Origin of the sequence: Croceicoccus esteveae (assembly GCF_031846435.1) — a bacterium.
GTDB lineage: Bacteria > Pseudomonadota > Alphaproteobacteria > Sphingomonadales > Sphingomonadaceae > Croceicoccus > Croceicoccus esteveae.
Genome location: NZ_JAVRHS010000002.1, coordinates 57,672 through 115,342 on the forward strand (window position 1 = coordinate 57,672; position 57,671 = coordinate 115,342).

Consider the following 57,671-nt stretch of genomic DNA (forward strand, 5'->3'; position numbering starts at 1 on the left):
TTTTTAAAGAGTGCCTGGCTCACCTGAATCGGCACGATCTCGTCATCGAACCGGCCAGCTTCCTGTGCTGCGGCAGCACGTTGCTGGCTTTGCGCGGCAAAAGCATCCTGGTCTTCACGCGAAACATCATAGCGGTCCGCCACGATTTCGGCCGTTTCAATCATGGCCATATAGGCATACGGATCACGCTCAATCACCAGTTCGGAGCGATTGCGATGGGTCATGGTATGCTTGTTGAGCGAAAGCGATATGGTTTCAGCCCCGCCTGCCACCGCGCAGTCAAGCTCATCCACCATGATGCCTCGAGCAGCCAGCGCAATGGCGTTAAGCCCGGATGAGCATTTGCGATCAAGCGTGAAGCCTGCGGTCTTGTTCGTGAGGTGACGCGATGCGTGCACCGTCAACCGCCCAAGATTGTAACTTTGCGTTCCATAATGGTTGCCAACGCCCAGATATACATCGTTGATAAGCGCCGGATCAACTCCGGCCCGTTCGATCGCCGCGTCGACGACGTGAGAAGTCAGTCGCGGGGCCTCTGTATCGTTTAGCGCACCGCGATAGGCTTTGCCGATGCCAGTACGGGCAGTAGAAAGAATAGCGGCTTCACGCATGATGATGCACCTTTGACGAGACGAAACACAGGCAGGTTGGTGAATACAAGCTCAACCGAGGCGTCAACCCGCGCCACGAGGCTCGCGCGGCAAGCCCAAAGCGCGTTCGGAAATGATGTTGCGCTGCACTTGGTTGGTTCCACCATAGATGGTGTCGGCACGCGAAAACAAGAACAGGTTGGGCAGCGGGTCGAATGAATAATCATCCTCGCTGGTGGTCAGTCCATCCAATCCGGCGACATCCATGGCCAGCTCGCCCAGATTACGGCGCCAACTTGCCCATTGCATCTTGTATGTGAGCGCCGCACCATCGGGTCGACTGTGGTCTGTGTTGCTCAGCATCCGCAACGCGCCGTACCGCATGAGATAAAGACCTATTTCCGCGTCGGCAATCCGCTGCCGGATCAACGGGTCCTTGGCCGCGCCATTTTCGCGTGCAGCAGCAATCACTTCGTCAAGCTCGATGCGGAAGCCCATCTGCTGGCCAAGTGTCGACACGCCCCGCTCGAAGGCCAGCAAACCCATGGCAACCTGCCAGCCGTTGCCGGGTGTGGAAACAAGGTTCTCTGCGCCCGTGCGCGCACCGTCAAAGAATGTCTCGTTGAACTCGGCGTCGCCGTTGATCTGCCGGATCGGCCGGATATCGATGCCGGGCTGATCGATGGGCATGAGAAGAAAAGTCAGACCCTTGGGGCCCTTGGATCCCTCTTCGCTGCGTGCAACCACAAAGATCCAGTCGCTGATCTGCGCCAGGCTGGTCCAGATTTTCTGACCATCGACCACCCACTCGCCTGTCTCCTCGTCCTGGCGTGCACGAGTGCGCACATTGCCAAGGTCAGAGCCGGCACCGGGTTCGGAATACCCTTGACACCAGATTGTGTTGCCCTTGGCGATGTCGGGGAGGAAGCGTTCCTTCTGCTCTTGCGTACCAAACGTCAGGATCGTCGGGCCGGCAAGCTCGACACCCATGTGGCCGATACGGCCGGGTGCACCGCTGCGGGCGTATTCCTCGGCAAAGATGACCTGCTGCACAAGACTGGCGTCGCGTCCACCCCATTGCTCGGGCCAGCCGATGACGCTCCAGCGTTCCTCACCAAGCCGCTGTTCCCATTCCTTGCGGCGGCCTGCCTTTTCTGTCAGGCCGCGAACGCCGCGGATGTCCGCAAAATCGCCATGCATCTGCGTTGCAAGCCAGTCGGCAACCTCTGTGCGGAAGTCTTCTTCCGCAGCTGAAAATCCAAGCTTCATGCCGCTTCTCCCGTTTGTGTGCCATCGAGCACCATGGCCGCGACCTGCTCACGGTGCCAGTCGCTGGTGCCCAGCAAATTCTGGATCGTCTTGGCGCGCTTGAAAAACAGATGCGCATCGTGCTCCCAGGTGAAGCCGATTCCGCCATGCAACTGGATCATGTCCCCTGCACATTTGAAGTAGGTATCAGCGACGAAGCTCTTGGCGCCATGCAGCGCCAGCGGTGTCTCTGCCGCGTTCTCGTCCACACAACAGGCCGCCCAGTACACCGCGGAACGCGATTGCTCGATGCCTACCATCATGTCAGCGAGCCTGTGTTTGTAAGCCTGAAAACTGCCGATCGGACGGCCAAACTGCACACGATCCTTCGAATAGGCAACAGTGCGGTCAAGGCACGCCTGCGCCCCGCCCAGCGCTTCGGCTGAAAGACAGACCAGACCGGCCTCCAGCGCTGCTGCCAGTGCAGATCCTGCGTTTTCGAGCGGCGTTGCCGATGCACCGTCAAACCGGATGCGTGCCAGTGGGCGCGTCTGATCCATTGTCACCGGCGTCTCTGACCGGACGCCTGCATCGTCTGCACGCAAGACCCAGCCATTGCCGCCATCAAAAACCACCAGCAAACCGGCGGCACCCCCATGCGGCACGTTTTTCACCACACCATCGACTTTGCCGCCGGCAAATCTTACCGCCCCGGCAGTGGCAAAACCAACGCTTGCAATCAGTTCACCTGAAGCAAGCTGTGGGAGAAATTCGCTTTTCTGTTCCTGTGATCCGCCGGCGGTCAATGCACAGGCTGCCATTGCATTGCCCAGCAGCGGCAGTGCCGCGACATTTGCGCCTGCTGCCTCTGCAACACTGGCAAGTTCCACCATACCAAGCTGGGATCCGCCATGTTCTTCAGCGATGACCAGACCGGCAAGCCCGAGTTCGCCTGCAAAGGATTGCCACAATTCAGGATCGATCCCGTTGCCCTGCATTGCTGCGCGCGTGCGGTCGCTGGTCGCATTCTCGTCGAAAAAATCCCGCGCGGTCTGCGCGATCATTTCCTGCTCTTCGGTCAACGCAAAATCCATACAAGCAATCCTGTGTATCTGAACTCATTTGCAGCTGCACAAGGGCATACTGATCCAGGCCCTGCCGCGCAAGCCTACGCAAAACAAATCAAAGAGTGAGATCAACGATCTTCGCCATTGGAGCCAGCGTCCGGCAACGCACTTGCAAAGAAGATGTTGTAACTGACCTTACTTTGCGCAAAGACAACACCGCTACGAGTAGGGCAGCCGCGCTGTTCTGCAGCTCCGTCTATTATCCCGGATTGCGCATTTATCCCGGCAAAGTTACAGCGTGCCCCACCCTAAAAAGAGTGCCGATGAAAAGCCAGTTCCAGTTTGACCATATTGATAATGCCATTGTGCGCGAATTGCGTGCAAATGGCCGCGCCACCAACCAGCAGATCGCCGAGCGCCTGACGCTGACTGCAGCGACGGTTTCGTCGCGCATCAGAAGAATGGAAGACGCCGATGCCTTGCGCGTCATTGCCGTCTCCGACTTTTCTGCTCACGGGTACAACCTGTTGCTGGAAATCGCGATCGAGGTAGGCAATCGGCCGACTTCGGATGTGGCAAATGAACTGGCAGAATTGCCGGAAGTTTTTGCAGCACACATCGTAACCGGCCGCTACGACATCAACCTTCTGGTTGTCCTGCACGATTTCGATGAATTGGCAGACCTGTTGTTGAACCGGATTGCTTCTGTAAGCGGCATCCGCTCCATCACTCCTGCGATTGCCATTGACGCGGTCAAATACAAGTTCGACGTCGCGCCGATTTCGGAGGATAGATGACGTGCTGACCATTGCTGATCTTGATGAACTGGACCGGCGCCTGATCGAAATACTGGGCGATGACGCACGCTTGTCCAACCGCAAGATAGCCGCACGGCTCGGGGTAACAGAAGGAACAGTCCGGGGACGTATCCGGCGCTTGCAGCAGGACCGCATGATCGCTTTTACGGCCATCACCGATTTCAAAGCCGAACAGAAGACGCAACTTGCCTTTGTCGGTATCCAGACCGAAGTGGACAAGGTGCGGGATATTGCACGCACGGTCGCCGACCTTTCGGATATCAGCGGGGTGCTGATTACCACCGGCAGGTTCAACATTCTTGCTATCTGCCTGTTCGATACCTTGCAGATGTTGCAGCGGATCGCGTCCGATGCCATCCTTGCGTTACCCGGCGTAACACATGTGGAAACTTCGATTGCGGTCAAGACAGTCAAATACAACAGCCGCGTGGTGCGCATTACCGAAGCGGACCATGCCAGCAGCTGAGCGGCGCCACTCGTTGAGCAGCGCCTTTAGCGCGACCACAAGCACGCAAGCCGCAAACGACGCTGTGAACGCCTCTCGACCTGTCAGTCAGAAACGGAATTCCCGATGACAAAACATCCTGTTCAGCAATGGACCATGGCCGGACTGGTCGACCGTGCAGCGCGCGAATGGCCTGACCAGTTGGCAGTACACGATGGTGAGCGCCGGCGAACCTTTGCCGATCTTCGCGTGCACAGTCACTCTGCGGCAAAAGCAATAATAGCGCGCGGCCTGGAACATGGCGAGCGGATCGCGATCTGGGCACCCAATGCACTTGATTGGATAATTGTCGCACTGGCCGCAGAACAGGTCGGACTCGTCGTGGTGCCGCTGAATACTCGTTATCGCGGGCGTGAAGCAGCCGACATCCTGCGCCGGTCGCAGGCCCGGATGCTGTTCGCCACACGCGAATTTCTCGGTACAGACCTGCCGGCCCTGTTGGAGGGTGAAGATCTTCCCGACCTGCAAGGCTGTGTCGCGATAGATCCCGATGCTGACGAGCTTGTCCGCTTTGTGGAGAGCGGCAAGATGATCGACGACGCGCAGCTTGCCGCGCGGATTGCCGCTGTAACCCCGGAAGCAATTGCTGATATCCTGTTCACATCGGGCACCACTGGCAAGCCAAAGGGCGTCTTGTGCAGCCAGTCGCAGAACATCCGCAGTTTCCAGGCTTGGTCCGATGCGGTTGGATTGCGGCAGGGTGATCGCTACGCAATCGTCAATCCCTTCTTTCACAGCTTTGGTTACAAGGCCGGGTGGCTTGCCTGCCTGCTTGCCGGAGCAACTGCCTATCCTGTCGCGATGTTCGACGCTGTCAGCCTGCTTTCCCTTATCGAACGTGAGCGGATTACCGTCTTGCCCGGCGCGCCGACTTTGTACCAATCCATGCTGGACGAACCATCGCTTGCGCAGCACGACATTTCATCTTTGCGCCTCGCGGTTACAGGGGCCGCCAGTGTTCCGCCCAGCTTGATCCGCCGCTTGCGCGAGGATCTGGGTATCGACGATGTGCTGACCGCCTATGGCCTGACTGAGGCGACCGGAGTGGTCACTACCACCCGGCCTGATGATCCAGCGGAGCTTATCGCGGTAAGTTGCGGCATCGCCCTGCCGGGAGTGGAGCTGCGCATTGTCGATGGCGAAGGCAATCAAGTGCCGACAGGAGAGCCCGGCGAACTGCTTGTACGCGGTTTCAACGTGATGATTGGCTATCACAATGACCCCGCAGCCACAGAGGAAGCCATAGATGCCGACGGGTGGCTACGCACCGGCGATATCGCAGTGCAGGATGAAAACGGCTATGTCCGCATTACGGATCGCGCCAAGGACCTGTTCATCTGCGGTGGATTTAACTGCTACCCGGCGGAAATCGAGGCGATCCTCATCGATCATCCGGAAATTGCAAGAGCAGCCGTTATCGGCATTCCCGACCAACGCATGGGTGAGGTTGGACAGGCTTGGCTGGTGCTGCGGTCAGGCACGACTTTCGATGAGCCTGCGATGATTGCATGGTGCCGCAGCAACATGGCCAATTTCAAGGTTCCACGCAGTTTCCGGATAGTCGACGAACTGCCCACCAGTGCGTCGGGCAAGGTGCAGCGATTTGCCTTGCGTGAGACGGTGCCGGGCTAACGGCGCAGTTTTCGTAGAAAAAAGGAGCGGGAATGTTCCCGCTCCTTTTCTTGTGTACACCCTGCTTGAAAAATCGGTGTGATTGTCAGGCAACCTGCTTGTCAGCCAACCTTTTTTCAACCGGAATGTCTTCTGGCTTGCGATTGTCCACCATGACAATGCGACCGTTCAGGCGACTGTGGAATTCGCCCGCACGCGCGATCGGATTGTAGAACTGCTTGTACCACAGCCGGCATTTGTCGATCGGCCCGTCACCACGCACCATCATCGGGTTGATGCAGGCACGCTTGTGCGACCAGATCTCGAAATCCTGTGCAAAGGCGTCGAGGCTTGCCTGCTGATATGCGCGAGCAGCCGGAACGTCTTCTGCCGTCGCCTCATGATCGAACTTGACCATAAGCGCATGCCAGACGTGGATTACGCCATCTTCGACAGGAGTATGCGCGATGAGCATGTGCGTCGGATATTCCCCGCGCATGAACGACTGCAGGATGCCCGGTCCTGTATACCAGGTGTCAAGCTCCAGCGGCGGATCGCCTTCCTTGATCAAGGTGCGATGGCCGGCACCGAACATCTGCCACTGCAGGTGATCGTCATATTCATTGTAGAAGTAATCAATGTCGCGCGACCCATGGATCGGCGTGAAATGCGCCATATCGGTCATGTTGTCGACGATCTCGATGGGATGCTGCGGCAGCTCGCCGAGATCGTCGATCTTCCACTGCACCCAGTGCGGATCATCCCACATCGCCAGCGGTGGCAGATCGAAACTGGGCTCGTTGCCTTCCTCGTCGAACCACATCCAGATGACGCCGGCTCGCTCCTCGACCGGATAGGTGCCGATCTTGGCTGCCGCGGGTGGCTTCTGGTCACTGTAGGGGATATTGTCGCAACGACCATCGGGGCCAAATCGCCAGCCGTGGAATGGGCAGCGGATCGACTCGCCCTGGATCCGCTCCTTGTCACGCACGATATAGCTGCTCTCGTTGCGGCCAAGATGCGCACCCATGTGCGGACAATAGGCGTCCACGAGATGCGGCGTGCCACTCTCGCCCCGATAAAGCACCAGATCGCGCGCAAAGTAGCGCAGGTTCATGGGCGCATCTTCCAGCTTGGTTGCGTCGGCGACCATGTACCATCCGCGTCCAAAAGTGAAATCGCCCAACCGGTAATCGGCTGATTTTGCCATATTGTTCAAGCTCCTCATTCTACTTCGGCCAGAACAGAACCGGCCGGGTTCATTTGATTGCACTTTACCACAAAGCGCGGCCTTGCGCCAATCCCACCAGCCGTGCAAATCTGCACGGATGGACTGGGACGATCTGCGCGTTTTTCTCGCCGCCGTGCGCGCCGGAGATTTCACAGGTGCGGCTTCGCGGCTTAACATCGACCGAACCACCGTGGGCCGCCGGCTGCAAAGGCTGGAAGCCAAGCTGGGCATCGATCTTTGGGAACGCGACCGCCGCGGCGCGCTGCCAACAGCGGCAGGACGCCGCCTGCTTGCTACGGCAGAGCAGATGGAACAGGCGATACATACCTTTGCACAAGCATTGCCCAATCAGGCAAGAACCAGACCTTTGCGTCTCGCCAGCGCTCTTGGCCTTGCCCAGTTGGTCATGGAAGAAATTGGCGAAGCACAAGGATCGCTGCCGCTCATCATCGAATTGTCCGCAGTGCGTGACCCGGTCGATGCCTTGCTGCACCGGCACGCGGATCTGGGACTTGCACTGGTCAGCAATCCGTCGCGCGATCTCGCTGGCATCCGTATCGGCACTGTCGCGATGGGGTTCTACGCTGTGCGCGATGATGTAACCAGGCGCGTCGGATGGAGCCGCGCTGCACTGGCCGAACAGCCTTCCGCATGGGCGCGCGTCAACAACATAGAAGATGACCGCCTTGCATGCGAGGTCGATAACCACGCTGCACAGCGTGACGCAATGCTTGCAGGTATGGGCGCTGCGTGGAGTTGGCGCTTCCTTGCGCAGCGGGAGAAAACCCTGCGCGAGGTCCCGCCCCCCGAAAACGAACGCCCGCCAGCCAATGCAAGCCTGTGGCTGCTGCACCGGCCCGCTGCTGGAATAGATCCTGCGACCCGCGATTTTGCGGATCGGCTGGCCGAACTGCTCGCCTCACGCATCTGCGCAGAATAGTGCTGCGCTAACGATACTGCGGCTTAGATCCGATCAGCCTGCACTACCGCATCGCTAGCTCGCAGCGCGCTTACGATACGCGCCAGATGGGCAAGATCGCGCACTTCGACAATCATTTCATATGTGCCGAACAGTTCATCGCGCGATTGCATGGAAAGATGCGTGATGTTCGTGAGATTCGTGCCAAACAGCCCGGTCATTTCAGCAAGTGTGCCCGGCCGGTTGTAGAGCATGACCTTGAGCCGGGCCGCCGCCCCGTCTGTCTGTGGATGCCAGCGCAGGTCGATCCATTCACCGCCCGCATCGTCCGCCAGGGTCAGGCAGTCAATGGCATGCACGTTGACCCCGGCACCGTCCCGTACACCTATGATCCGATCCCCCGGCACAGGATAGCAGCATGGCGCAAGCTGGAATGCAGTTCCCTTTTTTAGACCCTGCACGCGAATGGCGCGTTGTGGCGCCTGCCAGAAGCTGTCCTCGGGCAGGGTCGCGGCAATTCCCGGAACGAGCGCTTCCGACAGTTCTTTTTCACCGATCCGCGTTTCGCCGATGGCCAGCATCAATGCGGCTTCATCAGCCAGACCGAGCCGTTTCAGCGCCGCCTGCAAAGCCTTGCGACCGATCTTCTGAGGCATGCGGGCAATGACAGAATCGTACACTTCAGAGCCAATGCGGATCATCTCCTCGCGTTCCTTTTGACGCAGGGATCTGCGGATCGCCGCCTTGGCCTTGCCACTGACGACGAAATTGAGCCAGTTGAGTTGTGGCTCATTATCGCCGCCCTTGATAATCTCGACGACATCGCCGTTCATCAGCTGGGTGCGCAGCGGCATGTGCCGACCATTAATCCTTGCCCCCACAGCCGCGCAGCCAAGATCGGTATGGACCGCAAAGGCGAAATCTACAGGGGTCGACCCCTTGGGAAGCTGATACAGTGCGCCCTTGGGAGTAAAAGCAAAAATGCGGTCCTGGTACATGGCCAGCTTGGCATGTTCGAGCAGTTCCTCGGCATCCTGTGCGGTGTCGAGAATCTCGATGAGGTCGCGCAGCCAGCCAGCCTGTCCATCGGGAGCTGTGTCGCCCTGCTTGTATGCCCAATGTGCCGCAAGGCCGAACTCATTGGTCCGGTGCATTTCGCGCGTGCGGATCTGCACCTCGATGCGCATGGAATTTTCATAGACCATGGCAGTGTGCAAGGATCGGTACCCGTTCGATTTGGGTGTGGAGATATAATCCTTGAACCGGCCGGGTATCATCGACCAGGTGCGGTGCAGTACGCCCAAGGCGCCGTAACAATCCTGTGGCGTCTCTGTCACAACGCGAAATGCCATGATGTCGGTGATTTGTTCGAAGCTTACGTGGCGCTCCGCCATCTTTTTCCAGATGGAATAGGGGTGTTTCTCGCGTCCGCTGACCTCCACCTCCAGCCCTGCTTCTGCCAGAGCCTGCTTGATCTTCAGCGCGATCTCATCGACCTGCCCGCCTCCCTGACTACGGATCTGCGCAAGCCGGCCAGTGATTGTGCCATAAGCTTCAGGTTCAAGCTGTTCAAAAGCGAGCAGCTGCATTTCTCGCATGTATTCGTACATGCCGACCCGCTCTGCCAAGGGAGCGTAGATATCCATGGTTTCGCGGGAAATACGTCTGCGCTTTTCCGGATTGCGGATGAAATGCAAGGTACGCATGTTGTGCAACCGGTCTGCCAGCTTGACCAGCAGCACACGCAGATCCTCGCTCATGGCCAGGAGGAACTTGCGCAAATTTTCCGCCGCCCGCTCATTCTCGGGCATCTGCTCGATCTTGGAAAGCTTGGTCACACCATCGACAAGCCGCGCGACGTCGGGCCCAAAATTGGCTTCGATGTCTTCTATCGTTGCCAAGGTGTCTTCCACTGTGTCGTGCAGCAGTGCAGTGATGATGGTGATCTGGTCCAGCTTCAGATCGGTCATCAAGCCGGCGACTTCTACAGGATGGCTGAAATAAGGGTCGCCGGATGCCCGCATCTGGCTGCCGTGTTTCTGAAGGGTGTAGACATAGGCACGGTTGAGCAGGGCCTCATCCGCATCGGCATCATAGGCTTTCACCCGTTCGACAAGTTCATATTGGCGCAGCATCTAGCGTCAGATGTCACCATTATTCCCGAGTTTGCAACGGGCATCTTCGGCAGCAATGATAAACGCTGCCTTGCCCGCCGTGATGCCGCTGCGTTAGGGCCCCTTTGCTTAGGCGGCAGGGAGCGCCTAAGGGAAGACAGCATTATGCCAAAAAGGAAGGAACCAACATGCCAATCAACAAAGGCGATGCCATCCCCGATGTAAAACTGGTCAAGGCAACTGCCGACGGCCCGGTGCCGGTTCAGTCGCGAGATTATTTTGCAGGCAAGAAAATCGCACTTTTTTCGGTGCCAGGTGCGTTTACACCGACATGCTCTGCCAAGCATTTGCCAGGCTTCGCTGAAAAAGCAGACGACATCAAGGGCAAGGGCGTCGATGAGATTGTCTGCACGGCAGTCAACGATGCCTTTGTGCTCGAAGCCTGGAATGAACGGGATGGTTCGGGCGACGTGACCATGCTGGCAGACGGCAATGGTGAATTTGCGCAGGCGCTGGATCTCGTCATGGACGGCAGCGGTTTCGGACTGGGCCAGCGTGGACAGCGTTGGTCCATGATCGTCGATGATGGCACAGTAACCCAGATCAATGTCGAAAAGCCTGGCGATTTCAGCGTCAGCAGCGCCGACCATTTGCTGGAACAGCTTGGCTGATGCATAATCATGGTGGCGGGCGTTGGTTTAGCGCCTGCCACCATGTCGCATGCACCTCGCTCCTGTCGATGCAGGCGCGTCAGCGCCGCATGCGCCTTTTCAACAAGCCGTTGCGAAACAGCCCCCTGCGCTTGCTGACAGGCTCGAACATGTCCGCCGGCGTTTCAGGGTCCAGCACTTCATTGTCGGCCAAGGTCTTCTCCATTTCGGACAGATCGGGCACGACATAGCGTTTCAAACTGCGTCCGGGTTGAGGATGATTGCGAATCAGCATATGCATGGAGCCGTATTCTTCCAGCAGGCCAGGCACTGCGTCTGCAGCCAAGCCGCAATGTTCAGCCAGTAATTCATGCCGCAAGCGCGAGATCTGGTCATGCGCATGTCCATTGCGCGCACGTGCCCCGTCAAGCAGCAGATCGCATTCGCTGTCGAGCCCAAGCGATCGGTTGTTCATATTGGCGGATCCGATTTTCAGGATCTCATCGTCCACGATCATCAGCTTGGCGTGAACGTAAATCGGCGCCCCGGCGGCGGTCTGCGGAAGATAGATACCAAACCGCTCCTTGGTGTCGCATTTGGCAATTGCCGTCACAAGACGCGCGCGGGCGGTATCCATTGCGCGCCGCTCAAGCCACCCATCTGCGTTTTCCGGATTGATGATGACAATCTCCGGCGGATTGTCTTCTGTCATTCGCCGACCGATCGCATCAGCAATCTTGCGCGACGCGAAATACTGGCTTTCGGCGTAAATGAAGTGGCGCGCACGATTGATCAATTCGACGAACAAATGTTCGATTTCACGAATGCCCGGCACATTGTCATAGTCCGCCCTTGTGCGCGCGATGCCAAGCTCTACATCCCGAAACTGTGCACGAAGGCCCTCCGGCCATGCCGAACTTTCTTGCGGTTCTACAGGTTCCAGCTTTTCCCCGCCTGCCGTGTACCACCGCGACAGACCAAGATCCTCCAGCGCCCGCACCACGTCGCCTTCCACCATCATGGTCATGTCGTGCCACGCACCATAGGCATGCCCGCCAGGTTGCTTGCGACGCGGATCGTCGTCGATGTGATCGCGCGTATCCCATCGATCGGCTGTCATGTCGATGCCGCCGCAAACGGCAATAGTGTCGTCGATGACCACGATCTTCTGATGATGCGAACAGCCGATCGGATGGGCACCGTCAAGCTTGAAGTGGATCCGCTTATGGCGCCACCAGCGCCACATATCGACCATCATCGACCCGCGGACCAGCACCTTTAACGCACCGACATTCCATTTGAGAACTCTAACTTCCAGGTCAGGATTGCGATTTGCCAGCCAGATAATGAAGTTGCCAAGTCGGCGGGGCGGATGCTCCTTGTTGAACAATTGCCACCATTTTCGCCCCCTTCCCAATGCGATGCGCGTGTCGAAATCCCAACCAATCAGCAAGATGCGCTTGTTGGCACACATCATGACTTGCTGCATATGTGCAAAATAATCGGCGGCATCAATTATGACCGAGGCGCGGGTTGCATTCTCTACCCGCCAGATTCCAGGCTCTGCTTTTTCAGCTTCAGTAGCTTGATCATCCTCTGCCGATGCAGCGTCTTGAGGTGACCGGGAAATGTCTTCATGCTGTGGCTTCACGCGTTGGCGTCTTCCATGAGAACGACTATTGTGCGACTTGCTGCATGCCATGCCCGCGAGGTGATTACACAGCAAGCGCTTGTAGATCAGGAATGGATGTTTCTTCCACCAGAAGTCCTGAAGCTTCTTGCAATATCGAGAGCGGGATTGAAGGCATAGCTTCGATCCCGCTCCGACACCTCAAGCTGTTCAGACCCTTTTGTTAGAAGCGCGTTCCGACAGTCACGCCATAAGTCCGCGGCGTGCCATAGACCACCACCTCACCTGCAAATGAGCTGAAGTTTATACTGTCAATCGTGTATTTGTCGTCTGTGAGATTTTGCGCCCAACCAGCAAGATAGACCGAACCGCCGGCCTTCGTTTCAAGTTCCAGCCCTACCCGCATATTGACCAGGTTCTGGTTTGTCAGAAACGCGCCGGTAGTGAGCTCGGTAGAATCCTTGTGATTGAAGTCGACGTGTGCGAAAAAATCGGTGCGACTGTTCATCGTACCCCGGTAATCGGCAGACAATGCATAGCTGTTCTTCGGCGCGGCAAACAGGTTAGGACGTGCTTCAGCAACTCCTGTCAGCGGATTGATCAGCGGGTCAGCATCGCCATCGGTGTAGGAGTAGTTCCCCGCAATGGTCAGCCCCTGCGTCAGCGCGTACGCAAGCTCAACCTCGCCGCCCCAGATGTCCGTGTCTGCGTTAACCACGCTTCGGGCGACCGGATTACGAATATCGAGAATGATCGAAGTCTGTTCATTGGTAAGCTGGTAAAAATAACCTGCCGCATTGAACCGGAGCCGACGGTCGAACAGATCACTTTTGATACCCACTTCGTAAGCGGTGATCTCTTCATTATCGAACAGGAAGTCGCTGCCAAACGTTTCTCCTTCGATGCGGGGGGCCAGTGCAACTGCATTGAACCCTCCTGACCGGAAGGACTCACTGCGACTTGCGTAAATCAGCATGTCGTCACGTGGCTCGAATTCCACGATGAAACTGGGATCGAAACTGTCAAAATCGCGATCATTGATAATGTTTGGCAGGATCGGCCGACCAAGCAAATCCGTGTCATCGAAGAAAAACGGACTTTTTGTCCGATTAAACGCACTTTTGGTTTCGGTTGAGTAACGAAGGCCACCAATCAGGCGCAGACGCTCGGTCAGGTTCCAGGTCAACCGGGCGTAGGCTGCGTACGCCTCTGTGTCGATGGTCAGAAAATTGCTGGAGGAGAGGCGTGCGCCGCCCAGGATTGCAGCTGCCTGTCGCGCCTGTGCTTGTGCCTGCTGGAGCAAGGCTGCCTGCTGTTCAGGTGGCAGTCCCGGGGTTTGCAGTGCGCCAAGCAACCCAAGACCGGTTAGCGCTGGCCCAAGCACCGGGAGCAGGCTGAGATATTCCTGCCCGTCGCCGAAGCGAATGGTCGGTTCACCTGTCGATGTGTCCTCGTTGAAGTAATAGAGTCCCGCTGTGTATTCAAAGCGATCATCGGCAAAGCTGCCATTGGCAGTCAACTCCAGGCTGTATTGTTCATGATCGTCCAGCGTTGGCGCTCCACCAGGGGGCGTGGTGAACAGCCCCGTGACGGCTGCAGGCGGAGCCCCGACAAAATAGTCGGGGCGCACATCGACGCCGATGATGCTTAACAGACTGGGCAAGGCACGGAAAGTATCGTTTATCGAGAATGATCCATTCGCCGGGTTCTGATCAAGATCGGCATTCAATATTCCGTTGAGCACGGCAATATTCGCATCGGGCGCAAGCGCCACGGCACGCCGCGCGTCAGCCCCGCGCCACCCTCCGACGAAACTGAGCTGATGGTCCTCCGCCCAATCCCAATCGGCTCTGGTGACAAAACCATAGTTCTTCACCAAGCCGTCTTCTACGTCAAACGACGTATTCACTTCATCGTTGCGGCCGGAGAAAGTCTGGATTGCCGGAGCAAAGATCGCATTGGGAGCCGCCGTGCCAGCCAGATATTGATAATAATAAGGTGTGTTTCTGGACTCACTGTAATCGCCCGCCACATCCACGCGTAACGCAGGTGTAAGGTCTGCGCCAAAGGCAATGCGACCACCGTAACGTTCGTAAGCTGCCAGATCCTTGCCAAGGCCGGTGTTTTCAACCCAGCCATCGCGCTTGGCATAGATGCCGGAGACGCGGATGCCACCAAATTCGCCTGCTGGCATATTGACAGCGGTATCGAAACGCATTTCGTTGAACCGCCCGTATTCGGCCGACGCTTCGCCAAAGATTTCACCACCTTGGGGCCTTGCCGGAATGATGTTGATCGCTCCTGCAACGGCATTGCGCCCGTAAAGCGTACCTTGCGGCCCCTTCAAGATTTCGATGCGAGCAATATCGGGGGAGTCGAACGCAAGCCCTGGCGTTTTGCCGATATACAGCCCGTCGACGTAAAGCGCGACCTTGCTATCGAGACCAAGCTGCGGATCAGTCACGCCGACCCCGCGAATGGTAAACCGCAAGCCATTGCTGTCAGCAGCACTGGGGACGGCATAAAGACCAGGCGTAAACTGGGCCAGATCTTCGAACCCTTCAATGCGGTTCGTTTCAAGAGCAGCTTCGTCGAACGCTGCAATGGAGATTGGCACGTCCTGAAGACGCTGCTCCTGTTTTTGCGCAGTGACGACGATTTCATCCAGCCGGACCTGCTGGTCAGCGGGAGAAGTCTGCGCAATTGCGGGAGCAGAGGCTGCGACCATAGCGATCACCGAAGCGGCCGCTGAATACAAGTTCCATGTTTTCATCTTCGCATCCCCATTTCGTATCGGTCTTTGCCGACATCAAACCACATTTAACCGTATCGCTGATCCACATTAACAAATTCACTTTTGGTGACGCATGTCGTACCCTGCGTCGCCGCGCCTTATGCGGTTAAGCTCCCAACCCCTCGGGAGCACCCGGCAGCACGTTGAGCAGGATGCCCGCTGTCCAGCCACCGTCCACCGCAATCTCGGCACCGGTTATGTAACTGGCATCGTCGCTTGCCAGGAATAATGTTGTACGAGCAATTTCTTCAGGCTCGCCAATCCTTTGCATCGGGACGCGTTTGAACGTGGTATTGCGCTCGTCTCCTGTCAGTCCCCGTGCGTTGCCCATCGGCGTGTCAACGCCGCCGGGATGAACGCTGACCACACGGATACCGCGCGGGGCAAGCTCCATCGCCAGTGACTTCGTCAAACCTCTTAACGCCCATTTGCTGGCGGTATAGACGCTCAGACCATTGCATCCGCGAAGGCCATCGACGCTGCTGATGTTGATGATGACACCCTTGCCCGCCTCTACCATCTGCGGGACGACGTGCTTTGCGCCGATCATAGCGCCGATCGTGTTCACGTCGATGACACGACGCGCTTCATCAGGATCAAGTTCTTCAATAGCGGTGAAGTGGACCATGCCTGCATTATTGACCAGGATATCTACCGGCCCGAACCGCGCGTTTGCCTGCCCGATGAGGTCTGCCCAGGCAGCCTCGCTGGTGACATCATGCTGGCAGAACAGCGCATTTTCGCCAAGCTCTTGTGCCAGTGCAGTCCCATCAAGCACATCGCCAAGAGCTACCTTCGCTCCTTCGTTGACGAAGAGGCGGGCAGTGACTGCCCCCATCCCCCGCGCCGCACCTGTGATGATCGCGGTCTTGCCGCTCAGTCGTCCCATTGTTTCACCCCTGTTAAACTGGCGGCGGCGTTTCAGAACCTGATCGCCGCCGCATCATCTGCTATTCCGCAGCCACTGCATTTACGCTGGCGGGCTGATCATCGACGTAGAACTGGCTATACCACTGGCGCCACTTGAGGATCGGTCCATCACCGTCGCACAGAAGCGGCTGGGGACGATATTTCTTGTTGTCCCAAACGATCATGTCGACAGACTCGAACCCTGCCGAATCTTCGCCGTCCGCCTCGCCGATGGAATGCTGGTAAAGATGCTCCGCAAGTGTACGCTCCGCAGTCCCTTCTGCATAATTGCGGAAGGTGAAGTGCATTCGTGACAATGTTTCTTCTCGGCCGATCGGAAGCGGAGTGGAGAACATCAGCATGGAAACGCCGTCCTTGGTGTGACGGACGACCTGCGCCCCGGGGCCGTAATACTTGCCGCAAATGTAGCCTTCTCCGATGTCGAACTCGAAATGGTGACCATCAAGCTTGCAGGTCCCCGGCGGAATTATCGGTGATCCGTGCAGGAATTTCAGATGGGCAAAATCGACGCCGTTTTCGCCAATTTCCTGCATGCAGGTGTGCATCGTCCACTCCCCGTGACGAACAGGCACGTGGTCGTCGGGGTTTTCCAGTTCTTCCACCACCGGAAGGTCGAACATCGGACCAAGTTCCTGCGGATGATACCAACACCAGATCATGCCGTATTTCTCTTCCACGGGCAGCACCCGCAGCACTGGCTTGCGGCGGGCGATCCCGGGCATGACCTTGCCATAGGGTATTTTCTTGCACCAACCCTGTGCGTCATACTCCCAGTGGTGGAACGGGCAGCGAATATTGTTGCCTTCCACTGTACCACCCTTGCCAAGATGCGCTCCAAGATGCGGGCAGTAAGGATCGGTGATCCCTACCGTGCCGTCTTCGCCACGAAACATGACCCATTCCTGGTCGAAAGCCTGAACATTGCGAATTTCTCCCACTTCCAGATTTTCGGACAGGTCAATCACGAACCAGCCGTAAGGAATGGGAAACGGGCAGCGTTCAAGCTCGCTTCCGCGCTGGATGCGTTCGACAACAGCAGTATCGGCCATCTTACTTCTCCTCTCTTGGTTCAGGGGTGAGCTTTCTAGCCGGCCTTCGCTCCCCCAGAACTTTTACTTTGAAATCCATTGAAGGGCCGGGCGTCGGCGCAGATTTTGTTTTCAACACATAGTCAGGACTTGGCAGCGCCAGTTCGAGCCGGTGAAAGATGCGCGAAATGGTGGTCGCCATCTGCACCTCGGCCAGGCTTTGACCAAGGCAGGAATGGGGCCCACGACCGAACGGGCTATAAGCGCCTTTTTGCAAATGTTCTGCGCGGGGCCGCTGATATCGATCGATATTGAATTGCTCCGGATCCGGGAAGAACTCGTGCATGAAATGCGGGACGCTCGTGCCGATGTAAATTGTTTCGCCTTCAGGAATGACATGACCGGCAAAAATGAAGTCCCGCGTCGCGGTGCGCATTTGCGCAACGGCGATAGGCCACAGCCGCATTGCCTCCATGATCGCGCCGTTGATGGCAGGCAGGTTGTGAACATCATGTTCGGTGACCACATCGCGACCGTAAAGCGTATCCGCCTCCTGCTGGACCCGCTCCAGCACACCGGGTGTTTTCAAGATGCCGTAAGTTGCCGCAGCAATCGTGTTGGCTACCGTATCCAGCCCCGCCACATAAGGACCTGTCAGCAAGAGAGCGAGATCGCGAGCCTGAATGAGTTCCGGGTCGCTCTCATGCGCGCGCATGACATCGCCCAAAAGGTTGTTCGGTAAAGCTCCGGCAGCGGCGCGGGAGCGGAAATCCTTTATCATTTCACGGCCAAGTTCATTCACCCGCGCATTGGCCTTACGAAACTCACTGCGGTGAAGCATGAACTTGGGACGCGTCTTGGTCACAAGAGTATTCAGCAGATAAAGGATGTTGATGCGAATATCACGGACATATTCGAGCGGCGCACTGCCGGTCATGATCTCGCCAAGCTGCTGCACAATCAGATATTGATAGGCCTCGACCACCGGCACCTGCGCACGAGACAGCCAGTCGCGTGCGATTGCTTCGTCCGTAATTTCTACCAGGCGGTGGTATTGCCCGGCCACTGCGGCTTTGGAAAAGCCATGACGCATGATCCGGCGCATTTTCTCATGGTTTTCACCATCCTCGCCCGTCAGCGTCTTGGACGCGCCATGGAAGTTGACGAAATCGCCCCAGAACTCTTTTGACCGCAGACTGTCCCGCCCCTCGCGGGTGGTCATGAACATGCCTGCCTCGGGGCCGGCAATAACGATCGTGCGCCTGCCGAACACGTTGACCCTGTAAACAGGACCGTACTCCCTGTAGGCACGCAGGAAAAATGCCGCCGGATCGCGCGACATTTCCAAGGTGTTGCCCACCAGCGGAATGCCCGACACCTCCGGTATGTCGCGCTTTGCATCGATCCGCGGATCGTCGTCCTTGATTGCAGCGGTTGCCATCAGCGTTTTCCTGCTCCTGTTAGGACTGCATTATCGCTTCGCGGAATCAGTCGCTCGGCGTCAGCAACATGTCGATGAACATTCCTGTTTCTGCCGCAAATGGCGGATAATTCATTGGCGGACCTTCAGCCGGGTTGAAGGCATCTTCCACAATCGACCGGGGATTGGAAAACTCCTTGAAGCCGGCATGTCCGCCGATCCTTCCGATCCCGCTGTGGTTGACCCCTCCAAACGGCAAGGTCGGAATGTTTGCCTGGACCACCGCATTGTTGATCACCGTGGTGCCCGCCCGGGTATGTGCCACATACCAGTCAGCGGTTTCACGTGAGGCGGTAAAGATATAAAGCCCCAGCGGCTTGGGTCTTTTGGCGATCTGCGCAATCGCATCCTGCCGCTGGGTAAAGCCGCTGACCACCAGCACGGGGCCAAAAATTTCCTCATGCGCGATGTCCATGTCGTCGGTGACCTCGCTGATCACCGTCGGCGCGACGAACCGCTGCTCCACATCGAAAGCACCGCCGTGCAGGACCTTCGCGCCCTTCGCCACGGCATCATCAACAAGCTGCTTGATACGTTCGGCATGACGGGTGTTGACGATGCGGGCCAGATCCTTCGAATGCTGCGCACCCTTGCCTTCGGGATCGAACATGCGCGACAGATTTCTGGTGAGCGCCTCTGTGAAGGCATCTTTCACTGTCTCGTCGACCAGGATGTAATCGGGCGCAAGACACACCTGCCCCGCGATCAGATTGCGCGCAAAAGCAAGCTTGGCTGCGGCATCCTCGATATCCGCGTCTGCAGCGACGATCACCGGGTTCTTGCCGCCCATCTCCAGCGTCACGCCGGCAAAATGCTCAGCCGCTGCCTTCATGACCAGCTTGCCTATGCGATTGTTGCCGACGTAGCAGATGTGATTGAACGGCAGACGCAGCAGCGCCTCGGCTGCTTCGGGTCCGCCAGTCACGACCTCGATGTCATCGCCAAGTTCAGCCTTGTCGATGATCTTGCGCACCAGCTCGGCGTTTCTGGGAGTGATCTCGGACGGCTTGACCACGATTGCGTTGCCTGCAGCAATCATGCCGATCAGCGGGGACAGCGCTATGAGAACCGGACTGTTCCACGCAGCAAGGTGAAGCACCACACCCTTGGGTTCATGCAGGACATATGCCTTGCGGCCCTGCAAGGCGAGTACGTCCTCCACGTCTTCGCGCGCCATCCACCCTGCAAGCCGCTCGCAGACGAATTCAACCTCACCCTTCATCGGCACCAGGTGCATCTTGCCGTCCATGCCCAGTTCTTTCTGGCCCGCACGGCTGATCTCGTGACGAAGATCGTATACAGCCCGGTACAGCTGCCTGATTTTTGCGGCCCGCTCCTGTGCAGTGCTGGCCCCGAGCGCAACGCTGCGCTCCTGCAGACGATTGAACGTCTTTTGGTACTCGTCGGGGATCAGCCCTGTGGCGGTCATGTCGTTCATAGCGGCACCTACATCATCTGAGGAATTGTGGGATGGCTCTGCGTCAGCATCTCTTCAGTTCGAAGCCGGATCGCCTGCTTTGTCTTGTCAGTCAGCGGCAGCACCCAGAACTTATCGTCCAGCACCGCGTCATGTACATAATCAGCAAAATCCTCCGGTTCCGTCAGATCGACTTCATGTCCGATCACCATCTTCATTGTTGCCTGGAAGGATTCGATGGAATTGATGCCGCTGCCAGCCCGCAAGGCAGGATCGTCATACTGCGCCTGCAGATTGCGTTGAGAATTCATCAGGTCGGAATTGACAACATGCGGCCCGGGAAACAGCAGCGCTGCCCTCACCAGCGAACTGTTCATGTCAAGTTGGTGCTGCGTCGTTTCCCAAAGAGCGATCAGCGCCGCCTTGGACGCGGAATAAGCGTGGCTCATGGGCGGAAAGACAATGCCTGCGCCAGACGAGGTGGCAGAGATGATTGCCTCCTCACCACGCTCGACCATGCGCGGCAGAAAAGCATGCAGGCCGTGCAGCGGGCCGAAAAAGTTTACCTCGAAGGCCCAGCGATACGCCTTTTCCGGCGTTACCCAATTGGTCGCACCGCCGCCGCCGCCGACTCCGGCGTTGTTGAATACCGCATCAACATGCCCCCACCGGCCGAACGCCATGTCTGCCATGGCGAAAACAGCGGCGCGATCAGTCACGTCAAGCCGCATTCCCTCGGCAGCGTCGCCGATCTGGTCGGCAACGGATTTCACGCGATCCTCTTCGATATCGGCAAGCAGGAGATTGGCGCCTTCCCTGGCGAAGCGGTGCGCCAGCGCACGGCCCACACCTGATCCGGCGCCGGTAATCACAACATTCTTGTTCTTGAAACTGTCCATACATCCTCTCCAGGATTGTTCGGGTCAAACCAGTCAGGGGGTCATGTTTGCCACCTGTTCGATGTCTTTGGGCGATTCCTCGCGCTGCCAGGCGATGTCCCTGAAAATGGGATTCAAAAACTCGTCGAGCAGGCTTTCGGCAGGCATGAGCAGCTGGTCGCGGACCGCATGCGCAAAAGGCAGATCATCCTCGCCAGCAGCCAGAAGCTGTCGGTCAAGAACACTGGCCGGATCATCACCGCGGGTCGCAAAAGCCCGCTCCCGATTGATCTCGATTGCACAATACATGCTGGCCATCGTGATCGCGCGCAGCAACTTCATTCCGTCTTGCGCCAGAAAACCGCGCTTCTGCATCGCGGCGAGGAAATGTTCGATCAGTTCGAACTGAACCTCGAAGCCATAATCCGCCTGCAGATAATGCGTCACTGCTGTCGGGTTCTCGACGAGAATGCCCTGCATGACATGCGCATGGTCGCGTGCAAATGCGCTCCAGTGCTGGCCCTCGTCGCGCGGCAGCCGCATGCCTTTGAACGCGTGAAGCGCCGCGGCTCGCATCAGCGCGTCTCTATTTTCGAAATATTGGTAAAGTGTTGCAGCGCCTGTTCCCAAACGTGCCGACAGCCGCTTCATTGTCAGTGCTTCCAAACCCAACTCCACCGCAGCATCGAGAATAGCTTCCCGCGTCAGCAGCCGGGGACGACCAACTGATGTGCGGGCTTCATTCGCATCGCCGCTTGAGGGTGAGTCAGGTGATAGCATAATTTCCGAACCGTTTTCTGATATTCGTTCAGAAATGAGTTGCTGTCAAATCCAAAATGGTGGCAACTTTGCAGTTCAAACGCATCTGCCTGAAGATTACGACCGCATGCTGCAAACTGTTAAACCCCTCGCTCCGGCTGATCTGTGCTGGCTGGATCCGGCGGACTGCGGACCAGGCAGTCCGCATCCGTATCTCCTTGTCGATACTGACGCCGGAGCGCTTGATGAACAGGCCGTCGCGGCTCTGCCATGCCCGGTTCTTGGCTTGGGGAAGTTCGATCCGGCCTGCGACACCCATGTCGAGCGACGTGATATTGTGCGTGTGGCAACCGCGATACACAAGGCTCCGCTTGCGGCCATGGTGCTCGTGCAACTGATGCGCATGACCCAAAGCATGTCGCCGCAAGCTGCGCTGATTGCCGAGAGCATGGCATTTGCCACTTTGCAGCAGGGGTTGGAATTCAAAAGATGGCTGTCCGATACCGGATCGCGCTCAGCGGCCGGTCCGCCAGCTCGTGCGCCGCTCCTCATCAGGCAGGAGAGGTCAAGCTTGCATCTGACGCTGAACAGACCTGATGAACACAACAAGATCGATGTCGCCATGCGCGATGCCCTTTGCGAAGCACTCGACCTGGCAGTGCTGGATCGCGGCATCTGCCAGGTCGTCCTGACCGGAGCCGGCAAGATGTTCAGCAGCGGAGGATCGTTACGCGAATTTGGGACAACCAAGGATGCGGCAGTGGCGCACTGGGTCCGCACCTTGCGCTTGCCTGCGCAGCGATTGCTGCAACTTGGCCCAAGGCTCGTCGTCCACATGAACGGCCCCGCTATTGGCGCGGGGATCGAAATGGCAGCTTTCGCCCATCGCGTCACTGCCAGTCGCAAGGCCTGGTTCCAACTGCCGGAACTGTCCTACGGCCTTCTTCCAGGTGCTGGCGGGACAGTGAGCATTGCGCGCCGGATCGGTCGGCACCGGCTGGTGTGGCTGGCGTTGTCAATGGCTCGAGTAAGGGCGGCTCAGGCCCATTCATGGGGGTTGTTGGACGCTTTGAGCTGATAAACAAGGCGGCCACCGGCAATAGTGGCACGCACGCATGCGCCGGCGAGATCCTGCCGCACCGCACCCCATGCTTGCGTCAGCAGGCACAGATCGGCCTGCGCTTCTTCGCTAACCTGCCTTGGCGGCGCACCGGCGTGATGCAGAGGCTTGGTATATAAAGCCAATGCAGCTTCAGGAGATATCGCTTCGTCGGTACCGAACCCCTCAGGCCGGCGACATGCCGCAGCCATTGCATGCCATGGGTCGATGCCGCCAAACGGTGCATCGCTTCCGGCGGCAAGCGCAACACCATGACGAAGGAACGAACCCAGCCGCCACAGATCGGCATGCTGATAACCGGGAACCTCGCTGCGATAGGCTGCCTGCCGTTCCTGCAGAAATAACGGCTGGGTAACGACGGTGATCCCGAGCCTTCGGATGGTGGCAAGCGCCTCCTCGTCACAGATGGCGGCATGTTCGATCCGGTCGCCTGCGTGACATCCCGCCTCCTCCATCGCGGCAAGGGTGAGCCAGAGTTCTGCCTGTGTCACGCAATGTGCGGCGACAGGACGGTCACGCTCGTGCTCGGCCGCGATTACCGTAACAAGCCTGGCAAGAGATGGAAGGTCGTGATCGTGATAATGAAGCTTGCGCGCCACCACCGGCAATCCGCTGCTTCCGCCATCACGCATCTGCGGGCCTGCCATCACGGCGATGCGCTGCGCCATGCCGGAACGGGCGTAATGTTCTGCATCGCTGTCATCGTTGCGCGGCGTCACATCGGTGACGCCAGTGATGCCATATCGAAGAAGCTCCCTGCCAAGCGTTGCAAGGTCGGGCACCTGGGTGCGGGCAGCAGCCAGCGCCGCATCATGGTCGATCAACCGCCCGTCTGCCGGTTCTGCAATCTGCATCTGCTCCATTGCCAGGCTGTTGACGATCCACATGCGCCCGCCGCGATGCTGGATCCGTATGGGACGGTCTGGTCCATGGCGATCGAGCCAGTGCCGGTCGATTTCCCCTGTTGCCGAGGCATGCCAGCCAATTCCCCGCAGCCAGCCCGTTCCCGGCGCATGAACCAGCACGGCCACCAGATCCTCCGCAGAGGCAACATCTGGCGGCCCGCATGACACCGACTGGCGTGCCGCTGCGCAGGCGTTGAGATGAATGTGATGGTCGTGCAGGCCTGGCAGCAATGCGCCACCTGCTGCATCGAGCACCTGCTCGCTTGCGGAAGGCCGCAACTGTCCTATTTCGCTGATCTGGCCAGCGCGGATCCGCACATCGCGCCGTCGGCCCATGACATCAGCCCGGCAAATCAGCATGCGCTTGCCAAAAGGGCGCTCATCACCGCATGCGTGTCCTGCCCGACGGGGGCTGCCCGGCAGGGCGCATCACGTAACGGGTACAGCGGCTCTGTGTCCGCGATCGCAAGAGCTTGCCACTGTTCTGCCCGCGTACGATCTCCCGCCGGTTCATCGTCGCGCAAAATGGTAGCAATCGTTCCGGCCAGAGACACGGACAGCAGCTCTCCTCCGCCTTGGCGCCAGCTTTGCCAGGCTGCACATGCCCCGCTTAGCCCGGCAAGCGGATCGGCAATGGCGTCGCCAGCGAAAAGCATCTCCTGCCACGCCGAATGCATGGCCCAACCGCTGCCCGCTGCCATGGCGGCATCGTCACCAAACCCGACCCAGTTTGCCGCCGCACCCTGCCTGCCATATGCTGAAATGGCGAGCCATACCTTGCCCGGGTGCTTCTGCAAGATCTGCTCCGCAAAGATGCCAAGCTGCTCCAGCGCACGGGGCCGCGCGGATTCGATCACGATGTCGGCGGCCTCGATCAGCTTCAACAGTGCGTCGCGTCCTGAAATGGTCGAAAAATCGAGGCTGATGCTTTTCTTGGCGGCATTCAGAAGGTCGAAGAAAGCAGCATTGCCCGACCTTGCGGCATCGGGTCGCCCCTGGCTCTCGACCTTAACGACGTCGGCGCCCATCATCGCGAGCAATGATCCTGCAAGCGGCCCTGCCCACAGCGTCGACAGATCAACCACCAGTGGCGGTCTGCGCGCCTCATCCTTGTTCCCGTATCGTGTTGGCGGCAGGCGATCGGCAGGCATGTCGGCAGGCGTGCCCGGACACGCCACCGGCAGTCCCATTTCCCGCCCACGAGCCTCCAGCTTGCAAGGATCCTGCACGGCTATCGCCGCCGCGATCTGTTCCTGCGATCCTGCCTCCTGCTGCAACCAGGCCGGCATCATGTCCATGTCATCAGGTCTGGCCAAATTGACCGCGATCCACCCTCCCTTTGCGCGGAACAGATGGCACGAACCGTTCGCCGACTGGCGACCATTGCGCTCCAGGCAAAGCAGCCGCGCCCGCTCGCCGAGCAGCGCTGCGCCGCTTTGCGGCAGGCAGCAGCGGTCAGGCGCCATCAGCCGCAAGGCGTCAATCATACGGTCAGCGGCACCCGTGAGATCGGCAGGGAACACCAGCGGGTCGCCGGCTCTGTGTCCGGTCACTTCCATCAGTCCTGCCCGGCGCCAGGCAAGCGCCGGATGATCGCTCATGCAGGGTCGGCAAGCATGGCGCTGATCTCCCGCCGCAACAGCTTGCCAGTTTCATTGTAAGGGAGTTGCGGATAATAGCGGATCACGCTCGGCACTCTGCTGGACCGCAGGTTCGAACGGATGAGATCGGCCAGTTCGGCTGTCGCAGGAGCCATGGCGCCGTCGTGAATTACCACGGCCAGCCCAATTGCTTCGCCCCACTCCTCGTCAGGAATCGCCACCGCCGCCGCTTCGGCAATCGCAGGATGCGCCGCTAGCACATCCTCGATCTCTCCAGGCGAAATGTTCTCCCCTCCCTTGACGATCACGTCATCGGCGCGCCCGTCCAGAAACAGGAAACCTTCTGCGTCACAAGACGCACGATCGCGGGTGGCAAACCAGCCATCGGCGTCACACAAGGAGCCTGTCTCATGATATTCTCCGCTGACCTGATCGCCTCTGACATAAAGATCGCCGATCTCGCCGACAGCGACGCAAGCGCCGTCCTGACCCCGCACCTCGATCTCCAGACCGGGCAACGGCCTGCCAACCGACGCGATACGGCGCCGCACCTGCGGATCGGTCGCAGTGGCGGCAGCGCGATGATCCTCCGGGCCAAGCAAAGCAATGGTCGAGCTTGTCTCCGTCAGCCCGTAAGCATTTGTAAAGGCCACATCGGGCAGCAGCTCCATCGCCGCCTCGATGACCGACTGGGGCATTTTCCCGCCCCCGTAGGCAATCGCGGAAAGTCGCGGAAGTTCAAGCCCGCCGTTCTGCCGCGCAAAGGCGACGATGCGCTGCAGCATCGTTGGCACGACGAATGCCTGGGTTACCTGTTCTTCACGAGCAAGTCTGACCCATGCCTCAGGCGTGAAGCTTGGCAATTGCACGATCCTGCGCCCGGCGTAAGCAGAACTCAAAACAGCTGAAATTCCGGCGATGTGATATGGCGGCACAGTGACCAGGGTTGCCTCGTCTTCTGCTGCCCCCATGAACTCAACCGCACCAAGAATATATGCCAGCAGATTGTCATGCCGCAATATTGCGGCCTTTGGTGGGCCCGTCGTGCCGCTGGTGAAAAGTTCCACCGCAATCCCGCCCTCTGCTTGCGCAGGCTCCCGACCGTCTGCTGCAGCGGCGGCACACGCGGCGATGAAGGCAGCAGGCGCAATGCATTCGCGGCTATCATCTTGCTGCCGTGGATCTGCGATCAGCAGGTGCGGGCCAAGACGCCGCAGCAGCGCTGCTGTTGTTTCTCCGGCAAGCCGGTAATTGATGGGCACATAAGCCGCTCCGGCCCACGCCGCGCCAAACAGCGCGACAGGCGCAGCAGCGGAGTTTTCGGCCAGATAAGCGATCTTGCGACCGTGTCCTGCAAGATGCGCAGCGCCGGTTGCCAGCCGATGGAGATCTGCAAAGCTGAGCCGGTCGTTTCCGGAAACCATGGCGATACGATGCGGCATAGCATCGGCTGCCATCTGCAGGATGAGAAACAGGTTCATGGCGCGCGGTCAGTCAGATGACGGCAGTTTCTTGGCCTGCTTCTGGCCCAGCGGGACGCCATTTACAGTCAGACTGCCCGCGCCACCGCGCGTACACAGAAACTCCATGGTTTCAGCTTCGTCCACGTAGCGTTTTCCAGCCAGCGTGCCGGTGTCGAACCCTGCCGCAGGCTCTCCCTGCTTTGCGCCGCCTGTCACCATCGGGCTGCCGCCGCAGCAGATGTCCAGATCTTCTTCGGGCACGCGCAACGCCATGATCTGCGTTTCGCACACCACGCTGTCGAGTTTGGTCCCTGCTTTCACTGTGTTCTTCATCTTCGCTCAAACTCCCAGGATTGCACCGGCCACGCCGGATGCCAGAAAGGCGGTGCTCGCCCCCGCGATCTGGTTGGACGCCGTGCCACGCAACTGTCGCACGCCTTCGGTTATGTTGTTCATGCCGTGAATATATGCCTCGCCCAGCAACCCGCCGTTCGGACTGAGTGGAGTCTTGCCATCAAGGGCCAGATGTCCGTCGGCGACGTATTCCTTTGCTTCGCCTCTGCCGCAATAACCAAACCCTTCGAGTTGCCGCAGTATCTGCGGTGTGAAATTGTCGTAGATCATCGCGACATCCGTATCGCGCGGGGCAATTCCTGCCGAGGCGGTCAACCGGCGCGTAACGGCCTCGCTGTTGGCAAGCCGGGTCAGGTCGCCTTCGTAGAAATCGCTGATGATTTCATGATTGAAACAGAAGGCATATTCCGCGCCCAGCACCTTCACCGGCTTCTGGCGCAGATCACGCGCGCGCTCTTCGGTCGTAACCAGAAGGGCGACGCCACCATCGGATTCCTGACAGCAATCCAGCAGGCGCAACCAGGGTTTGACGATCCAGCGCGACTGCTGATGATCATCCAGCGTGATGGGTCGCCCGTAAAACTGGGCCAGCGGGTTGGTCGCGGCGTTCTGACGCAGGATAACGGCGATCCGGCCAAGATCCTCGGTTGTGACGCCAAAAGTGTCGAGATAGGTGCCGCAGGACAGCACTTCCCAGGCGGCAGGGGTCTGCGCACCGAACGGAAAACACCACTCCATGAAGGTAGAGGAGTGCGCGTCGGGGTCGATCGTCTGGCTCGGCTGCCCGAAGCGGTATTGCGACCGCTCGTTCATGGCGCGCCAGATCACCACCGCGTCGCACATGCCCGATTCCACTGCATTTCTGGCGTGAACGACTGTGGTAACGCTGGCTGCCCCGCCTTGCGGCAGGCGCACCGAATATTTGACCTCCTGCGCCCCTGTCGATCGCATCACGTCCACTTCGTCGGAATGATCGAGGGCAAATGTGATCATCCCGTCGATCTGACGTGGATCAAACCCCGCATCGACACAGGCAGCAGTGACACATTCTGCCGCAAGCTGCTGTTCCGAACGGCCTGACTTCTTGGAGAACTCGGTCTGTCCGATACCGGCGATAACGGCCTTCCTGCTCATGCGTGTTCTCCTGCCGGATGAAAGACAGGAACGGCCTTGCCTCCTGTAGTAGCGGCAAATCCGACCTTCACTGGCATGCCGATGACGACATCGTCCGGCTCCACCGCGACCAGCGTGCCGACAAACCGCAAGCCTTCCTCAAGTTCGATCAATGCGGGGATCGGCGGTTCGTCAAAACCATAGGCTGGCGGATGCACGGGCATGGCAAAGCTCATCACCCGACCGCGGCCTGACAGCGGTGCCGTGGTCTTTTGCGTCGAGTGACACACCGGGCACATGCCTCGCGGGGGATGCCAGAGCCGGTCGCAACCGCAGCACTTTTGCGCAACGAACTCACCGCGCTCGCACGCCTCCCAGAAAAACGCGCTGTCGATACGCACGACAGGATCGGGACGCCGTCCCAGATTCTCTACATTCCCCATGGGCTGGCAAGCTCCTTTTGTCCGGCGCGCGGTGGATCGCACAGGATCGCCGTTTCCTGTGCCAATGTGTCGATTTCCTCATCCGAATAGCCAATCTCGGCAAGCAGCGCCGCTGTGGCATCGCCCACGATCATCGGCGGGATGTGCTCGACAAATGGTGCGTCGGAGAGGTTGTAGCTCACGCCGATCTGGTCGAGCATGCCGACATCACGGTGCCGATACCGCGCTGTCCAGCCCCGCTCCTTGTATGTTGCGTTGTCAAACAACTTCCGGCTCGCCTGCGCATCGGACAATTCTGCCGGAACACCGGACGATGCCAGTTTTTGCAGCATCTGTTCCCCAGAGACCTGCGCGAACGCAGCCTCTGCGTCGGACCCGATGATCCTGCTCAAGGCAGCCTTCTGGGCGTCGGTAATTGCTGCCACCTGCAGCCATTTGCCATCGCCGCTTCGATAGAGGCGATAGAACGGTCCAAACCCTGTTTGCAGCGCGTCGATCCGAGGCCGGTCCACCGCCTGCCCGTCCGCAGTCGCAAAAGCATAGCTGGTGTTCAGCAACGCTGCATTGATGATCGAGGTGTCGACAAACTGGCCCTTCCCGGTGCGCTCCCTGTCCATCAGCGCATTGCAGATCCCGATCGCGCTAAGGAAACCATTGCCGGTGTCACCAAGTGAAGTCAGCGACCAGAACGGGAACCCCTCTCCTGTATGCAGCGCCCCATCCTCATGCTGGATGCCGGCAAGACACGCGCCAGTCTGATCATTGCCCGGCAGGTTCATGCGCGGCCCCTTTTCAAAGCCGCGCGAGTGGCAATAGACCAGCCGTGGATAACGCTCCTTCAGGCTCGCGTAATCGAGCCCCAGACGTTCCACCGCGCCATAGCGCATGTTGTGCTGCACCACGTCGGCTGTTGCGATCAGGCGGTGCAGCGCCTCTATTGCCTTGGGGTGCTTGAGCATCAGCGCAATGGACCGCTTGTTGCGGTTCGCCATGTAGGCAATGTGGGTACGATGCCAGTACATGTCCCACAGGGTGTTCACCTTGATGACATCGGCACCCAGATCCCCGAGCAGCTGGCACCCGAACGGCCCGGCAATCGCCAGCCCCAGATCGATCACCCGGACACCCGCCAGCGGCAGCGCCGGCTTTGCCGCCGCCGCGGTCTTGACTACCGGGTCGGCAAGCGACGCGGCATGCGCCTTGACCATCTCGGTGTCAGCACCGCGTTCCCTTACCGGGCCCGGCACCACGCCAGGGCTGGTCTCCAGCCGATAGGAGATACCCACCTGATTGATGGGGCCATGATCCGCATCTTCCACGGTGGTGACACAGCCATCGGCAATCAGCAGCGGATCCATCAGCGATTCCTCCACCGACCGGCAGGGCTGCATCGTCACCTCCGCCTTGGCAGCAGCGTCAACCCATTGCGAAACCGGAAACTTGCGGATCGCTTCAGCCAGGATCGGCTGATAATGCGCCATCACCAGCAGTTCTTCGGGACCTATTCCGAACCGGTCCGGATCGTTCTGCACCGTCAGGTCGGGTGTCGCATCCAGAGTATCGCCTTTGGAAGATTCAAGAATAAAACGCGGATTTGGCACCCAGTTGTGAAGCCATGCGCCGTCAGCGCCCTGAAAATGGCCTTTGGGTGAGCGCGCATTCATGATCCAGGTATCAAAGCCCTCGGCATCGGGGTCTTCCATCCGCTGCCACACACCGCTGGCGCAGACCATTGCGCCTTGCTGCAGGGATGTCGTGACCCGCTGCCCTCGGCCACTGCGCTCGCGTGCGAACAGCGCCGCTGCAATGCCCAGCGATGCTGAAAAGAACGCGCCAAGGCTTGGCCACGGCGAAGATACGAACAGCGGCCCCTCCCTGTCGGCGCCCTGCACATTGTCGCGGGGGATCTCGACATCGGCAAACGGGTCATCCCGACCGAGCATGTGATTGACCGCACCTTCAGGCCAGCCACGCTGTTCATACTGAAGGCCGCTGCGCGCTGCCACCAAGGCGTCATAACCGGGCCGGTCCTGATCGGGGGTGCCTTCGCCATAGGCAGTGATCGAACAATAGATCAGCCGCGGGTTGATCTTGGCAAGAGCCTGGTAGTCGATGCCCAACCGCTCGGTCACCGTCGGGGAAAAACTTTCGACAAGAACATCCGCCTCTGCCGCCAGCCGCAGGAACAGCGCGTGATCGTCCTTGTCTTTCAGGTCCAGGACAGCGTTGCGCTTGCCCCGGTGCCACACGCGGTAACCTGCCATGCCGGCAAACGGATCACCCTGCGGCCGCTCGATTCGTGTAACTTGCGCACCGTGATCTGCCAGCAGCATGGCTGTCATCGGCCCTGCTATACCCCAGCTCAGGTCCAGCACCTTTAAGTCTTTCAGCGGCCCGTTCATCTTCATCCCCAACCCTCTTTGCAGAGCCGTCCGCCGGCTTTCCCGGTCGTCCGATGCTTTGACTTGAATGCGATTCACAACCTGCTTATCAATTTCCGAACGAAATTCAAAAACTCATTTTCACACCTCGTGTTCAATTCCTGACGAAAGTTTCCGCATGATTGAAATGAACGTGACTGACCGGACCGACACCGTGCACATCCTGCGTGCGCCAGAGGGCGGCACATTGATGGAGGTCTTGCAGAACGCTGATCTGGTGGCCGGGATATGCGGCGGCGCGGCTTCATGCGGCACCTGTCATGTCTACGTCGAGGAAGATTGGCTGAGCGTCACGGGCGAACGCACAGAGGATGAGACATACATGCTCGAAGCGCTGGAAGAAGAAGTGCCCGTGACCCATAAATCGCGCCTCTCCTGTCAGATTGCGCTGACAACCGCGCTCGACGGTATAACGCTGCAGATCGCGCCGGAGGCTTAGGTTCCATGCTTGAAGAAAAGCTCAGCATCCCGATTTCGCTCGCCGGGGATGACGATGGCCAATTCGCCGTCACCTTTTTCCGGCCGGAGCGGCAGCCAAGTGGCATCTGCTTTTTCTGCCTTCCCGGCGGCGGCACTTCGTGGCGCTATTACGATCTTGGCATGGCAGAGGGCTTTGATCTGAGTTTTGCCCGCCGCATGACAGCGCTCGGGCATTGCGTGGCTGCCATGGACAACCCCGGTACCGGCGACAATGCGCTTGGTGCCGGGCACGCTTTCCTGAAACCCCGCATAGCCGCGGAATATGTCGTGCAATGTGCATCGCATGTCCGCCGGCATATGAACGAACTGGTTTCGGAAAAGGCCACGACAATGATCGGCGCAGGTCATTCGATGGGCGGCATGATGATCGTGCTTGCACAAGGTCACGCCCACTCTTTTGACGCCGTGTGCCTCATGGGATCAAGCGCGGGTGGGTTGGACTGGGGACTGGATGAACATGAACGGCAGTTTGTCGGCCATGCGCAGGAACTGGAACGCGCCTTGCCCGAACTGGTCGCCCGGAAGTTTGATGGCGAGTTTCCGCTTTTTTCCAGCGGCCCCGATGCAAGCTCCGCAATTTTCGCAGGTGAGACGCCTGCTGCAAACGCCTTGCTGTGCAGCGCGATCGGTCCGCTTTACGCAGCAGGCGGCATCATGGCGATGATCAGCGGATCGTTTGAAAAAGAAGCGTGTGGACTGGATTGTCCAGCGTTCTTCCTGTTCGGCGGCAATGACATCGGCGTCCCGCCCACAGAAGCCGTCAGCGGATTTCCCGCACTGACGGACGTTCGCCTGCTGGTGCTGCCCAATACCGGCCACAACCATTTTGGCTACCGGTCGATGGCGTCATTCACTGCACGGTTGGACCGCTGGGCCGAAGAACTGTCAGGGCTTCCGGGAAACCCCGACCCATGATGGGGCATTTTCAGCTGCAATATCGTTGAACCGGGGGAAGTGGCGCGCCCGGAAGGATTCGAACCTCCGGCCACCTGATTCGTAGTCAGGTACTCTATCCAGCTGAGCTACGGGCGCGCTGCAGGGCGGCAGTTACGCGCGGTGCTTCCCCTTGGCAAGCCCTTCCGACAGGAAAATTAGCCAAGCAGCGCGAGACGCAGTTGCGGCACGAGCAGTCGGTCAAGCGGCGCCAGATCGAGTCTGCAAATCGCGGCGGGTTGGCAGGAGGCTGTTGCCGCTCCATTTAGCGCCTGCGGCTCACCAGTCCATCTGCGGCACACGTACAGCAGCAGGACGATGCCGCAGCCTTCAGGACCGGCATCGGACGAAGCTACAAAGCCGGTTGGCATCAGGTCCTGCTCTGCAATTCTTATTGAAAGTTCCTCGGCAAGCTCACGTGTCAGTGCGGCGGCAGGCGTTTCGCCCGGCTCCACCTTGCCGCCTGCAAACTCCCACCGGCCCGCGTGATGTGTTCCGGGTGGCCGGCGATGCATGATTATCGCGCCGTCACGTTCAACAAGCGCGCAGGACACGACCAGCATTGGCAAAGCGTTGCCTGCGCTATTCTTCAGATCGGTCAACGGTTTGTTAACTCCATTGGGCCAGATTGACCGGCAGGGCATGCTGGATTCGCAACGCGGCAATATGCCTTTGTGCAAAACGGAGACGGAAGGAACCTTTGTCATGCAACACATGCTCCTGCCGTCGTCCCGGCACTAGGCCATGCTGCCTCAAGCGCATCTGACCGGTCACGCGGGCTGGGCTGCAGACCATGATCTGCCCGCAGTCAACATTTACCCTTGCCAAGGAGAAGCCTCATGAAAGTTTTTAAGGATATGCTGCGTGACGAAAGCGGCGCGACCGCGATCGAATACGGATTGATCGCGGCACTGATTTCCGTCGCCTGTGTTGCTGCGTTGGGTACTGTGGGTACTTCGCTTAACGATAAATTTACAACGGTATCCACTGAACTGGAATAATGAGTTCCAACCATTCTTGAGCGGCAAGGGCGGCGAGCAATCGCCGCCCTTTCTGTTTAACAATTCTGTGATGAGTTACCAGCAATCTGCCAAAGGCGTTCCCACACCGATCAATAGGTAACGATCTTCACCTTGTCCCCAGCCCGCAACGGCGAGTTTGCCTGCAGCGAATTCAGCACCAGAAACCGCTCTACCTGGTAATCGTCATAAGCCATGCGCTGCGCCAGCGACCGGATCGTATCGCCAGAACGGATCGTCACCACATCCAGCTTGCGCGGCTTGATCGCGGCTGCCTCGCTGGCTGAGATGCGGCGCATGCTGTTGAACATCGGGTTGAACACACCTGTCTGTCCCGAAGGTGCGATGGTGATGAAGTGGAACGCCTGATTGCCTGAAAAGGCATAGGCGAACACCGTCACGTCCACGTTGGATCTGCCATTGTTGACACGTGCTGTTCCGTAAGCCGCATTGAGCCCGTTGACCGTGGTGTTCTGGATCGATCCTGGCTGAATCTGGGTGCCCTGCCCCGACAATTGCGCAAAGGCACCCTGCACATAAGACGACAGATTGCCGTTATATGGCCTAGTGGTAAGCTGCGCCTTGCCGGACTGGCCACTGATCGAAACAGCAGACGTGCCGTTCACCATGAAGAAGCCCTGCGGCGCTTTGAAAGCAAATTTGAACACCGGGTGGACAAAAGTTGACCCGTTCACCACCCCTTGTTGAGGATCATCGCCGATCATCATGCCGTCGACATTGGCGAGGAACACGTCCCGGTTCAGAACGCTGCCTTGCTTTCCTTGCGCTTCCTGCAGCGCTTCATTGACCCGGCTTGCCGGGTCGGGGTGAGTCGATGCCCACTCGGGGACCGCACCATCGCTGCGGCCCGAGGTGCGGGCATCAAGCGCGTTCTGTTCAGCCAGACTGCGCAGAACCGTCGCCATTGCCCGCGGATCATATCCCGCGCTCGACAGATAAGCGATGCCAAGGTCGTCCGCCTGCCGCTCCTGGCTGCGGGAATAGCCAAGCGTCAGCAGCTGGCTGCCTGTCGACGCCACCTGCTGGCCAAGCTGGCCGAGCGCATTGTTGCCCAGCAACACACCGGACAGGATGGAGCCGACCGCGCCCAGCAAGGAGTTCTGCTGTGCCGCCTTCTGTCTTTGTTGCGAATGACGGGCGGCGACATGGCCGACCTCATGCCCCAGAACCGCGGCAAGTTCGGCCTCATTGTCCATCAATCCGACCAGCTGACGAGTGGTGTAGATGTACCCGCCGGGAATGGCGAAGGCGTTGTTCACAGGCGAATTGAGAAGCGTCACGGTATAGGCGCTCTGCGCATTGGCGAGCCCCGATTGAACAGCGATGTTCTTGCCCACCTGCTGCACATAATTGGTCGCAGGACCGTTGTAGGCGCCGCCAAATTCCGCCAGCAATTGGGGATGTGCCTGCGCGCCCTGCTGCCGCTCCTGTGCAGTCATGCTGGCAGCCTGTCCGGGGGTCACTGGCGCAGTTGCAAGGCCGGCACAACCCGCCAGTGCAAGCGGCAGCATGCACGTGGAAGCAAACAGCCGCACGCGACCACAGGTAATATTCAAAAGCGATATGCGCACGCGTTAGCTCCCCTCACGATTGTTCCGGACGGCAAGGTGCTGTCTCCCGCAAGGGAGCGCTCCTTTTCCATCCTGCTTGTTCCTGCCAAAAACCCAGTACGATGCAAAATCGTTCCCGCAGTCGCCTTCACGCGGTAAAACAGGATGCTTGTCCTGCCTGTAAAATCCTGCCTGTAAAACCGCTTCAGAAATCAGGCTGCCGATCCCAGCGCCACAAAGCGTTCGTCCCGCATCTGGCGCAGCGAAGCAGCGTCAAGGCCGATCAGCATGTCGAGTTCGCGTACCAGCGCTGTGCCCAATGCCTTGGCAGCAGCCTGCGGGTCGCGATGTGCGCCGCCAAGGGGTTCGGGGACGATGCGGTCGATCACCTGAAGCCGGATGAGATCCTGCGCGGTGATCTTCATGGCCTCGGCGGCTTCGGGAGCCTTGCTGGACGTGCGCCAGAGGATGGAGGCACACCCTTCGGGTGAAATGACGGAATACACGGCATGTTCAAACATCAGCACCCGTTCCGCACTTGCCAGGGCAACGGCCCCACCCGAGCCTCCCTCGCCTACTATTGCAGCGATCATGGGCACAGGTAAATTGAGGCAGGCCTCGGTCGCTCTGGCAATGGCCTCAGCCTGGCCGCGCTCCTCCGCTTCGACCCCGGGAAACGCGCCTGACGTGTCGACCAGCGTGATCACCGGCAGGCCGAAGCGCCCGGCAAGCTCCATGAGCCGAATGGCCTTGCGATACCCTTCAGGCTTGCCCATGCCGAAATTGTGCCGCAGCCGGCTTTGCGTATCATTGCCTTTTTCGTGCCCGATAAGCATCACGCGCTGCTCGCCAAGGCGTGCAAAGCCGCCGATGATGGCGCGATCGTCGCCAAATGAACGGTCCCCGCCAAGTGGAACAAAGTCGCTAAAGATGTGGCCTACGTAATCATGAAAATGCGGCCGCGCCGGATGCCGGGCTACCTGCGTTTTCTGCCATGGCGTCAGTGAGCGGTAGATCGTGGCAAGCTGGGCCTGCGCCTTGGCCTCCAGCTTGGCAACTTCCGCCTCGATGTTGACAGGCACATCGCTGCGTTCGCCTGTCTGGCGCAGTTCGGAGATACGGGCCTGCAATTCGGCCAGCGGTTTTTCAAATTCCAGGTAGCTGATCATCGGATCCAGTCCGCTAGGGTTCGCGCCGATCCGCGTCAACGCACATCATGGCTGCAGTCCCGAAGAAGACCTTAGCGGATGACGATCGTTGACCAGCGCAACCAGACGCGCGGCATCGACATGGGTGTAGATCTGGGTGGTGGCGATATCGGCATGCCCGAGCAGGGTCTGCAGCACGCGCAGATCCGCACCGCCTTCGAGCAGATGGGTCGCAAAGGCATGCCGCAACACATGCGGGCTCACCGCCTCGGCGGAGATCCCGGCACCAACCGCCAGCTTTCGCAGCAGTTGAAACAGCCTCACGCGCGAGATGTGCTGTTTACGAGAGGGGAACAGGAAGCGTGACTGCGCCTGGGGAGTTGTGGCCCGGATGGTGAGCCAGCGGGCCAGGGCGAGCTTTGCCCGTCCGCTGATCGGCACCATCCGCTGCTGCCCGCCCTTGCCTTTCACGGTAAGCAGCGGTGCGTCACGCGGGACCGCATCCAGCGGGAGGGAGACAAGCTCGGTTGCGCGCAACCCCGATCCGTAGAGCAGTTCCAGAAGGGCCAGCATGCGCACGGCCAGCAGCTCACCGCCAGCTGCATCTTCTTCTGCCTGCACCAGCAACCGCTCCACATCGGTGTGGCTCAGGACCCGAGGCAAGGGACGCCTGTTGCGCGGGCGCGGCAATGCCTCCGAAGGATCGTCGGCGCGAAAGCCCTCGTCACACAGAAATCCGTAGAACTGGCGCAAGGCGGAACAGCGCCTGGCAAGGCTCGACGGTGCAAGATCCGCCCATGCCTTGCCAAGGGCGGCAAGCTCGTGGGATTGCGCGTTGGCAAGCGCGGGCAGGATCTGCTGCGCCGCCGCCAGGTCGCTTGCATACGCTGCCAGCGTATTGGCCGCTGCGCCGCGGTCAACCGCCAGCATCGTCAGGAAATCCTGAACTGCATCAGCGTCACCCGAAGTCATGGGCAAAGCTGCCCTTTCACCCGCGCGCCACTGCCTCTGCGGCGATCATGCGGGCTTCTGCCTCAAGGCCAGATGCCTGCAACGCGGCGATCATGCTGTACAGGAAGAACGGCGTCATCTTGCTCCAATCCTGCCCCTGCATACCAAGGGCGGCCAGAAAAGCGACAAGCGGCTGGTTGCCTCTTTGTCCTGCCTGGCCAATTGCCTGGCTCCACCGTGTGCGCCGGTCCAGGTCAAAACCAAGCTCATCGGCAAGTTCACGCGCATCACCAGCATCGAGACGATCAAGGCCGGCAAGCCCCGCCACCAGGAACGACGCCTTGCGGTTGCTTACCTCCTGATTGTCGACAAAGCTGCGGAGCGCACCTTCACTTGTCTGGCTGGTCGGCGCAGGGTCTGCGAGCGTCAGCAGCGCCCAACCCAAGGATCCGGTCGGCACCGTCTCTGCCCAGCGCATCGCGTTGCGGTCCAGACCCGCCGCAAGCATCGATCCGATGAGCGGTCCGGCGGCGTCTGCAAACTGCTCCGCCGGAGGCAGCCGCGCTGCCGCATAAGCCGTAAGCACCATGAAGCCATAGCGGTCATTATCATCCGCATCGTCCCAGATGGACCGGATCGCGGTAAGTCGCCCCGCCGGAGCAGCAACGTAAGCCTCCCGCAGGAGCGTGGCGCGGGATTTGACGTCCTTATCAAGATCAGCCGCTTCATAAAGGCGGGAATACAGATCCACGAGCGCCGTGCTCGACAGGATACCTGCCGAAGCCGCTGCCTGCGCCGAATGCGACCGATTGACGATATCGACACTGGGCGATGTCGCAGCAAGCAGGGCAAAACGCCGCCCGCCGTTTGCCATCAGTTTTTCAGGTACAGCGGCGCCTGTGGCGGTTGCCAGCGCGAAACGCCAGAGCGTCAGGTCATCGACGTCGTCCCACTCGATGGTGACAGCACGACGCTGGGCACCGAACGCTCCTGCGTATTTCTGGGCCAGAAGCACGTCGATCGCCGGCTCTTCTGCGCGGCGCAATGCTTTTTGCAGCCGGGTCATGCCGGATGCTTCACCTGAATAGGTCGCGCAGATTTCACGCAGCAATTGCCATTCTGCATCGTCGCGCGAAGGCCCGTGCAGGCGTACCATCGGACATGCGCCAGTAATATCGCCTGTCGCAAGATGCGCTTCATACGCGGAACCGATCAGCGCGGGAGAATAGTCGCCGGTGTCGATCTGCTGCACAAGCGCGCGCGCCACTGTTCCCTCTCCCAGGCGGAGCAGCAGGGCAGAGCGCAATGCCGTAAATTCTGCTCCATCAAGGCCGGCAGGGTGGTGAAGCCTGCTCGCCAGCGCCCGACGCAGCAGGATGTGCCCCCATCGCGATACCAGCGGCGCCTGGATCCCGGCAAGCACATTGCGTACAAAAGTGCCTGAAATTCCGGCCAGCGAGTCCTGTGCCATGCCGCGCTCGCCAGGCCCAAGCAGACCCACTCTCAAGGTGCTGCGGCGCACGGACGCTGGAATGTCGACGATTGGCGACAAGCCGAGCAGCTTGTCCAGTTCATCTGTTTCGGCCGCATCAAGGCTTTGCCCGTCTCGCAGCCGCGCCAGAATTGATCGGGCTCGCGCCACCTGTTCCAGTGCCGCAGCGCGGGCATCTTGTGCCGCCTGATCGCCACCGCTCGCCTGCTGGACGGGCTGGCGGGACTCGGCTGCCGAAGTATTCCCCGGTGCAGGCGACGCGACGCGACGTGGTTCGACAGGACGCGGCGATACAGCAGGCGGACGGGCGGCGGGTGGCGGGGGACGGCTCTCGCTGGCAGGAGCAGCGCGAGGACCGCCTTGATTGTTCTGCGGTGCCCGACCGGCTGGAAGTGGAGTGGCAGGTGTCGCATTGGGAGCCGGCGGCCGTGAAGCTGGCGCCGGCGGCGCAGGATCTTCCATGCCGGGCGGGAGGAGCGATCGCGGTGCGTCCTGTGCCTGCAATGCCACCAGCGGGGCCCCTGCAAGCAACGCTGCTATAATCATCGTGCGACGGTTCATTGTCCGGCTCCCGGCGTCAGCACGACCTGCTGCGTGATGAGGCGCGGCTCTACACGTCCTGCATCGATGAAGGCATAGAGGAGGACAAGCAGCAGCACCGCTCCTGTCACATAGATACTTTTGACATCCAGCATTTCGTCCTGCCGCCGCATCAGGTCCAAACTTGCGCCTTTGTCCGGACCTGTTTCGAGGAACCGGCACCCCTGCGCTTGCGCCGGTGCCTAGCGCATCTATAGGCATTGCTGCAATGGACGACGCACACCATCAGTCACGCGGGCGATCAGGTTCTGCAAACCTGCCCGACCCCTTGCGGCGCATGCCGTCTCCCAAAGACATTGCACAGCTTGCGCGGCGCATTGACCGCCCGATCGTGCTGGTCGGCTTGATGGGGGTTGGCAAATCCACGGTAGGGCGCAGGCTTGCACATGCGCTGGGCATGAACTTCGTGGATGCCGATGAGGCCATCGTCGAGGCAGCGCAAATGCCGATTGTCGATATCTTCCAGAATCTGGGCGAGCAAGGATTCCGGGCCGGAGAACGGCGGGTGATCGCGCGGTTGCTCCGGCAGGACAGCGGCAGCAGCGCGGTAATTGCGACAGGCGGCGGTGCGTTCGTCGATCCAGAAACGCGCAGGCTGATCCTCGATCAGGCAATTGCCGTATGGCTGGACAGCAACATCGATGTGCTGGTCAGGAGGGTAAGCCGGCGGCAGCACCGCCCATTGCTCATCGATCGCGATCCACGCACGGTCCTTACGGCATTGGCGAAGGAGCGCGGCCCGGCCTATGCACAGGCGCCAATCCGGGTGGTCAGCGACAACGGTCCGCATTCCCATACGGTCGCCCAGATCCTTCACGCCTTGCTGGAGCATACGCGATGACCCTTGTGCATGACGTGGCGGTTGCTCTTGAAGGACGGGCCTATGATGTGAGAGTAGGTCGCGGGCTGATCGCCGACATCGCGCAGCATTGCGACGGATTTCTGCACAAGCCGACGGTGCCGATCATCACCGATGTCAATGTGGCGCAGCTTTACAAGGATGTGGTCGAACGCTCACTTGCCGGGGCAGGCAGGCAGGCTAGGTGGCTGATCCTCCCTGCGGGCGAGGCGACCAAGGTCTGGCAGCGGCTGGAACAGGCGGTGGATTTCCTGCTCAATGAGGGCGTCGATCGCCAGGACAACATCGTTGCGCTTGGCGGCGGGGTCATCGGCGATCTGGCCGGGCTTGCCGCTGCAATGGTGAAGCGGGGCTGCGGGTTCATCCAGGTTCCCACCACTTTGCTGGCGCAAGTTGATTCCAGCGTTGGTGGCAAGACCGCGATCAACACCGCTGCGGGCAAGAACCTAGCCGGAGCCTTTCATCAGCCATCGCTGGTGCTTGCCGATGTGGCCGCGCTGTCCACCCTGCCGCTACGGGAACTGCGCGCAGGCTATGCCGAAGTAGTGAAATACGGATTGATCGGCGACGCTTCCTTCTTCAGCTGGTGTGAGCGGCACGCAACTCACGTGCTTGGCGAGACTGACCAGACTTTGAGCGAAAGTGCGGTGGAAGGCAGCATCGCAGAGGCACGTCAGCAGGCGATTGTTCATTCTGTAACGGCAAAAGCACGGATCGTTACGCGCGACGAACGCGAAACGACTGGCGAGCGGGCATTGCTCAACCTTGGCCATACCTTCGGTCATGCTCTTGAGGCAGAAACAGGTTATAGTGACCGCCTGCTGCACGGTGAGGCAGTTGCCGTCGGCATGGTGCTTGCCGCGCGCTATTCCGTGCGTTCAGGCTTGATGGAAGCCAGTGACGCCGATCGGATAAGCCGCCATCTTTCCCGCTCCGGCCTGCCGATCAGCCTCGCAGCGCTGGAACTCGACTGCAGCGGAGCTCAGCTGGCCGATCATATGACGCATGACAAGAAGATGGTGGGCGGCAATCTGCCATTTGTGCTGATGCGCGGAATAGGCAAGGCATTCCTTTACAGGAATGTCGCGCTTGCCGATGTTGCCGCCTTCCTTGACGCCGAATTGGCCTAGCTGCTGCGTTCATCGGGGCCGAGCACTGAGCGCAAGGCACTGCATTGTGCTGCACTTTGCGCGCAGATCACGCTTAACTTGCCGTTCGATTCCACGACGACGGCAGTTACATCCTCGATCCGGCCATGGCCATTCTTGCGAATGGCGGCTTCGACTTCGGCACGGGTTATGCCTTCCCGTTTCAAGGCATTCTCGTGGATGACACCATCTGTCAGCAGCAGCCGTGGCGGAGAGCGGACCAACCGTGCAAAGCGAGCCGATTTGCGGCACATGGAAGCCACCAGACCCTGCAGGAGCAGGAGCCCTGCCACCGCGACCAATCCGTCGATCAACGCTGTTCCCGGTTGAAGAATTATAGACGCAAGCAAAGCGCCAAGCGCCACTGTCACGACAAAATCGAAGGGATTGAGCTTGCTGAGCGAGCGTTTGCCGGCAATGCGCAGCACGATGATCAGGCAGAGATAAGCTGCCACTGTCATCAAGGCGGTACTCACCACACCGGACCACGGATCAGGAAACATGATGTATCGTGGTCGATGATGGAAGATCGGTCATTGCCTCGATGATCTGCGTTTGCCTATTTGCCATTTTCGTCTGCTGTGTTGCGCACATCATCAAGTGCGCTGCGCGTCGTCGCCTTGGAATGGGCAATGACGCTGAACGTGCCATCGCTTTCCAGCACGACCGCAGCAATATCCTCAAGGTCGGCGAAGCCATGCTTGCGAATTTCAGACATTACTTCACTGTGGGTCACGCGCTCATCGTGCAGCGCCTGGTGCAGGAATTCCCCATTTTCCAGGATCAGCCGCGGATCTGACCGGATCAATTTCTTGAATCCATCGCGGCGGACGGACAATTTCGATACGATCCACTGCAATCCGCACAACATCACGAAAGCCATCATGCCTTCGGCAAAGGCAATGTCCTTGGACAACAGGATGCTGGCAAGCGTGGACCCCAACGCGACTGTCACGACAAAATCGAACGCGTTCAATTTTGCCAGCGATCGTTTGCCGACCATGCGCAGGATGATGATCAGCCCGACATAAGCGCACAGCGTCATGACGATGACGCGTTCGACCCCGAACCAGTTGTCCCAGAACATCGAGCCCAAGGTATCCACCGACGCCTCCCTCTACCTTGCCGCCGTCATTCCAGTTCCAGGATGATCGCGTCGACAGCCAGGCTTGAACCTTCTTCTGCGTTGACGGTTTTTACTGTCCCTGCCTTTTCAGCGCGCAGGATGTTTTCCATCTTCATGGCCTCCACCACAGCAAGCGGCTGGCCCGCTTCGACCCGGTCGCCGGGCGCGACATGCAGCGCCACCAGCAACCCCGGCATGGGGCACACGAGGAATTTCGACATATCGGGCGGCGTCTTTTCGATCATGTGCCGCTGATACGGGGCAAAACGCGCCGGCAAGATCCGCAAGCGATGACGTGCTCCGCGCGTGGTGAGGACAAGACCTGTCGCCACCGCTTCGATGCCGACCGACATGGTCTCACCTGCATCATCACCATCGCCACTGTCAAAAACGGCATGTGCCATCCGCTGTCCGGGCGCATATTCCATGGCAAGATCGACCGGCTGATCATCGACAAGAATGCTGTCGCCTGAGACGATGACCCGCATGGAGACATCTCCTGACGCGACAATCCAGTCACTCGGCGGGGACAGACGATCGCCCAGCTGACCATCTGTGCGGCGGGCCCGGTCCGCCCGCGCGGTCGCGACAAAGGCGCCGATCGCGGCCAGCCGGTGCAGCAGCGTGGCATCTGCGGGCGCGCCTTCGAACCCGTCGGGATACTCCTCTGCAATAAAGCCGGTGGTCAGCTCGCCAGACCGGAAGCGCGGATGCTGCATGATTGCGGACAGGAAATCGATGTTGTGGCCGAGCCCCTCGATTTCGAACGCGTCGAGCGCCGCAATCTGCAGATCGGCTGCCTCGTCACGGGTTTCGCCCCAGGTGACCAGCTTTGCGATCATGGGATCGTAGAACATCGACACTTCGCCGCCTTCGCGCACCCCATCGTCGACGCGAATGCCGTCAACACCGCGCAATCCGCCTTCCCACCCGTGCACCGGCGGATCATAGCGCACCAGGCGGCCCGTCGACGGCAGGAACCCGCGATACGGATCCTCGGCATAAACACGGTTCTCGATCGCCCAGCCGTCGATTTTCACATCGTCCTGCGTCATGACCAGCTTTTCGCCGGCAGCGACCCGGATCATCTGTTCGACCAGATCGACACCGGTGATCGCTTCGGTCACCGGATGCTCGACCTGCAACCGCGTGTTCATCTCAAGGAAATAGAAGCTTTCACCGGTGGGGTCGGCGCCTGACACGATCAGTTCCACCGTGCCCGCGCTATAATAATCGACCGCGCGCGCCAGTGCGACGCATTGTTCGCCCATCGCCTTGCGCATCTTTGGCGTGACAAAGGGGGATGGCGCTTCCTCGACGACTTTCTGATGCCGGCGCTGGATCGAACATTCGCGTTCGTTAAGATAGATGATGTTGCCGTGCTTGTCGCCCAGGATCTGGATCTCGATGTGGCGCGGGTTTTCGATGAACTTCTCGATGAACACCCGGTCGTCGCCAAAGGAGTTCAATCCTTCGCGCCGGGTCGCCTCGAACCCTTCGCGCACATCCTGCTCGCTCCAGGCCAGCCGCATGCCCTTGCCGCCGCCGCCCGCGCTCGCCTTCATCATGACCGGATAGCCGATCTCGGCCGCGATGCGCACTGCATGCTCGGTATCGGTGATCTCGCCGACGAAACCCGGCACCACATTCACGCCCGCCTTCATCGCCAGCTTTTTCGATTCGATCTTGTCACCCATCGCGGCAATGGCGTTGATGGGTGGACCGATGAATGCAATGCCGGCCGCATCGAGCGCCTCTGCAAAGCTGGTTCGTTCAGACAGGAAGCCGTAGCCCGGATGCACCGCCTGCGCGCCGGTCGCCTTGGCAGCGGCAATGATCCTGTCTGCAACGAGGTAGCTTTCGGCCGCCGGTGAAGGTCCGATATGCACTGCCTCGTCCGCCATCGCCACGAAAGGCGCGCGCGCATCGGCGTCGGAATAGACGGCCACGGTTGCGATCCCCATCCGCCGGGCGGTCTTCATGATACGGCAGGCGATTTCACCGCGATTGGCGATCAGGATTTTCTTGAACATCGGCATTGGTCTTTCATCTGGCATACTGCGGCCGGGGCCGAATAACTTGGACTTGGCGACTGTCAGGTCATTGCCGGCTCTGCAACAGGCGCGGCGCTAAGCCCCAGCCGCTCGAGCAATGCGTCATCGGCATCATCGCCTGCGTTATCAGCAGTAAGCAACCGGTCACCCGAAAAAATGGAGTTGGCACCCGCCAGGAAACACAGCGCCTGCGTCGCATCGCTCATGCTCTCGCGCCCGGCGGACAGGCGGACCATGCTGGCTGGCATGGTGATCCGCGCCACCGCAACCGTGCGGATAAACTCGATATCGTCGATCCGGGCCAGCGGCGTATCGGCCAGCATGTCGCCAAGCACCGTGCCTTTTACCGGCACCAGCGCATTCACCGGCACGCTTTCGGGATGCCGCTCCATGGTGGCAAGGGCATGGATAAAGCCGACGCGATCGTCACGGGTTTCGCCCATGCCAACAATCCCGCCGCAGCATATTTTCATCCCTGCCGCACGCACATGGTCGAGCGTTGCCAGCCGATCTCCGAAACGGCGGGTCGTAATGACCCGGTCATAATAATCGGGACCGGTGTCAATATTATGGTTGTAGTAGTCGAGCCCCGCATCGGCCAGTTGTTCCGCCTGCTCTGTATCCAGCATGCCGGCCGTCATGCAGGTTTCTAGCCCCATCGCCTTTACCTGCCGCACCATTTCGGCAAGGGCCGGCATGTCGCGCGGCTTCGGGTTGCGAAAGGCCGCACCCATGCAAAATCGAGTGCTGCCGCTGTCCTTTGCCTGCGCGGCGGCCTGCAACACCTGCCGCACGTCCATCAGCTTCGTGGCCTTGACCCCGCTTTTCGCCGACGTGCTTTGCGAACAATAGCCGCAATCCTCGGGGCAACCGCCGGTCTTGATCGACAGCAGGGTGGAACGTTGCACGACATCGGGCGCATGATGCATACGATGCGTCTGTGCGGCGCGGAACACCAGGGCGGTGAACGGCAGGTCGAACAATGCGGCGATTTCGCCCATGGTCCAGTCGTTGCGGATCACGTGGGTCATACAGCGGACAGCGCCCTGTCAAGATCGGCGATGATGTCGTCGATGTGCTCGATCCCCACTGCGACCCGCACGACATCGGGACCGGCGCCGGCCTCCCTCTGCGCCGCCTCTTCCAACTGGCGGTGCGTGGTGGAGGCAGGATGGATGATAAGCGAACGCGTGTCGCCGATATTGGCCAGATGGCTGAACATCCGGACCGAGGAGACGAGCTTCACACCGGCGTCATAGCCGCCCTTCAGGCCGAAGGTGAACACCGCTCCGCCTTTTCCACCCAGATATTTCTGCGCCAGCCGGTGATAAGGATCGTCGCTCAATCCCGCATAGGAGATCCACGACACATCCGACCTGTCCTGCAACCATTTGGCCAGCGCAAGCGCATTGTCGCACTGCCGCTCCATCCGCAAGGCAAGCGTTTCCATGCCGGTCAGCGTCAGGAACGCGTTCATCGGCGCCATCGCAGGACCAAGATCGCGCAAGGCCAGCGCGCGGCATGCAACGATGTAGCCAAGCTCTCCCAACGCTTCTGCAAAGACCATGCCATGATATGAGGGGCTGGGCTGCGACATTTGCGGGAACTTGTCGCTTGCGGTCCAGTCGAACTTGCCGGAATCGACGATCACTCCGCCGACCGCATTGCCATGCCCGTTCAGGAACTTCGTCGTCGATTGAACCACGATGTCGGCGCCGTGTTCGATGGGACGGCACAGCACGGGCGACGCCATGGTGTTGTCGACGATGAGCGGAATGCCCGCCGCATGGGCAACATCCGCGATTGCCGCGATGTCGGACACCACGCCACCGGGATTGGCGAGGCTTTCGATGAACACCGCGCGTGTGCGATCGTTGATGGCGGCGGCGACATTTGCGGGATCATCCGCATCGACGAAATGCGTGTGCCAGCCAAAGCGCTTGAACGCATGTCCCATCTGGTTGAGCGAGCCGCCATAAAGCTTGCGCGCGGCGACGATTTCGCAGCCCGCCTCCATTAACGGGTGCAGCGCCAGCAATTGCGCCGCGTGACCCGATGCGACCGCAAGCGCGCCCACGCCGCCTTCCATGGCCGCGACTTTGCCTTCCAGTGCAGCGCAGGTCGGATTGTTGATCCGGGTATAGATATTGCCGAATTCCTGCAGATTGAACAGGCGGGCGGCGTGATCCGCATCGTCAAAAACGTAAGACGCGGTCTGATAGATTGGCGTAATCCGCGCTTTTGTCGTCGGGTCGGGCTGCGTCCCTGCGTGGACGGCAAGCGTTTCCTGCCTCTTGGTCATGCGGCGTCCTCTTCCTGTGCGGGCGGCATGTTGTGTCCCAGCAGCCGCAACATGTCGGCTGCGCATTCCACGATGTTGGAGCCCGGCCCGTAAATGCCCTGCACGCCCGAATTGCGCAGGAATTCATAATCGGTCGACGGAATTACTCCACCTGCTGTCACGATGATGTCGCTGCGTCCTTCATCCTTCAACAAGCGAATCAGTTCAGGGATCAGCGTCTTGTGCCCGGCAGCCAGCGATGATGCGCCCACGATGTCGACATCCCGGTCAAGCGCGAGCCGCAGCGTTTCCTGCGGGGTCTGAAACAAGGGCCCGGTGGTTACGTCAAAGCCCATGTCACCAAAGGCCGACGCGACGACATTGGCACCTCTGTCATGCCCGTCCTGGCCCATCTTGGCCACCAGCACACGCGGCGCACGATCCAGCCTGCGGGTGACCGCTTCCACGCCGTCTAGCACGGCCTGGTACCGTGCGTCGCCGGCATAGGCCTTGCCGTAGATGCCTTTGACCGGCTTGGGCATGGTTTCATACCTGCCGAAAGCCCGTTCCATTGCATCCGAGATTTCGCCTAGAGTGGCTCGAACCCGCGCCGCATCCACAGCGAGCGCCAGCAGATTACCGTCGCCTCTTGCACCAGCTTCCAATGCGGAAAGTGCCGCACGGCATCGCGCCTCGTCGCGTCCGGACCGCGTCTGCTCGAGCCGCCGGATCTGCGCTTCTCGAACCGCGGTGTTGTCAATGTCCAGCGTCTCGATGCTGTCTTCATTGTCCAGCCGGAACTTATTGACGCCGACGATCACGTCCTCGCCCCGATCAACGCGGGCCTGACGCGCGGCGGCGGCTTCCTCGATCATGCCCTTGGGCCAGCCTGCGGCAACGGCCTTGGCCATGCCACCTTCTGACTGCACCCGTTCGATGATCGCCCACGCCTCGTCCACCAGCCTGCTGGTCAGCGCCTCGACGTAATAGGACCCGCCCAGCGGATCGACCACATTAGTCATCCCCGTCTCTTCCTGCAGCACGATTTGCGTGTTGCGGGCAATCCGGGCGGAAAAATCGGTGGGCAGCGCGATCGCTTCATCAAGCGCATTGGTGTGGAGCGATTGCGTCCCGCCCAGCATGGCGGCCATCGCCTCGACCGTGGTGCGGATGACGTTATTGTAGGGGTCCTGCTCGGTCAGCGAAACGCCGCTGGTCTGGCAATGGGTGCGCAGCATCTTCGACCGTTCGGATTGCGCACCCAGTTGCGTCATCGCGCGATGCCAGAGGGTGCGGGCGGCGCGCAACTTCGCCACTTCCATGAAGAAGTTCATGCCGATGGCGAAAAAGAACGACAGCCGCCCGGCAAACCTGTCTATGTCCAGCCCGGAATTGACGCCGTAGCGCACATATTCCATGCCGTCGGCTATGGTGAAGGCCAATTCCTGCACCTGCGTCGCGCCGGCTTCCTGCATGTGATAGCCGGAAATGGAGATGCTGTTGAACTTGGGCATGTGGTCCGCCGTATAGGCGAAGATGTCGGAAATGATCCTCATGCTGGGTTCAGGGGGATAGATGTAGGTATTGCGGACCATGAACTCCTTCAGGATGTCGTTCTGGATCGTTCCGGTCAGCTGGTCGGGCGCGACGCCCTGTTCCTCGGCCGCGATGATGTAGAAGGCAAGGCACGGGATCACGGCGCCGTTCATGGTCATCGACACGCTCATCTTGTCGAGCGGGATCTGGTCGAAGAGGATCTTCATGTCCTCGACACTATCGATGGCGACGCCAGCCTTACCGACATCGCCCACCACGCGTGGATGATCGGAATCGTAACCGCGATGCGTTGCCAGATCAAATGCAACTGACAGCCCTTTCTGGCCTGCGGCAAGATTGCGCCGGTAAAAAGCATTCGATTCTTCGGCCGTGGAGAAGCCTGCATACTGCCGGATCGTCCATGGCCGGCCGGCATACATGCTCGCCTTCACGCCGCGGGTATAAGGCGCTAAACCCGGCAGACCAGGTTCCCATCCCGTCACATCCGCCTTGGTGTAAAGCGGCTTGACTTCGATACCTTCGGGCGTTTGCCAGGCAAGATCGCGCCCCTTTACTTCCTTGCCGGCAAGCTGCTGCCAATCGGCAAGCGTCGGGGCGGTCGTGTTGATCGTTGGCGAAGGCGGCGAACTTGCAGATACAGCACCGCTGTCCTCGCCTGTGTGCTGCTCGATCGTGGGCTTGTCGGAACTGCTGTTCATCATCTGATCCCTTGGCCTCAGCGGCCTTTGAAAACAGGCACACGCTTCTCGCCAAAGGCGGCCAGCGCTTCCCTGAAATCTTCGGTGAACCCTGCCTTGCGCTGGTTCACGCATTCATTCGTCAGCACATCAACGAGGCTGGCATCAACCGCGTGATTAACCTGGGCGCGGATCATGCCGATCGCCTTGCCCGCGCCTTTGGCGAGGCGTGCAGCGATCGACTGTGCTTCGGCGAGAACCGTCTCGTCGTCGACGACGCGGGTCACAAGACCGATGGTCTGCGCATCCGCTGCCGTCATCTTCTCGCCCAGCAATGCCATTTCCATTGCCCGTGCGCGCCCCGCCGAACGGGCAACCAGCCATGTGGCACCCGCGTCGGGGACAAGCCCGATATTGACAAACGCCAGCAGCAGATACGCAGAACGCGCTGCCACCACAACGTCTCCGGCCAGCGCGAGCGCGAGTCCCGCGCCGACCGCGGGACCGTTCATCGCGGTAATCACCGGCACTGGCAGCGCCATCAACCGCAGGATGAAAGGATTGTAATGCTGCTCCAGGATGTCGCCAAGATCTTCGGGCAAGCCTTCGTAACCTGCGCCATCGGGCATGAGGTCGGCGCCCGAACTGAACGCCCGTCCCTCCCCCGTCAGCACGATGGCCCGCGCACCTTCATCCAGCGATGCATCGATCGCGGTATTCAGTTCGGCAAAGACATTGGGGGTCAGCGCGTTCAGCTTGTCCGGTCGCGCGATCGCCAGCGTGGTGACCGCATCCACCGTGTCGGCGGTGATGAAGCGATAAGCCATCAGTGCGTCTCCTCACGCAGTGTCTCCATGATCTCGGTCAGGATGCCTTGCATATCCTTGGGGTGCAGGAAGAAGATGGGTGTGCCATGCGCGCCCGTCCGCGTCGGGCCGAGGATCCGCTTGCCCATCGCTTCGAATTCGGCACGGGCTGCGGCGATGTCCGGCACTTCATAGCAGATGTGGTGCTGCCCGCCGGCTGGATTCTTCGCCATGAAACCGGCGACGGGCGACTGGTCGTCCAGCGGCGCGAGCAGTTCCACCTGCGTGCCTTCAGAGCCGCCGTGGCCGGGTGTATGAACAAAACAGACGCGCACACCCTGTTCGGGAAGATCGAACGGGCGGGTCACGACCGCAGCGCCCATGGTTTCGCGGTAATGCACGATGGCGGCATCGATGTCGGGCACCGCGACCCCGACATGGTTCATCCGGCCAAGTTTCATGTCAGCACTCCCACGACAACGCTGATGATCACAATGATGGCGATAAAGATCAGACCGAACCGGGCAAGCTTCGTCATGCGCGCTTCCTACAGCGGGATGTTGTCATGCTTCTTCCACGGGTTTGACAGTTCCTTTGTGCGCAGTTTGCGCAGACCCAGTGCGATGCGCCGCCGTGTCGAATGGGGCATGATGACCTCATCGATGAACCCTTTGGACGCAGCGACGAACGGATTGGCGAAGCGGTCTTCGTACTCCTTCGTCTTGTCCCCGATCTGGTCGTCGGACAGGCCGCGAAAGATGATCTCGACTGCTCCCTTGGCGCCCATCACCGCGATTTCCGCTGTTGGCCACGCATAGTTCAGATCGCCGCGCAGATGCTTGGACGCCATGACGTCATACGCGCCGCCATAAGCCTTGCGCGTGATGACGGTGATTTTGGGCACCGTCGCCTCGGCATAGGCGAACAACAGCTTGGCGCCGTGCTTGATGATGCCGTTATGCTCCTGCGCGGTGCCGGGAAGGAACCCCGGCACGTCGACGAAGGTCAGGATGGGAATGTTGAACGCGTCGCAAAAGCGCACGAACCGCGCCGCCTTCTTGGCCGAATTGATGTCGAGCACGCCGGCCAGCACCATCGGCTGGTTGGCGACGACGCCCACGGTGCGCCCCTCCACCCGGCCGAACCCGCAGATGATGTTGCCGGCATGCCTTGGCTGCACCTCGAAGAAATCGCCTTCATCCAGCGTCTTGCGGATGATTTCGTGCATGTCGTAAGGCTGATTGGCATTTTGAGGAATGATCGTGTCGAGGCTGTCCTCGACCCGGTCCCAAGGATCGTTGGTCGGACGGACCGGCACATCCTCCCGGTTGGACAATGGCAAGAAATCGAAGAACTCACGCGCCTGCAGCAGTGCGACAATGTCATTCTCGCACGCGAGGTCGGCTACGCTGGTCTTGATCGTGTGCGTGCTTGCCCCGCCAAGCTCCTCCTGCGTGACGACCTCGTTCGTGACTGTCTTTACCACATCGGGTCCGGTCACGAACATGTAGCTGGAATCCTCCACCATGAAGATGAAGTCCGTCATGGCCGGCGAATAGACCGCCCCGCCCGCGCACGGCCCCATGATGAGCGACAATTGCGGCACCACGCCTGACGCCATGACATTGCGCTGGAATACTTCAGCGTAACCGCCAAGGCTGGCGACACCCTCCTGAATCCGTGCGCCCCCGCTGTCGTTGAGCCCGATCACAGGCGCACCCATCTTCATTGCCGCGTCCATGATCTTGCAGATCTTTTCAGCGTGGCGCTCGGAAAGTGAACCGCCGAACACGGTGAAATCCTGGCTGAAGACATAGACCAGCCGTCCGTTGATGGTGCCCGAGCCGGTAACCACACCGTCGCCCGGAATATGCTGCTCATCCATGCCGAAGTCGGTGCAATTATGCTCCACATACATGCCGGCCTCTTCGAAGCTGCCTTCGTCGAGAAGAATATCCAGCCGTTCGCGCGCGGTCAGCTTGCCCTTGGCATGTTGCGCGTCAATGCGGCGCTGCCCTCCACCCATGCGGGCAGCTTCGCGGCGGCGTTCAAGTTCGGCGATATTCGCTGACATGCGGTTCTCCAAGCAGGCTGGCGGGCCGTTTTCGTGCACAGGATCGACTGCGCCCCGCCCGACGATGCGCAGCGATATGGCGCAGGTATCCCGCCTGTGTCCAACATCAATTTGCAAAATCCGGCAATGCGCAACAAGCTTGCCGTATCATCACGCACCTGCCGCACAGGTATAAGGTCCGGGCAGAAGCTCTGGCTGGGCTCATACGGCAACTCAGCCGGCGCAGCCCCGCCCCGGTCTGTAATCCTCCCAGTAACCGATGCAGGTAAACACGGCTGATGTCGGCAATGCTGCCTTGTCGAACGGGCCCAGCCAGTCAGTCAGCGTTTCCGATCCCCAAAGCGAGATCATGATCTTCTGCTGCTCGGCTGGAAGCGGGACCTTGGCGCCCTTTGCTTCATGGACAAGCTTGCCGTCCACATACCAGCGGATCGCATCGGGTTGCCAGTCAAACCCATAGACATGGTATGAATCGGTAGCGTCGAAGCCCAGCGCAACTTCCTTGGAAATCTTCTCGTCGCCCTTGAAGTAGGTCAGCAGGACGTGGCGCGGCCGTTTGCCGACGATTTCGACATCTATCTCGTTCCACTCCTTCTTCCAATGAGGTCCGATATACGTAAAAAAGCCGGTCACTATACCGCTGCCGGGCGCAGCCTTGAACCTTGCTTCGTAATATCCGTGACCGTAGCGGTCGATGCTTTGCACCTCACCACCGGAAAAATTTGCCTTGTCGGTCTTGTTCGCCGCAAGTGTGAGATGCAGCCCATCCTCGATCCGCACCTGCGACTTGCGCCAGTCGTTCGCTGTCCATGACCCATTCGACCAGCCGTCCGATACGCTCCACCGCTTTTTGTCGAGCGTTTCCAGCTGATCGAGAAATGCGGGCGCACCGGCAACAGGCGGCGTCCGCGCAACGGTAGGCGTGCCCGTCAGCGCGACGGTTGCGCCAATGGCGACCAGTCCTGCTGCAAGAGCGACTGTGGTTCGCGTCGTTTTGCTGATCATTTCCGAGCCTTTTGCAATTCCATCATGACGTGCCACGCATACCAGCGAACCGGCGTTTTAAATAGGGCAGCGTCCAACTCGCCCAGTAGCGCCAGCATGCGATCACCAAAGCTGGTGTCGCGCACGGGAACCGACAAGATGGTGGTACGGCCGCAAAACGTCAGCATCCAGGCTCCGAAATGCCGTTCTGCAAGCATGAAATCAGCCCGCATCAGTGGATGTTCGTCGATGGTGCGTGCCTGCGGCGTATGCTCGCGATCGAAGTTGAGCAGAACATTGTGGCCGAGCGGTTCCCAGAAGATTGCCGTGCCACCCGGGCGCAGCACGCGTGAGAGACTTCTGTAGCACGTTGCAAGATCCAGATGGTGGATGATGCCTCTGCCGAAGATCAGATCGAAGCTGTTGTCCGCAAATCGCAGTTCCTCGGCGGTCATGACCATGAAGCAGGTATTGTCGAGCCCTTGTTCCCGCGCTGTATGGGCAGCACTATCCACCGCCACCTGTGTTATATCAATGCCGGTGAGTGTCCTGGCACTGCTGGCGACGAGGTGGCGCCGCATTGCTGCTCCACAGCCATATTCAAGCAGGTCAGCATTCTTGGCCAACCGCCTCACCCGGCTTCCGAATCCCTGCGAACCGTGCTTTATTGCGGCATAGAAGCTTTCCTGCTCGCCGCGCGTCTCGTCGGTGAACCGCTGATCATGGAACCGGCGTTCGTTTTCCAGTCGCTGGAGCGACCCGTTCTCCATCGCCATCCTCCCGGTTTCCGGTCCGCATACCGGTTTCGATCCTGGCGCATGGATCCGAGATTTCAGACGCAGGTTCTGGATTAGGCACGCCAGCATCCTACACCACGCTCGCGTCGCGATCGCAGGAGGGTGCAAGTTGTTCCGGATCGGGACGGCATGAGAAGCCGGCGTGCGCCATTGCGCTGGTCCTGCCGACAATTATGCAACAGTTTTATAGATTGTGCCGACAAATGAAGCAGAAAGCGCATTCTGCGGAACCAATCGGCGGATACGCTACGAAAACAGTTTACGGCGAGTTGCGATTATGTGATAATTGCGCATCTTTGCAGGAGTTCGACTATGGCCGACGCCGCACGTGCTTTTCCCACTGACGTTTCGCAGCAGACTGGTTTGACAGGATTCGACGAAGCGCTTGCCGTCGTTGCGCAAAACAGTCAGAAGACGCGTGAACAACGCAAGGTTGCGGACGAAAGCATCGAAGCCTTGCGCAAGACCGGCTTCATGCGTGCCCTGTTGCCCGCCCGCTGGGGCGGACTGGAAATGCGGCCGCAGGATTTTTTCCGGGCGCAGGTTCAGGTGGCCGAAGCCGATATGAGCACGGCTTGGGCAGGCGGCATCATTGCAGTGCATCCTTTTCAGATCGCCTTGATGGACGAACGTGCGCAGCATGACGTCTTTGCCGACAATCCCGACACGTATGTTTCAAGCTCGTACAATCCGGTTGGCGCCAAGGTGGAGCAGGTTGACGGCGGCGTGATGCTGTCTGGTCGGTGGGGCTGGAGTTCGGGTTCGGAACATTGCACATGGGCGCTGCTTGGCGGCGTGGTTGCAGGTGAAGGCTATCGCACTTTTCTCGTCCCGCGCAGCGATTATGAAATCGAGGACACCTGGTTCAGCATGGGCCTGCAAGGCACCGGCTCCAACGATGTTGTCATAGCTGAGCCGGTTTTCGTACCCGACTATCGCTCGCACAAGCAGGTCGATGGTTTCAACGGCGTGCACAATCAGGAATCTGCTCTTTACGACCTGCCGTGGGCGCAGGTGTTTATCCGCGTGGTGTCCTCGGCATCAATTGGCGCTGTGAAGCATGCATTGTCGCTGTTCATGGAAAATTCCGCCAACAGCAGCACCGACGCAACCAAGATGCAGAATGATCCTGACATCACGCGACGTCTGGCCGAAGTGCGCAATCTGGTTTCCGAAGTCGAAAGCGTCATGTACGCCAATTTCGATGCGATGATGGACTTGCTGGAAGCAGGCAAAACCATTCCGATCGAGGATCGGGTGCTCTACCGTTATCAGGCCAGCCTCGTCATCGAAAAGATGATCAAGGCGGTTGACCTTCTGTTCGACGTTGCAGGCGGGCGCAGCGTATTTACCGGCTCTCCGATCCAGCAATTGTGGAACGATGTGCATATCGGCCGCGCGCATGTTGCCAACAATCCGGTCGGGTTCGGGCGAAACCTTGGCGGCGTCATGCTTGGTGGCGAAAACAAGGACATGTTCATCTGAGAACGACCTGACGCAAGACCTTTGAGGGGCTGACCTGCGCGTCAGCCCCTCAATTTCTTTTTCTCAATGCCATTTCCATGGCTTTTTTTTGCAAATGAGTGGCCGTCCGATGTGTGGCGGCTCTTGTCTTGTCTTTTTTACAAGGATCATGAATGTCACAGATGGTGCGCAAGATGTCGTTCGTTCTGCTTGCCGGGAGCAGCCTTGCAGGATGGTCCGGTGCCGCGCTGGCCCAGGACGACAGCGCTGCAACAGCTGCACCCTTTGCAGCAGAAGAGCCTGTACAAAACACCGGCAACGTCATTCTGGTCACCGCCAACAAGCGCAGCGAAAACCTGCAGGACGTGCCGGTCGCCATCTCGGTCCTTGGTCAGGAGCAGCTTGAAGTTACAGGCTTCAGCGATATTCGCGATATCAGCGCCCTTGCACCAAACCTTTCGGTCAGTCCCGGTACCGTTAACCCCGCAGCGACCGTGGTGGCTATTCGCGGCATCACGACCGGCGGTGACGAATCGCTGACGATCGACCAGTCGGTCGCGTTGTACATCGATGGCATCTATCTGGCCCGCTCCGCAGCTTCGGCGGTCTTTTCAAAGGACGTGGAAGCAGTTGAAGTGCTGCGCGGCCCACAGGGCACGCTGTTCGGCCGCAACTCCACAGGTGGCGCGGTCAGCTTCCGCATGCGGCGCCCGGAAAACGACCTCGGCATCGATGTCGAAGCGGGTTACGGCAATCAGGACAGCCGCAGTGCGCTTGTCCGCTTGAATACCGGCAATCTGATCGATGACAATCTGCGGCTCTCCTTCACCTATGCGCACGATCAGAACGACGGTTACGTCGACAATCTGCTGACCGCTGGCGACAACAAGGATCCTGGTGCCAGCAATATCGATGCCGGCCGTTTCGCTCTTGAAGCCGATCTGGGGAACACGGGATCTGTTTATTATTCGTTCGACTACACGGATTTCCGGGCCACTCCCGTCGCTTTCCAGACGACCGTTGCATCGCCGACCGTGCAGGGATTTCTCAACAATGCGACGACCACTCCGGGCTGCGATCTTGATATCGTACAGGAACGACGCGACGCGTTCTGCCTGGACGATGCCGTACCTGTTGCCAGCAAACTTTACGGACATGTCCTGAAATTCGAAAACGACTTTGGACCCGTCACGGTGCGCTCGACGACTGGCTGGCGCAGCTGGCGCAGTGATGAGCCGGGAACCGATCTTGACGGGTTTGGCGCAGTCACAGGCCCGCAATTCTCCAATGAAACCTTGTTCAACGGTCTTCCAGCCGACCTGATCAGGCCGATCGTGGGTGCCGGCGCTGATTTCGTGTCGGGTCTTGCTGTCCCCACCACCACCACGTCCTTGTTCGAGACGGTGAGTGAGCGCAGCCAGGATCAGATCAGTCAGGAACTGGAAATCGTGTCGAACAACGCTGGTCGGTTCAACTGGGTTCTGGGCGGTTTCTACTTCTATGAGACGGCGGATGAGTTCAGTGCGCAGAGCATCGGCGTGGTGCTTGATGTCGATCAGATCCTGCGCTTCAATCCCAATTTCGGCCCGTTGGGTCCCATCTTGGCGGACGCCCTTTCTCCCGAAGACCGGTACCGTCTCTTGAACACCGTTGCGTTGGTCGATTACAAGACATCGGCTGAATCCTATGCCGTCTATGGTCAGGGCGAATATCGCCTTGGGGATGAGGAGCAGCTCGGCGTGACGGTCGGTCTGCGTTACACATGGGACAAGAAGAGCATTCGGCAGACCAAGCCATTCACCAACCTCGCCGACGCCGATTACAGCGAGCCGACCGGGCATGTCACCGTGGATTATCGCGTCACCGACGACATCAATGTTTATGCCAAGGCATCGCGCGGGTATCGGTCAGGTGGGTTCAACATCCGCACTTTGCAGGATCCCTTCGAGCCGGAAATCCTGATGTCGTATGATGTCGGCATCAAGACGCTGTTCTGGAATAACCGCATCCGGCTCAACCTTGCCGGGTTCTACTCCGAATATACTGATCAGCAGATCAGCCAGCCCGTCAGCAACCCTGCCGGAGGTGGCTTTGGCGTGATCGTGGCCAATGCCGGTGAAACGCATTATAACGGCGTCGAAGGTGAATTGTTCATCGAACCTATCGATGACCTGACGTTCAGTGGCTCCTTTGGTTATGTCGATCGGGATTTCGTCACCTATCCGCTCACCCAGGCAGATGGCACCGTGATCGATATCGCCGATTCCGTACTGTCGGAAGTAAATACCCCCAACATTACGGCCAGCGGCGCGGTTCAGTACCAGTATTATCTCAGCAATGAGATGTTTGTGCTGGCTCGGATTGCGGCAACTTACGAGGGCGACCATTACTTCTTTACCACCCCGCAGACGTCCACCTTTGCCCGGGATCTTGAATCGCGTGCCAGAACGCTCGTCGATGCGCAGCTTCGTATCGGCAACATTCCGCTTTCGGGTGACAGCACCGCTTTCGTGCAGTTCTGGGGTAAAAACCTGTTCGACA

General features: G+C 59.5%; 50 protein-coding genes and 1 tRNA gene (2 of these 51 cut by a window edge). 13 read left to right on the top strand and 38 right to left on the bottom strand.

Annotation, left to right across the window (positions count from 1 at the left end):
- The 3 genes from RM533_RS03130 to RM533_RS03140 form a co-directional block, all read right to left on the bottom strand.
- A protein-coding gene (locus tag RM533_RS03130) for an acetyl-CoA C-acyltransferase (RefSeq protein ID WP_311339758.1) crosses the window boundary here: on the bottom strand, positions 1 to 611 show its 5' portion. The gene continues 595 nt to the left of window position 1, outside the view; the window shows 611 of its 1,206 coding nt (coding positions 1–611); the start codon lies at positions 609 to 611; the stop codon falls past the left edge of the window.
- A gap of 63 nt (positions 612 to 674) precedes the next feature.
- On the bottom strand, positions 675 to 1,859 hold the full coding sequence (locus RM533_RS03135; RefSeq protein WP_311339759.1) for an acyl-CoA dehydrogenase family protein: 1,185 nt from the start codon (positions 1,857 to 1,859) through the stop codon (positions 675 to 677).
- Positions 1,856 to 2,932 (bottom strand): acyl-CoA dehydrogenase family protein, encoded by a 1,077-nt coding sequence (locus RM533_RS03140; protein ID WP_311339760.1) that lies wholly within the window; start codon positions 2,930 to 2,932, stop codon positions 1,856 to 1,858. The genes RM533_RS03135 and RM533_RS03140 overlap by 4 nt, the downstream gene beginning before the upstream one ends.
- 296 nt (positions 2,933 to 3,228) lie before the next feature.
- On the opposite strand from RM533_RS03140, the gene RM533_RS03145 reads away from it, so the two are divergent.
- The 3 genes from RM533_RS03145 (at position 3,229) to RM533_RS03155 (ending at position 5,860) form a co-directional block, all read left to right on the top strand.
- A complete protein-coding gene (locus RM533_RS03145; protein WP_311339761.1) occupies positions 3,229 to 3,702 on the top strand; it encodes an Lrp/AsnC family transcriptional regulator in 474 nt (157 codons plus the stop codon).
- A 1-nt stretch (position 3,703) separates the two neighbouring features.
- Positions 3,704 to 4,189 (top strand): Lrp/AsnC family transcriptional regulator, encoded by a 486-nt coding sequence (locus tag RM533_RS03150; RefSeq protein ID WP_311339762.1) that lies wholly within the window; start codon positions 3,704 to 3,706, stop codon positions 4,187 to 4,189.
- A 105-nt stretch (positions 4,190 to 4,294) separates the two neighbouring features.
- Positions 4,295 to 5,860 carry a FadD3 family acyl-CoA ligase gene (locus RM533_RS03155; protein WP_311339763.1) on the top strand — a complete coding sequence of 522 codons (1,566 nt, stop codon included), beginning with the start codon at positions 4,295 to 4,297 and terminating at the stop codon, positions 5,858 to 5,860.
- 85 nt (positions 5,861 to 5,945) lie between these two features.
- Here the strand turns inward: RM533_RS03155 and RM533_RS03160 are convergent, their stop codons facing one another.
- Complete coding sequence (locus tag RM533_RS03160; protein WP_311339764.1) at positions 5,946 to 7,049, bottom strand: aromatic ring-hydroxylating dioxygenase subunit alpha; 1,104 nt, start codon at positions 7,047 to 7,049, stop codon at positions 5,946 to 5,948.
- Between the two features lie 118 nt (positions 7,050 to 7,167).
- Between RM533_RS03160 and RM533_RS03165 the strand changes: the two genes are divergently transcribed.
- Positions 7,168 to 8,010, top strand: a complete 843-nt coding sequence (locus RM533_RS03165) for a LysR family transcriptional regulator (protein WP_311339765.1) — start codon at positions 7,168 to 7,170, stop codon at positions 8,008 to 8,010.
- 23 nt (positions 8,011 to 8,033) lie between these two features.
- On the opposite strand, the gene RM533_RS03170 is transcribed toward RM533_RS03165, so the two are convergent.
- On the bottom strand, positions 8,034 to 10,124 hold the full coding sequence (locus tag RM533_RS03170; protein WP_311339766.1) for a RelA/SpoT family protein: 2,091 nt from the start codon (positions 10,122 to 10,124) through the stop codon (positions 8,034 to 8,036).
- A gap of 167 nt (positions 10,125 to 10,291) precedes the next feature.
- On the opposite strand from RM533_RS03170, the gene RM533_RS03175 reads away from it, so the two are divergent.
- Positions 10,292 to 10,774, top strand: coding sequence for a peroxiredoxin (locus RM533_RS03175; protein WP_311339767.1), 483 nt, complete (start codon positions 10,292 to 10,294; stop codon positions 10,772 to 10,774).
- A gap of 79 nt (positions 10,775 to 10,853) precedes the next feature.
- Here RM533_RS03175 and RM533_RS03180 read toward each other — a convergent pair whose 3' ends face one another.
- The 8 genes from RM533_RS03180 to RM533_RS03215 all read right to left on the bottom strand — a co-directional run bounded on the left by RM533_RS03180 (position 10,854) and on the right by RM533_RS03215 (position 21,690).
- The gene (locus RM533_RS03180; RefSeq protein ID WP_311339768.1) at positions 10,854 to 12,404 is read right to left on the bottom strand and encodes a phospholipase D-like domain-containing protein; all 1,551 of its coding nucleotides are present in this window, start codon (positions 12,402 to 12,404) and stop codon (positions 10,854 to 10,856) included.
- Positions 12,405 to 12,606: 202 nt separating this feature from the next.
- The gene (locus RM533_RS03185; protein ID WP_311339769.1) at positions 12,607 to 15,156 is read right to left on the bottom strand and encodes a TonB-dependent receptor; all 2,550 of its coding nucleotides are present in this window, start codon (positions 15,154 to 15,156) and stop codon (positions 12,607 to 12,609) included.
- 127 nt (positions 15,157 to 15,283) lie between these two features.
- Complete coding sequence (locus RM533_RS03190; RefSeq protein ID WP_311339770.1) at positions 15,284 to 16,066, bottom strand: SDR family NAD(P)-dependent oxidoreductase; 783 nt, start codon at positions 16,064 to 16,066, stop codon at positions 15,284 to 15,286.
- 61 nt (positions 16,067 to 16,127) lie between these two features.
- Entirely contained in the window at positions 16,128 to 17,156 is a 1,029-nt protein-coding gene (locus RM533_RS03195) for a Rieske 2Fe-2S domain-containing protein (protein WP_311339771.1), read from the bottom strand.
- 1 nt (position 17,157) lies between these two features.
- Entirely contained in the window at positions 17,158 to 18,576 is a 1,419-nt protein-coding gene (locus RM533_RS03200; protein ID WP_311339772.1) for a cytochrome P450, read from the bottom strand.
- Positions 18,577 to 18,622: 46 nt separating this feature from the next.
- A complete protein-coding gene (locus RM533_RS03205) occupies positions 18,623 to 20,053 on the bottom strand; it encodes an aldehyde dehydrogenase family protein (protein ID WP_311339773.1) in 1,431 nt (476 codons plus the stop codon).
- A gap of 8 nt (positions 20,054 to 20,061) precedes the next feature.
- Positions 20,062 to 20,931 (bottom strand): SDR family NAD(P)-dependent oxidoreductase, encoded by an 870-nt coding sequence (locus RM533_RS03210; protein ID WP_311339774.1) that lies wholly within the window; start codon positions 20,929 to 20,931, stop codon positions 20,062 to 20,064.
- 33 nt (positions 20,932 to 20,964) lie between these two features.
- Entirely contained in the window at positions 20,965 to 21,690 is a 726-nt protein-coding gene (locus RM533_RS03215; protein ID WP_311339775.1) for a TetR family transcriptional regulator, read from the bottom strand.
- Between the two features lie 106 nt (positions 21,691 to 21,796).
- On the opposite strand from RM533_RS03215, the gene RM533_RS03220 reads away from it, so the two are divergent.
- Complete coding sequence (locus tag RM533_RS03220; RefSeq protein ID WP_311339776.1) at positions 21,797 to 22,747, top strand: enoyl-CoA hydratase/isomerase family protein; 951 nt, start codon at positions 21,797 to 21,799, stop codon at positions 22,745 to 22,747.
- On the opposite strand, the gene RM533_RS03225 is transcribed toward RM533_RS03220, so the two are convergent.
- The 7 genes from RM533_RS03225 to RM533_RS03255 are packed head-to-tail and all read right to left on the bottom strand — an operon-like array spanning position 22,708 to position 31,076.
- Entirely contained in the window at positions 22,708 to 24,030 is a 1,323-nt protein-coding gene (locus tag RM533_RS03225) for an amidohydrolase family protein (protein WP_311339777.1), read from the bottom strand. The two genes, RM533_RS03220 and RM533_RS03225, sit on opposite strands and share 40 nt — an antisense overlap.
- Positions 24,031 to 24,047: 17 nt before the next feature.
- Complete coding sequence (locus RM533_RS03230; protein WP_311339778.1) at positions 24,048 to 25,295, bottom strand: CoA transferase; 1,248 nt, start codon at positions 25,293 to 25,295, stop codon at positions 24,048 to 24,050.
- Complete coding sequence (locus RM533_RS03235; protein ID WP_311339779.1) at positions 25,292 to 26,776, bottom strand: class I adenylate-forming enzyme family protein; 1,485 nt, start codon at positions 26,774 to 26,776, stop codon at positions 25,292 to 25,294. The genes RM533_RS03230 and RM533_RS03235 overlap by 4 nt, the downstream gene beginning before the upstream one ends.
- Positions 26,777 to 26,785: 9 nt before the next feature.
- The gene (locus tag RM533_RS03240; RefSeq protein WP_311339780.1) at positions 26,786 to 27,091 is read right to left on the bottom strand and encodes a hypothetical protein; all 306 of its coding nucleotides are present in this window, start codon (positions 27,089 to 27,091) and stop codon (positions 26,786 to 26,788) included.
- A 6-nt stretch (positions 27,092 to 27,097) separates the two neighbouring features.
- The gene (locus RM533_RS03245) at positions 27,098 to 28,246 is read right to left on the bottom strand and encodes a thiolase C-terminal domain-containing protein (RefSeq protein WP_311339781.1); all 1,149 of its coding nucleotides are present in this window, start codon (positions 28,244 to 28,246) and stop codon (positions 27,098 to 27,100) included.
- Positions 28,243 to 28,668: a Zn-ribbon domain-containing OB-fold protein gene (locus tag RM533_RS03250; RefSeq protein WP_311339782.1), complete on the bottom strand. Its 426-nt coding sequence runs from the start codon at positions 28,666 to 28,668 to the stop codon at positions 28,243 to 28,245. Before RM533_RS03250 ends, RM533_RS03245 begins: the two co-directional genes overlap by 4 nt.
- Positions 28,656 to 31,076: a CaiB/BaiF CoA transferase family protein gene (locus tag RM533_RS03255; protein ID WP_311339783.1), complete on the bottom strand. Its 2,421-nt coding sequence runs from the start codon at positions 31,074 to 31,076 to the stop codon at positions 28,656 to 28,658. The genes RM533_RS03250 and RM533_RS03255 overlap by 13 nt, the downstream gene beginning before the upstream one ends.
- Positions 31,077 to 31,227: 151 nt before the next feature.
- Between RM533_RS03255 and RM533_RS03260 the strand changes: the two genes are divergently transcribed.
- Together RM533_RS03260 and RM533_RS03265 are read left to right on the top strand one after the other, a co-directional pair.
- Entirely contained in the window at positions 31,228 to 31,548 is a 321-nt protein-coding gene (locus RM533_RS03260; protein WP_311339784.1) for a 2Fe-2S iron-sulfur cluster-binding protein, read from the top strand.
- Positions 31,549 to 31,553: 5 nt separating this feature from the next.
- Complete coding sequence (locus tag RM533_RS03265) at positions 31,554 to 32,504, top strand: alpha/beta hydrolase (RefSeq protein ID WP_311339785.1); 951 nt, start codon at positions 31,554 to 31,556, stop codon at positions 32,502 to 32,504.
- A 40-nt stretch (positions 32,505 to 32,544) separates the two neighbouring features.
- Here RM533_RS03265 and RM533_RS03270 read toward each other — a convergent pair.
- A tRNA-Arg gene (locus RM533_RS03270) sits at positions 32,545 to 32,621 on the bottom strand.
- A gap of 59 nt (positions 32,622 to 32,680) precedes the next feature.
- The gene (locus RM533_RS03275) at positions 32,681 to 33,124 is read right to left on the bottom strand and encodes a (deoxy)nucleoside triphosphate pyrophosphohydrolase (RefSeq protein WP_311339786.1); all 444 of its coding nucleotides are present in this window, start codon (positions 33,122 to 33,124) and stop codon (positions 32,681 to 32,683) included.
- A gap of 237 nt (positions 33,125 to 33,361) precedes the next feature.
- Between RM533_RS03275 and RM533_RS03280 the strand changes: the two genes are divergently transcribed.
- Positions 33,362 to 33,523, top strand: coding sequence for a Flp family type IVb pilin (locus RM533_RS03280; protein ID WP_311339787.1), 162 nt, complete (start codon positions 33,362 to 33,364; stop codon positions 33,521 to 33,523).
- Positions 33,524 to 33,633: 110 nt separating this feature from the next.
- On the opposite strand, the gene RM533_RS03285 is transcribed toward RM533_RS03280, so the two are convergent.
- From RM533_RS03285 to RM533_RS03305, 5 genes are all read right to left on the bottom strand, one after another.
- A complete protein-coding gene (locus RM533_RS03285) occupies positions 33,634 to 35,001 on the bottom strand; it encodes a M48 family metalloprotease (protein WP_311339788.1) in 1,368 nt (455 codons plus the stop codon).
- Positions 35,002 to 35,324: 323 nt separating this feature from the next.
- Positions 35,325 to 36,281, bottom strand: a complete 957-nt coding sequence (locus RM533_RS03290) for an acetyl-CoA carboxylase carboxyltransferase subunit alpha (protein ID WP_311339789.1) — start codon at positions 36,279 to 36,281, stop codon at positions 35,325 to 35,327.
- 45 nt (positions 36,282 to 36,326) lie between these two features.
- Complete coding sequence (locus tag RM533_RS03295) at positions 36,327 to 37,232, bottom strand: tyrosine recombinase (protein ID WP_311339790.1); 906 nt, start codon at positions 37,230 to 37,232, stop codon at positions 36,327 to 36,329.
- A 16-nt stretch (positions 37,233 to 37,248) separates the two neighbouring features.
- A complete protein-coding gene (locus tag RM533_RS03300; RefSeq protein WP_311339791.1) occupies positions 37,249 to 39,264 on the bottom strand; it encodes a hypothetical protein in 2,016 nt (671 codons plus the stop codon).
- Positions 39,261 to 39,416: a hypothetical protein gene (locus RM533_RS03305; RefSeq protein ID WP_311339792.1), complete on the bottom strand. Its 156-nt coding sequence runs from the start codon at positions 39,414 to 39,416 to the stop codon at positions 39,261 to 39,263. The genes RM533_RS03300 and RM533_RS03305 overlap by 4 nt, the downstream gene beginning before the upstream one ends.
- Before the next feature lie 164 nt (positions 39,417 to 39,580).
- Here RM533_RS03305 and RM533_RS03310 point away from each other — a divergent pair, with 164 nt between their 5' ends.
- Together RM533_RS03310 and aroB are read left to right on the top strand one after the other, a co-directional pair.
- A complete protein-coding gene (locus tag RM533_RS03310) occupies positions 39,581 to 40,144 on the top strand; it encodes a shikimate kinase (RefSeq protein WP_311340151.1) in 564 nt (187 codons plus the stop codon).
- A complete protein-coding gene (gene aroB / locus RM533_RS03315) occupies positions 40,141 to 41,292 on the top strand; it encodes a 3-dehydroquinate synthase (RefSeq protein ID WP_432265016.1) in 1,152 nt (383 codons plus the stop codon). The genes RM533_RS03310 and aroB overlap by 4 nt, the downstream gene beginning before the upstream one ends.
- Here aroB and RM533_RS03320 read toward each other — a convergent pair.
- From RM533_RS03320 to RM533_RS03370, 11 genes are all read right to left on the bottom strand, one after another.
- Positions 41,289 to 41,813 carry a DUF421 domain-containing protein gene (locus RM533_RS03320; RefSeq protein WP_311339793.1) on the bottom strand — a complete coding sequence of 175 codons (525 nt, stop codon included), beginning with the start codon at positions 41,811 to 41,813 and terminating at the stop codon, positions 41,289 to 41,291. The two genes, aroB and RM533_RS03320, sit on opposite strands and share 4 nt — an antisense overlap.
- Positions 41,814 to 41,869: 56 nt before the next feature.
- Positions 41,870 to 42,415 carry a DUF421 domain-containing protein gene (locus RM533_RS03325; protein ID WP_311339794.1) on the bottom strand — a complete coding sequence of 182 codons (546 nt, stop codon included), beginning with the start codon at positions 42,413 to 42,415 and terminating at the stop codon, positions 41,870 to 41,872.
- 26 nt (positions 42,416 to 42,441) lie between these two features.
- Complete coding sequence (locus RM533_RS03330; protein ID WP_311339795.1) at positions 42,442 to 44,469, bottom strand: acetyl/propionyl/methylcrotonyl-CoA carboxylase subunit alpha; 2,028 nt, start codon at positions 44,467 to 44,469, stop codon at positions 42,442 to 42,444.
- 62 nt (positions 44,470 to 44,531) lie between these two features.
- A complete protein-coding gene (bioB, locus tag RM533_RS03335; protein WP_311339796.1) occupies positions 44,532 to 45,521 on the bottom strand; it encodes a biotin synthase BioB in 990 nt (329 codons plus the stop codon).
- The gene (locus RM533_RS03340) at positions 45,518 to 46,792 is read right to left on the bottom strand and encodes an O-acetylhomoserine aminocarboxypropyltransferase (protein WP_311339797.1); all 1,275 of its coding nucleotides are present in this window, start codon (positions 46,790 to 46,792) and stop codon (positions 45,518 to 45,520) included. The genes bioB and RM533_RS03340 overlap by 4 nt, the downstream gene beginning before the upstream one ends.
- Complete coding sequence (gene scpA / locus RM533_RS03345) at positions 46,789 to 49,026, bottom strand: methylmalonyl-CoA mutase (RefSeq protein WP_311339798.1); 2,238 nt, start codon at positions 49,024 to 49,026, stop codon at positions 46,789 to 46,791. Before scpA ends, RM533_RS03340 begins: the two co-directional genes overlap by 4 nt.
- Positions 49,027 to 49,043: 17 nt before the next feature.
- Complete coding sequence (locus tag RM533_RS03350; RefSeq protein ID WP_311339799.1) at positions 49,044 to 49,832, bottom strand: enoyl-CoA hydratase-related protein; 789 nt, start codon at positions 49,830 to 49,832, stop codon at positions 49,044 to 49,046.
- The gene (gene mce / locus RM533_RS03355) at positions 49,832 to 50,272 is read right to left on the bottom strand and encodes a methylmalonyl-CoA epimerase (protein ID WP_311339800.1); all 441 of its coding nucleotides are present in this window, start codon (positions 50,270 to 50,272) and stop codon (positions 49,832 to 49,834) included. The genes RM533_RS03350 and mce overlap by 1 nt, the downstream gene beginning before the upstream one ends.
- 86 nt (positions 50,273 to 50,358) lie before the next feature.
- Positions 50,359 to 51,885 carry an acyl-CoA carboxylase subunit beta gene (locus RM533_RS03360; protein ID WP_311339801.1) on the bottom strand — a complete coding sequence of 509 codons (1,527 nt, stop codon included), beginning with the start codon at positions 51,883 to 51,885 and terminating at the stop codon, positions 50,359 to 50,361.
- Between the two features lie 213 nt (positions 51,886 to 52,098).
- On the bottom strand, positions 52,099 to 52,890 hold the full coding sequence (locus tag RM533_RS03365; RefSeq protein ID WP_311339802.1) for a family 16 glycosylhydrolase: 792 nt from the start codon (positions 52,888 to 52,890) through the stop codon (positions 52,099 to 52,101).
- A complete protein-coding gene (locus RM533_RS03370; protein ID WP_311339803.1) occupies positions 52,887 to 53,639 on the bottom strand; it encodes a class I SAM-dependent methyltransferase in 753 nt (250 codons plus the stop codon). The genes RM533_RS03365 and RM533_RS03370 overlap by 4 nt, the downstream gene beginning before the upstream one ends.
- Before the next feature lie 339 nt (positions 53,640 to 53,978).
- On the opposite strand from RM533_RS03370, the gene RM533_RS03375 reads away from it, so the two are divergent.
- Together RM533_RS03375 and RM533_RS03380 are read left to right on the top strand one after the other, a co-directional pair.
- Positions 53,979 to 55,151 carry an acyl-CoA dehydrogenase family protein gene (locus RM533_RS03375; RefSeq protein WP_311339804.1) on the top strand — a complete coding sequence of 391 codons (1,173 nt, stop codon included), beginning with the start codon at positions 53,979 to 53,981 and terminating at the stop codon, positions 55,149 to 55,151.
- Between the two features lie 152 nt (positions 55,152 to 55,303).
- Positions 55,304 to 57,671, top strand: partial view of a TonB-dependent receptor gene (locus RM533_RS03380; protein WP_311339805.1) — the 5' portion only. 104 nt of this gene lie beyond the right edge of the window; 2,368 of the gene's 2,472 nt are visible here — the first part of the coding sequence; the start codon lies at positions 55,304 to 55,306; its stop codon lies beyond the right edge, outside the window.

Coding starts and splice junctions, on each gene's coding strand:
- RM533_RS03200 (WP_311339772.1), bottom strand. CDS start 18,576: ATGGCAACCGCTGCAATCAAGGACGACGATCCGCGGATCGATGCAAAG.
- RM533_RS03250 (WP_311339782.1), bottom strand. CDS start 28,668: ATGGGGAATGTAGAGAATCTGGGACGGCGTCCCGATCCTGTCGTGCGT.
- RM533_RS03215 (WP_311339775.1), bottom strand. CDS start 21,690: ATGCTATCACCTGACTCACCCTCAAGCGGCGATGCGAATGAAGCCCGC.
- RM533_RS03285 (WP_311339788.1), bottom strand. CDS start 35,001: ATGACTGCACAGGAGCGGCAGCAGGGCGCGCAGGCACATCCCCAATTG.
- RM533_RS03370 (WP_311339803.1), bottom strand. CDS start 53,639: ATGGAGAACGGGTCGCTCCAGCGACTGGAAAACGAACGCCGGTTCCAT.
- RM533_RS03155 (WP_311339763.1), top strand. CDS start 4,295: ATGACAAAACATCCTGTTCAGCAATGGACCATGGCCGGACTGGTCGAC.
- RM533_RS03280 (WP_311339787.1), top strand. CDS start 33,362: ATGAAAGTTTTTAAGGATATGCTGCGTGACGAAAGCGGCGCGACCGCG.
- RM533_RS03145 (WP_311339761.1), top strand. CDS start 3,229: ATGAAAAGCCAGTTCCAGTTTGACCATATTGATAATGCCATTGTGCGC.
- RM533_RS03255 (WP_311339783.1), bottom strand. CDS start 31,076: ATGAAGATGAACGGGCCGCTGAAAGACTTAAAGGTGCTGGACCTGAGC.
- RM533_RS03330 (WP_311339795.1), bottom strand. CDS start 44,469: ATGTTCAAGAAAATCCTGATCGCCAATCGCGGTGAAATCGCCTGCCGT.
- RM533_RS03160 (WP_311339764.1), bottom strand. CDS start 7,049: ATGGCAAAATCAGCCGATTACCGGTTGGGCGATTTCACTTTTGGACGC.
- RM533_RS03245 (WP_311339781.1), bottom strand. CDS start 28,246: ATGAGCAGGAAGGCCGTTATCGCCGGTATCGGACAGACCGAGTTCTCC.
- RM533_RS03320 (WP_311339793.1), bottom strand. CDS start 41,813: ATGTTTCCTGATCCGTGGTCCGGTGTGGTGAGTACCGCCTTGATGACA.
- RM533_RS03170 (WP_311339766.1), bottom strand. CDS start 10,124: ATGCTGCGCCAATATGAACTTGTCGAACGGGTGAAAGCCTATGATGCC.
- RM533_RS03295 (WP_311339790.1), bottom strand. CDS start 37,232: ATGACTTCGGGTGACGCTGATGCAGTTCAGGATTTCCTGACGATGCTG.
- RM533_RS03230 (WP_311339778.1), bottom strand. CDS start 25,295: ATGAGCGATCATCCGGCGCTTGCCTGGCGCCGGGCAGGACTGATGGAA.
- RM533_RS03310 (WP_311340151.1), top strand. CDS start 39,581: ATGCCGTCTCCCAAAGACATTGCACAGCTTGCGCGGCGCATTGACCGC.
- RM533_RS03365 (WP_311339802.1), bottom strand. CDS start 52,890: ATGATCAGCAAAACGACGCGAACCACAGTCGCTCTTGCAGCAGGACTG.
- scpA (WP_311339798.1), bottom strand. CDS start 49,026: ATGAACAGCAGTTCCGACAAGCCCACGATCGAGCAGCACACAGGCGAG.
- RM533_RS03205 (WP_311339773.1), bottom strand. CDS start 20,053: ATGAACGACATGACCGCCACAGGGCTGATCCCCGACGAGTACCAAAAG.
- bioB (WP_311339796.1), bottom strand. CDS start 45,521: ATGACCCACGTGATCCGCAACGACTGGACCATGGGCGAAATCGCCGCA.
- RM533_RS03360 (WP_311339801.1), bottom strand. CDS start 51,885: ATGTCAGCGAATATCGCCGAACTTGAACGCCGCCGCGAAGCTGCCCGC.
- aroB (WP_432265016.1), top strand. CDS start 40,141: ATGACCCTTGTGCATGACGTGGCGGTTGCTCTTGAAGGACGGGCCTAT.
- RM533_RS03340 (WP_311339797.1), bottom strand. CDS start 46,792: ATGACCAAGAGGCAGGAAACGCTTGCCGTCCACGCAGGGACGCAGCCC.
- RM533_RS03140 (WP_311339760.1), bottom strand. CDS start 2,932: ATGGATTTTGCGTTGACCGAAGAGCAGGAAATGATCGCGCAGACCGCG.
- RM533_RS03350 (WP_311339799.1), bottom strand. CDS start 49,832: ATGGCTTATCGCTTCATCACCGCCGACACGGTGGATGCGGTCACCACG.
- RM533_RS03290 (WP_311339789.1), bottom strand. CDS start 36,281: ATGATCAGCTACCTGGAATTTGAAAAACCGCTGGCCGAATTGCAGGCC.
- RM533_RS03300 (WP_311339791.1), bottom strand. CDS start 39,264: ATGAACCGTCGCACGATGATTATAGCAGCGTTGCTTGCAGGGGCCCCG.
- RM533_RS03220 (WP_311339776.1), top strand. CDS start 21,797: ATGCTGCAAACTGTTAAACCCCTCGCTCCGGCTGATCTGTGCTGGCTG.
- RM533_RS03260 (WP_311339784.1), top strand. CDS start 31,228: ATGATTGAAATGAACGTGACTGACCGGACCGACACCGTGCACATCCTG.
- RM533_RS03225 (WP_311339777.1), bottom strand. CDS start 24,030: ATGGGCCGACGGCGCGATGTGCGGATCCGCGCTGGCCAGATCAGCGAA.
- RM533_RS03195 (WP_311339771.1), bottom strand. CDS start 17,156: ATGGCCGATACTGCTGTTGTCGAACGCATCCAGCGCGGAAGCGAGCTT.
- RM533_RS03240 (WP_311339780.1), bottom strand. CDS start 27,091: ATGAAGAACACAGTGAAAGCAGGGACCAAACTCGACAGCGTGGTGTGC.
- RM533_RS03235 (WP_311339779.1), bottom strand. CDS start 26,776: ATGAACCTGTTTCTCATCCTGCAGATGGCAGCCGATGCTATGCCGCAT.
- RM533_RS03185 (WP_311339769.1), bottom strand. CDS start 15,156: ATGAAAACATGGAACTTGTATTCAGCGGCCGCTTCGGTGATCGCTATG.
- RM533_RS03165 (WP_311339765.1), top strand. CDS start 7,168: ATGGACTGGGACGATCTGCGCGTTTTTCTCGCCGCCGTGCGCGCCGGA.
- mce (WP_311339800.1), bottom strand. CDS start 50,272: ATGAAACTTGGCCGGATGAACCATGTCGGGGTCGCGGTGCCCGACATC.
- RM533_RS03210 (WP_311339774.1), bottom strand. CDS start 20,931: ATGGACAGTTTCAAGAACAAGAATGTTGTGATTACCGGCGCCGGATCA.
- RM533_RS03135 (WP_311339759.1), bottom strand. CDS start 1,859: ATGAAGCTTGGATTTTCAGCTGCGGAAGAAGACTTCCGCACAGAGGTT.
- RM533_RS03375 (WP_311339804.1), top strand. CDS start 53,979: ATGGCCGACGCCGCACGTGCTTTTCCCACTGACGTTTCGCAGCAGACT.
- RM533_RS03305 (WP_311339792.1), bottom strand. CDS start 39,416: ATGCGGCGGCAGGACGAAATGCTGGATGTCAAAAGTATCTATGTGACA.
- RM533_RS03175 (WP_311339767.1), top strand. CDS start 10,292: ATGCCAATCAACAAAGGCGATGCCATCCCCGATGTAAAACTGGTCAAG.
- RM533_RS03190 (WP_311339770.1), bottom strand. CDS start 16,066: ATGGGACGACTGAGCGGCAAGACCGCGATCATCACAGGTGCGGCGCGG.
- RM533_RS03265 (WP_311339785.1), top strand. CDS start 31,554: ATGCTTGAAGAAAAGCTCAGCATCCCGATTTCGCTCGCCGGGGATGAC.